General features: G+C 66.0%; 49 protein-coding genes (1 of these 49 only partly in view). 16 read left to right on the forward strand and 33 right to left on the reverse strand.

Annotation, left to right across the window (positions count from 1 at the left end; translation table 11 throughout):
* Positions 1–176 precede the first annotated feature (176 nt).
* The 4 genes from dnaG to A1D30_RS17495 all read left to right on the forward strand — a co-directional run bounded on the left by dnaG (position 177) and on the right by A1D30_RS17495 (position 7847).
* A complete protein-coding gene (gene dnaG / locus A1D30_RS17480) occupies positions 177–2246 on the forward strand; it encodes a DNA primase (RefSeq protein WP_063462004.1) in 2070 nt (689 codons plus the stop codon).
* Between the two features lie 263 nt (positions 2247–2509).
* Complete coding sequence (rpoD, locus tag A1D30_RS17485) at positions 2510–4891, forward strand: RNA polymerase sigma factor RpoD (protein WP_063462005.1); 2382 nt, start codon at positions 2510–2512, stop codon at positions 4889–4891.
* A 267-nt stretch (positions 4892–5158) separates the two neighbouring features.
* Positions 5159–6181 (forward strand): tripartite tricarboxylate transporter substrate binding protein, encoded by a 1023-nt coding sequence (locus A1D30_RS17490; RefSeq protein WP_063462117.1) that lies wholly within the window; start codon positions 5159–5161, stop codon positions 6179–6181.
* 49 nt (positions 6182–6230) lie between these two features.
* Entirely contained in the window at positions 6231–7847 is a 1617-nt protein-coding gene (locus A1D30_RS17495) for a methyl-accepting chemotaxis protein (protein WP_242421930.1), read from the forward strand.
* 147 nt (positions 7848–7994) lie between these two features.
* On the opposite strand, the gene A1D30_RS17500 is transcribed toward A1D30_RS17495, so the two are convergent.
* The 3 genes from A1D30_RS17500 to A1D30_RS17510 form a co-directional block, all read right to left on the reverse strand.
* Complete coding sequence (locus tag A1D30_RS17500; RefSeq protein ID WP_063462118.1) at positions 7995–9032, reverse strand: tripartite tricarboxylate transporter substrate binding protein; 1038 nt, start codon at positions 9030–9032, stop codon at positions 7995–7997.
* 81 nt (positions 9033–9113) lie between these two features.
* A complete protein-coding gene (locus A1D30_RS17505; RefSeq protein ID WP_063462006.1) occupies positions 9114–10328 on the reverse strand; it encodes a CaiB/BaiF CoA-transferase family protein in 1215 nt (404 codons plus the stop codon).
* Positions 10329–10351: 23 nt separating this feature from the next.
* The gene (locus A1D30_RS17510) at positions 10352–11317 is read right to left on the reverse strand and encodes a hydroxymethylglutaryl-CoA lyase (protein WP_063462119.1); all 966 of its coding nucleotides are present in this window, start codon (positions 11315–11317) and stop codon (positions 10352–10354) included.
* Between the two features lie 125 nt (positions 11318–11442).
* Between A1D30_RS17510 and A1D30_RS17515 the strand changes: the two genes are divergently transcribed.
* The 3 genes from A1D30_RS17515 to A1D30_RS17525 all read left to right on the forward strand — a co-directional run bounded on the left by A1D30_RS17515 (position 11443) and on the right by A1D30_RS17525 (position 13346).
* On the forward strand, positions 11443–12357 hold the full coding sequence (locus A1D30_RS17515) for a LysR family transcriptional regulator (RefSeq protein WP_063462007.1): 915 nt from the start codon (positions 11443–11445) through the stop codon (positions 12355–12357).
* Positions 12358–12549: 192 nt separating this feature from the next.
* Positions 12550–12858: a winged helix-turn-helix transcriptional regulator gene (locus A1D30_RS17520; RefSeq protein ID WP_063462008.1), complete on the forward strand. Its 309-nt coding sequence runs from the start codon at positions 12550–12552 to the stop codon at positions 12856–12858.
* A 128-nt stretch (positions 12859–12986) separates the two neighbouring features.
* The gene (locus A1D30_RS17525; protein ID WP_063462009.1) at positions 12987–13346 is read left to right on the forward strand and encodes an FKBP-type peptidyl-prolyl cis-trans isomerase; all 360 of its coding nucleotides are present in this window, start codon (positions 12987–12989) and stop codon (positions 13344–13346) included.
* Between the two features lie 126 nt (positions 13347–13472).
* Here the strand turns inward: A1D30_RS17525 and A1D30_RS17530 are convergent, their stop codons facing one another.
* The 4 genes from A1D30_RS17530 to ppsA all read right to left on the reverse strand — a co-directional run bounded on the left by A1D30_RS17530 (position 13473) and on the right by ppsA (position 19023).
* The gene (locus tag A1D30_RS17530; RefSeq protein ID WP_063462010.1) at positions 13473–13991 is read right to left on the reverse strand and encodes a hypothetical protein; all 519 of its coding nucleotides are present in this window, start codon (positions 13989–13991) and stop codon (positions 13473–13475) included.
* A 150-nt stretch (positions 13992–14141) separates the two neighbouring features.
* Complete coding sequence (locus tag A1D30_RS17535) at positions 14142–16241, reverse strand: VC_2705 family sodium/solute symporter (RefSeq protein WP_063462011.1); 2100 nt, start codon at positions 16239–16241, stop codon at positions 14142–14144.
* Complete coding sequence (locus A1D30_RS17540) at positions 16234–16575, reverse strand: DUF4212 domain-containing protein (RefSeq protein ID WP_063462012.1); 342 nt, start codon at positions 16573–16575, stop codon at positions 16234–16236. The genes A1D30_RS17535 and A1D30_RS17540 overlap by 8 nt, the downstream gene beginning before the upstream one ends.
* A 57-nt stretch (positions 16576–16632) precedes the next feature.
* Positions 16633–19023 carry a phosphoenolpyruvate synthase gene (gene ppsA, locus A1D30_RS17545; RefSeq protein WP_063462013.1) on the reverse strand — a complete coding sequence of 797 codons (2391 nt, stop codon included), beginning with the start codon at positions 19021–19023 and terminating at the stop codon, positions 16633–16635.
* Positions 19024–19287: 264 nt separating this feature from the next.
* Between ppsA and A1D30_RS17550 the strand changes: the two genes are divergently transcribed.
* Positions 19288–20109 carry a pyruvate, water dikinase regulatory protein gene (locus A1D30_RS17550; RefSeq protein WP_063462120.1) on the forward strand — a complete coding sequence of 274 codons (822 nt, stop codon included), beginning with the start codon at positions 19288–19290 and terminating at the stop codon, positions 20107–20109.
* Positions 20110–20284: 175 nt separating this feature from the next.
* On the opposite strand, the gene A1D30_RS17555 is transcribed toward A1D30_RS17550, so the two are convergent.
* Complete coding sequence (locus A1D30_RS17555) at positions 20285–21214, reverse strand: LysR family transcriptional regulator (protein ID WP_063462014.1); 930 nt, start codon at positions 21212–21214, stop codon at positions 20285–20287.
* A gap of 109 nt (positions 21215–21323) precedes the next feature.
* On the opposite strand from A1D30_RS17555, the gene A1D30_RS17560 reads away from it, so the two are divergent.
* A complete protein-coding gene (locus A1D30_RS17560) occupies positions 21324–22310 on the forward strand; it encodes a 2Fe-2S iron-sulfur cluster-binding protein (RefSeq protein WP_063462015.1) in 987 nt (328 codons plus the stop codon).
* 178 nt (positions 22311–22488) lie between these two features.
* Here A1D30_RS17560 and maiA read toward each other — a convergent pair whose 3' ends face one another.
* The 8 genes from maiA to A1D30_RS17600 form a co-directional block, all read right to left on the reverse strand.
* Positions 22489–23127, reverse strand: coding sequence for a maleylacetoacetate isomerase (maiA, locus tag A1D30_RS17565; RefSeq protein ID WP_063462016.1), 639 nt, complete (start codon positions 23125–23127; stop codon positions 22489–22491).
* A gap of 14 nt (positions 23128–23141) precedes the next feature.
* Positions 23142–24143, reverse strand: coding sequence for a tripartite tricarboxylate transporter substrate binding protein (locus A1D30_RS17570; RefSeq protein ID WP_063462017.1), 1002 nt, complete (start codon positions 24141–24143; stop codon positions 23142–23144).
* 54 nt (positions 24144–24197) lie between these two features.
* Positions 24198–25322, reverse strand: coding sequence for a cupin domain-containing protein (locus A1D30_RS17575; protein ID WP_063462018.1), 1125 nt, complete (start codon positions 25320–25322; stop codon positions 24198–24200).
* Positions 25323–25353: 31 nt separating this feature from the next.
* Positions 25354–26070 (reverse strand): fumarylacetoacetate hydrolase family protein, encoded by a 717-nt coding sequence (locus A1D30_RS17580; RefSeq protein ID WP_063462019.1) that lies wholly within the window; start codon positions 26068–26070, stop codon positions 25354–25356.
* Between the two features lie 229 nt (positions 26071–26299).
* Entirely contained in the window at positions 26300–27595 is a 1296-nt protein-coding gene (locus A1D30_RS17585) for an FAD-dependent oxidoreductase (protein WP_082836506.1), read from the reverse strand.
* Between the two features lie 19 nt (positions 27596–27614).
* Positions 27615–27929 carry a non-heme iron oxygenase ferredoxin subunit gene (locus A1D30_RS17590; protein WP_063462021.1) on the reverse strand — a complete coding sequence of 105 codons (315 nt, stop codon included), beginning with the start codon at positions 27927–27929 and terminating at the stop codon, positions 27615–27617.
* 9 nt (positions 27930–27938) lie between these two features.
* A complete protein-coding gene (locus tag A1D30_RS17595; protein ID WP_063462121.1) occupies positions 27939–28412 on the reverse strand; it encodes an aromatic-ring-hydroxylating dioxygenase subunit beta in 474 nt (157 codons plus the stop codon).
* Between the two features lie 5 nt (positions 28413–28417).
* On the reverse strand, positions 28418–29743 hold the full coding sequence (locus A1D30_RS17600) for an aromatic ring-hydroxylating dioxygenase subunit alpha (RefSeq protein WP_063462022.1): 1326 nt from the start codon (positions 29741–29743) through the stop codon (positions 28418–28420).
* Positions 29744–30307: 564 nt separating this feature from the next.
* Here A1D30_RS17600 and A1D30_RS17605 point away from each other — a divergent pair.
* Positions 30308–31255 carry a phage exclusion protein Lit family protein gene (locus A1D30_RS17605; RefSeq protein WP_063462023.1) on the forward strand — a complete coding sequence of 316 codons (948 nt, stop codon included), beginning with the start codon at positions 30308–30310 and terminating at the stop codon, positions 31253–31255.
* Between the two features lie 58 nt (positions 31256–31313).
* Positions 31314–31889: a hypothetical protein gene (locus A1D30_RS25575; RefSeq protein WP_131798477.1), complete on the forward strand. Its 576-nt coding sequence runs from the start codon at positions 31314–31316 to the stop codon at positions 31887–31889.
* Between the two features lie 434 nt (positions 31890–32323).
* Here the strand turns inward: A1D30_RS25575 and A1D30_RS17610 are convergent, their stop codons facing one another.
* From A1D30_RS17610 to ahpC, 14 genes are all read right to left on the reverse strand, one after another.
* The gene (locus A1D30_RS17610) at positions 32324–32722 is read right to left on the reverse strand and encodes a hypothetical protein (RefSeq protein WP_063462024.1); all 399 of its coding nucleotides are present in this window, start codon (positions 32720–32722) and stop codon (positions 32324–32326) included.
* 180 nt (positions 32723–32902) lie between these two features.
* Positions 32903–36022: an efflux RND transporter permease subunit gene (locus A1D30_RS17615; protein ID WP_063462025.1), complete on the reverse strand. Its 3120-nt coding sequence runs from the start codon at positions 36020–36022 to the stop codon at positions 32903–32905.
* A gap of 9 nt (positions 36023–36031) precedes the next feature.
* Positions 36032–37162: an HlyD family efflux transporter periplasmic adaptor subunit gene (locus tag A1D30_RS17620; RefSeq protein ID WP_063462026.1), complete on the reverse strand. Its 1131-nt coding sequence runs from the start codon at positions 37160–37162 to the stop codon at positions 36032–36034.
* Positions 37159–37731, reverse strand: a complete 573-nt coding sequence (locus tag A1D30_RS17625; protein ID WP_063462027.1) for a hypothetical protein — start codon at positions 37729–37731, stop codon at positions 37159–37161. Before A1D30_RS17625 ends, A1D30_RS17620 begins: the two co-directional genes overlap by 4 nt.
* 124 nt (positions 37732–37855) lie before the next feature.
* A complete protein-coding gene (locus tag A1D30_RS17630) occupies positions 37856–39136 on the reverse strand; it encodes a TolC family protein (RefSeq protein ID WP_063462028.1) in 1281 nt (426 codons plus the stop codon).
* 181 nt (positions 39137–39317) lie between these two features.
* A complete protein-coding gene (locus A1D30_RS17635) occupies positions 39318–39674 on the reverse strand; it encodes a hypothetical protein (RefSeq protein ID WP_063462029.1) in 357 nt (118 codons plus the stop codon).
* A gap of 171 nt (positions 39675–39845) precedes the next feature.
* Positions 39846–40691: a heme ABC transporter ATP-binding protein gene (locus A1D30_RS17640; RefSeq protein WP_063462030.1), complete on the reverse strand. Its 846-nt coding sequence runs from the start codon at positions 40689–40691 to the stop codon at positions 39846–39848.
* The gene (locus A1D30_RS17645) at positions 40688–41770 is read right to left on the reverse strand and encodes an iron ABC transporter permease (protein WP_063462031.1); all 1083 of its coding nucleotides are present in this window, start codon (positions 41768–41770) and stop codon (positions 40688–40690) included. Before A1D30_RS17645 ends, A1D30_RS17640 begins: the two co-directional genes overlap by 4 nt.
* Entirely contained in the window at positions 41767–42669 is a 903-nt protein-coding gene (locus tag A1D30_RS17650; protein ID WP_242421931.1) for an ABC transporter substrate-binding protein, read from the reverse strand. Before A1D30_RS17650 ends, A1D30_RS17645 begins: the two co-directional genes overlap by 4 nt.
* The gene (locus A1D30_RS17655) at positions 42659–43786 is read right to left on the reverse strand and encodes a ChuX/HutX family heme-like substrate-binding protein (protein ID WP_063462032.1); all 1128 of its coding nucleotides are present in this window, start codon (positions 43784–43786) and stop codon (positions 42659–42661) included. Before A1D30_RS17655 ends, A1D30_RS17650 begins: the two co-directional genes overlap by 11 nt.
* Entirely contained in the window at positions 43783–44139 is a 357-nt protein-coding gene (locus tag A1D30_RS17660; protein WP_063462033.1) for a hypothetical protein, read from the reverse strand. The genes A1D30_RS17655 and A1D30_RS17660 overlap by 4 nt, the downstream gene beginning before the upstream one ends.
* Before the next feature lie 26 nt (positions 44140–44165).
* Positions 44166–46373 carry a TonB-dependent hemoglobin/transferrin/lactoferrin family receptor gene (locus tag A1D30_RS17665; RefSeq protein ID WP_063462034.1) on the reverse strand — a complete coding sequence of 736 codons (2208 nt, stop codon included), beginning with the start codon at positions 46371–46373 and terminating at the stop codon, positions 44166–44168.
* A 339-nt stretch (positions 46374–46712) separates the two neighbouring features.
* Positions 46713–48290 (reverse strand): alkyl hydroperoxide reductase subunit F, encoded by a 1578-nt coding sequence (gene ahpF, locus A1D30_RS17670; protein WP_063462035.1) that lies wholly within the window; start codon positions 48288–48290, stop codon positions 46713–46715.
* A gap of 183 nt (positions 48291–48473) precedes the next feature.
* On the reverse strand, positions 48474–49049 hold the full coding sequence (gene ahpC, locus A1D30_RS17675; RefSeq protein ID WP_063462036.1) for an alkyl hydroperoxide reductase subunit C: 576 nt from the start codon (positions 49047–49049) through the stop codon (positions 48474–48476).
* 286 nt (positions 49050–49335) lie between these two features.
* On the opposite strand from ahpC, the gene bfr reads away from it, so the two are divergent.
* The 5 genes from bfr (at position 49336) to A1D30_RS17700 (ending at position 55129) form a co-directional block, all read left to right on the forward strand.
* Positions 49336–49812 carry a bacterioferritin gene (bfr, locus tag A1D30_RS17680; protein ID WP_063462037.1) on the forward strand — a complete coding sequence of 159 codons (477 nt, stop codon included), beginning with the start codon at positions 49336–49338 and terminating at the stop codon, positions 49810–49812.
* A 451-nt stretch (positions 49813–50263) separates the two neighbouring features.
* Positions 50264–50572 carry a hypothetical protein gene (locus A1D30_RS17685; RefSeq protein ID WP_063462038.1) on the forward strand — a complete coding sequence of 103 codons (309 nt, stop codon included), beginning with the start codon at positions 50264–50266 and terminating at the stop codon, positions 50570–50572.
* 77 nt (positions 50573–50649) lie between these two features.
* Positions 50650–52428 carry a PepSY-associated TM helix domain-containing protein gene (locus tag A1D30_RS17690; protein WP_063462123.1) on the forward strand — a complete coding sequence of 593 codons (1779 nt, stop codon included), beginning with the start codon at positions 50650–50652 and terminating at the stop codon, positions 52426–52428.
* Between the two features lie 5 nt (positions 52429–52433).
* A complete protein-coding gene (locus A1D30_RS17695) occupies positions 52434–52766 on the forward strand; it encodes a DUF3325 domain-containing protein (protein WP_063462039.1) in 333 nt (110 codons plus the stop codon).
* A gap of 179 nt (positions 52767–52945) precedes the next feature.
* Entirely contained in the window at positions 52946–55129 is a 2184-nt protein-coding gene (locus A1D30_RS17700; RefSeq protein ID WP_063462040.1) for a TonB-dependent siderophore receptor, read from the forward strand.
* Between the two features lie 122 nt (positions 55130–55251).
* Here the strand turns inward: A1D30_RS17700 and A1D30_RS17705 are convergent, their stop codons facing one another.
* The 3 genes from A1D30_RS17705 to A1D30_RS17715 all read right to left on the reverse strand — a co-directional run.
* Entirely contained in the window at positions 55252–55710 is a 459-nt protein-coding gene (locus A1D30_RS17705) for a hypothetical protein (RefSeq protein WP_206779307.1), read from the reverse strand.
* 127 nt (positions 55711–55837) lie between these two features.
* Positions 55838–56239 carry a hypothetical protein gene (locus A1D30_RS17710; protein WP_131798478.1) on the reverse strand — a complete coding sequence of 134 codons (402 nt, stop codon included), beginning with the start codon at positions 56237–56239 and terminating at the stop codon, positions 55838–55840.
* A 250-nt stretch (positions 56240–56489) separates the two neighbouring features.
* Positions 56490–56769: the final stretch of a hypothetical protein gene (locus A1D30_RS17715; RefSeq protein ID WP_131798479.1), read on the reverse strand. It continues 464 nt past the right edge of the window; only the last 280 of its 744 coding nucleotides appear in the window; the start codon falls outside the window, past its right edge — the gene reads right to left on this strand; it ends in the stop codon at positions 56490–56492.

A 56769-nucleotide genomic window follows, 5' to 3' on the forward strand; every position in this document is an offset into this window, starting at 1 on the left:
GGCTGGCCGACCTGACCGGGCAGAAGGTTCTTGATGCGTTCCCATTGAGCATCAAGTAGGGCGTATCTTTTACTCACGGCCACCACATGGGGCTGCAGCAGGCTCTTTCAACCATGTAGGGGCTTTGATTGATGACACGCCCTAGTAACAAACAGTTTACGCGGACAATACACCGCGTGACGATCCCTCAGTCTTTCATCCAGGAACTGCTTGCCCGCGTCGATGTGGTCGATATTGTGGGCCGCTACGTTCAACTGAAGAAAGGCGGGGCCAACTTCATGGGACTGTGCCCTTTCCACGGGGAAAAGTCGCCATCTTTCAGCGTCAGCCCCGCCAAGCAGTTCTATCACTGCTTTGGCTGCGGCAAAAACGGCAACGCCATCAGCTTCTTGATGGACCACGCAGGCATGGGTTTTGTCGAAGCCGTGCAGGACCTGGCCCAGGGCGTGGGCCTGCAGGTGCCCGACGACGACATCTCGCCCCAGGAGCGTGAGCGCGCCGCCGCTGCCCGCCAGAAGCAGGCCACGCTGAGCGACGTGCTCGAAAAAGCCGCCGATGCCTACCGCCGCCACCTGCGCGAGTCGCAGCGCGCCATTGGCTACTTCAAGGGCCGGGGCGTGTCGGGCGCCGTTGCCAAGCGCTACGGGCTGGGCTATGCGCCCGAGGGCTGGCGCAGCCTGGCCAGCGTGTTCCCGCGCTACGACGACCCGCTGCTGGAGGAAAGCGGCCTCGTCATCGTGGGCGAGGAAGGGCAGGACAAGCGCTACGACCGGTTTCGCGACCGGGTGATGTTCCCCATCCGCAACGTCAAGGGCGAATGCATCGGCTTTGGCGGCCGGGTGCTGGGCGACGACAAACCCAAGTACCTCAACTCGCCCGAAACCCCGGTGTTCCACAAAGGGCGCGAGCTGTACGGCCTGTTCGAGGCCCGCACCGCCATCCGCGAGCAGGGCTACGCCCTGGTCACCGAAGGCTACATGGACGTGGTGGCGCTGGCGCAGCTGGGGTTTCCGAACGCCGTGGCCACGCTGGGCACGGCCTGCACGCCCGAGCATGTGCACAAGCTGCTGCGCTTTACGGACGCGGTGGTTTTCAGCTTTGACGGCGACAACGCCGGCCGCCGCGCGGCGCGCAAGGCGCTCGATGGCGCCCTGCCCCACGCCACCGACACGCGCAGCATCAAGTTTCTCTTCCTGCCCGCCGAGCACGACCCAGACAGTTTCATCCGCGCCCACGGCACCGACGCCTTTGCCCAGCATGTGGGCAACGCCGTGCCGCTGAGCCGCTTTCTGGTCGAATCGGCCAGCGACGGCTGCGACCTGGCCACGGCCGAGGGCCGCGCCCACATGGCGAGCAACGCCCGCCCGTTGTGGACGGCCCTGCCCGACGGCGTGCTCAAGCGCCAGCTGCTGGGCGAGCTGGCCGAACTCACCCAGCTCAACGCGCGCGACCTGTCGGAGCTGTGGAGCGCAGGCGGCGGTGCCCGTGAACCCGCACGCACGCCCGCCCCGGCACCGCGCTCCCAGGCCCCTGCCGCCAGCCCCTATGCCGACGAGCCCCCCTGGGGCGACATGCCGCCCCCCGACCTGGACGGCTGGCAGCCCCACCACGAGCCCGAATACGTGGGGGGCGGGGGCGGCGCATCTGGCGGCTACGAGGCCCCGGGCGCCGGAGGTTATGGCGGCGGCAAGCCCCCGTTCCGCAAGAACAGCGGCGGTGGCGACTGGAAAAAGGGCAGCAACGGCAAATGGAGCAAACGCGATAAGGATGCCCCCTGGCCGCCTCAGCCGCGCCTGCCCCGCACGCCCGCCATGGGCCGGGCCGACCATGCCGCGCGGCTGCTGCTGTCGCACATGGCGTTTCTCGAAGAGCTGACCCACGACGACCACGCCGCTCTGTGCGCCCAGCCCTCGCCCCACGGCCCGCTGTTCACCTGGCTGGAGGCGCAGTTCCACGAGCACGGCCCCCTGGCCTGGGCCGTGCTGCGCGAGAGCCTGCGCGAGCACGAATGCGAGGACCTCGCGGTGAAAGTGATGACCGGCGCCCACGCCCAGACCGAGGGTGAGCTGGCCGAACTGCGGCTGGAGCTGCGCGATTTGCTGAACCGCATGCTCATCGAAGACATCGCCGAGCAACAAAAGCTGCTGATGCTGCAGGCCGCCCAGGACCCCACGGCCCTGGAGCGCTACCGCGCCCTGGAGCAAAAACGCAAGATTTTGTTGGGCGTAAACACCACAACGGCTTGAAATCGCGTCAAATGATATAATGTAGGGTTAGGCAAGAGCGACAGCAGCACCTCCGAGCCGGGCCACCGTGACAAACGCGCACCTATGCGCTGATGGGCCCACTTATCGCAAGGACTGCACACCAAATGATCGCCCAGACATCTTGCCGCTGAGGGCCTCCCCTCGAAGTGCGAAGACCGTTCAGCTTCGCACCGCCACCCGCGCCGGGATCTGTGGCGCTTGCGATTTCTTTGTGTGTCCGTTTTTGATTCTGAGGTTGTTCCATGCCCGCTCAAAAGTCCGCGAAGCCGCCCAAGTCTGCTCCAGGCACTGCCGCAAAGGCTGTTCCCACCCCTGCTGCCAAAGCAACTGCGAAAGCTCCGGCCAAAAAGCCTGCAGCCGCCGCGCCCGCTCCAGCAGCCAAGAAAGTCAAAACCGTGTCCGTGAAAAGTACCGCCGAGCTGATCAAAGCCGCCGATGAGCTGCTGAAGAAAAAACCTGCCCGCGCCAAGGCTGTCGCCGCTGCCGCCGACGAAGAAGAAACCCCGAAGAAGCGCCCCGGCCGCCCTGCCAAGGCCGCAGGCGCCACCGCCGAAGCCAAGGCCCCCGCCAAGCGTGGCCGCAAGCCCAAGGCTGCCGCCGCCGGTGACGAAGGCGGCGACGACACCGACCTGTCCGACATCGAATCGGACCTGGAAGGCGAAGTCGAGGAAGCACCGGAGGCCGCAGCCACGGTCGAGAAGGTCAAGCCACTGCGCATGAAGATCAGCAAGGCCAAGGAACGCGCCTTGATGAAGGAATTCGGCCTGGACGAAACCGTCCTGTCCGAAGAAGACATGCAAAAGCGCCGCCAGCGCCTCAAGGCCCTGATCAAGCTGGGCAAGACACGCGGCTACCTCACGCACGTTGAAATCAACGACCACTTGCCCGACAAGCTGGTCGATGCCGAAACCCTCGAAGCCGTCATCACCACCCTGAACGACCTGGGCGTGGCGGTGTACGAGCAGACGCCCGACGCCGAAGCGCTGATCATCACGGACAACGCCCCCGCAGGCGCCACCGAGGAAGAAGCCGAAGAAGCCGCCGAAGCCGCGCTGTCCACCGTGGACTCGGAATTCGGCCGCACCACCGACCCGGTCCGCATGTACATGCGCGAAATGGGCACGGTCGAGCTGCTGACGCGCGAAGGCGAAATCGAAATCGCCAAGCGCATCGAAGGCGGCCTGATGGCCATGATGGAGGCGATCAGCGCATCGCCCGCCACCATCGCCGAGATCCTCAACATGGGTGAGGAAATCCGCGAAGGCAAGGTCGTCATCTCCACCATCGTGGACGGCTTCTCCAACCCCAACGAAGCCGACGACTATGTGGCCGAAGAAGACTTCGATGAGTTCGACGAAGCCGACGACGACGACGGCAAGGGCGGCTCCAAGGCGCTGACCAAGAAGCTCGAAGAACTCAAGAAGCAGGCGCTGGAGCGCTTCGACAAGCTGCGCGAGCTGTTTGAAAAAGTGCACAAGGTGTACGACAAGGAAGGCTACGGCACGCCCGCCTACATCAAGGCGCAAGCCGCTTTGTCGGCCGAGTTGATGACCATCCGCTTCACCGCCAAGACCATCGAGAAGCTGTGCGACATGGTGCGCGGCCAGGTGGACGATGTGCGCAAGAAAGAGCGCGAGCTGCGCCGCATCATCGTGGACAAGTGCGGCATGCCCCAGGAAACATTCATCAAAGACTTCCCGCCCAACCTGCTGAACCTGCAGTGGGTCGAGAAGCAGGCCGCCGCAGGCAAGCCCTGGTCGGCCGTGATCGCGCGCAACATCCCGCCCATCCAGGACCTGCAGCAAAAGCTGATGGACCTGCAGTCGCGCGTTGTGGTGCCGCTGGCCGAGCTCAAGGGCATCAACAAGCGCATGAACGAAGGTGAAGCCACCTCGCGCGATGCCAAGAAGGAAATGATCGAGGCCAACCTGCGCCTCGTGATCTCGATTGCCAAGAAGTACACCAACCGGGGCCTGCAGTTCCTCGACCTGATCCAGGAAGGCAACATCGGCCTGATGAAGGCGGTGGACAAGTTCGAATACCGCCGTGGCTACAAGTTCTCGACCTACGCCACGTGGTGGATTCGCCAGGCCATCACCCGCTCGATCGCTGACCAGGCGCGCACCATCCGTATCCCGGTGCACATGATCGAGACGATCAACAAGATGAACCGCATCAGCCGCCAGCACTTGCAAGAGTTTGGTTTCGAGCCCGATGCGTCCATCCTGGCAGCCAAGATGGAGATCCCCGAGGACAAGATCCGCAAGATCATGAAGATCGCCAAAGAGCCGATCTCCATGGAAACGCCGATCGGGGACGACGACGACAGCCACCTGGGTGACTTCATCGAGGACGGTGCCAACACCGCGCCTATCGAAGCCGCCATGCAGGCCGGCCTGCGCGATGTGGTCAAGGACATCCTGGACGGCCTCACGCCGCGCGAAGCCAAGGTGCTGCGCATGCGCTTCGGTATCGAAATGACCAGCGACCACACGCTGGAAGAAGTGGGCAAGCAGTTCGACGTGACCCGCGAACGCATCCGCCAGATCGAAGCCAAGGCGCTGCGCAAGCTCAAGCACCCCTCGCGCTCGGACAAGCTGCGCAGCTTCATCGACTCGCTGTAAGCCAGCACCCGGCACCGCTGGCCGCACTGCGGCCCGCCCCGGCCCCAACGCCCTGCCCCGCACCTGCGGCGCAGGGCTTTTTTTTGGGCCTCGCCCAGCGCAGCCCCCCACGTTTACCCCCATGCCACCGACAGCAGACTGACAGCTTGGATGGTGACCATTGCCACACGGCTGAAGGAGACTGCCATGCAGCTCGGCAATCTCCTGTCGCAATGCGCACAGGCCGACCCAACGATCTGCACCTCCCCCTTTTTTGCCAAAGACCGTATGACGACCTCCTTCAACCGCCGCCAGATCCTTGCCCGCGCTACCGCCACGGGCGCCATCGGCGCACTCGGCGCCCCGTTTGCCACTTCCGCCTGGGCCCAGGCTGCTGCGCGCAGCGCGCCGCCCAAGGCGCCCAAGCTGGCAGGCACGCTGCGCATCGTGATCCCCGCCAACCCGGGCGGCGGCTGGGACCAGACCGGCCGCGCGCTGGGCGCGGCGCTGGTGGGTGCGGGCGCGGCCGACCAGGTGGAATACGAAAACATCGGCGGCAAAGGCGGCACCATTGGCCTGGCCAAGTACGCTGAAAAATACGGCAATGACGCCAACACCCTCTTCATGGGGGGCATGGTGATGGTGGGCGCCGTGGCGCTGCAGAAACCTGCCGTGGACATGGGCCAGATTCAGCCCCTGGCGCGCCTGACCAGTGACTACCTGGTGGCGGCGGTGGCGGCCAAATCGCCCATCAAGAACACCAAGGACCTCGCCGATGCGCTGCGAGCCGACCTGCGCGGCATGCCGGTGGCCGGGGGCTCCGCCGGGGGCGTGGACCACATGTTTGCAGGCGTGCTGGCGCGCGCCGCCAAGGCCAAACCCGAAGAGCTGGTCTACAAGCCGTTTCCCGGCGGGGCCGATGTGGTCGAGGCCCTGGTGTCTGGCAACGCGGCCGTGGGCCTGTCGGGTTACAGCGAGTTCAGCGACGCGATTGCGGCAGGCAAGCTGCGGGCCCTGGGTGTCTCGTCCCGCCGCAGCGCGTTTGGCCTGCCCGCGTTCCGCGAGCAAGGGCTGGACGCCGTCATGGCCAACTGGCGCGGCGTGTTCACCGGCAAGGGCGTGGCACCTGCACGCACTGCCGAAATGCTGGCCGCCGTCGAGGCCGCCACCCACCATGAGTCGTGGACGCGCACCCTCAAGCAGAACCGGTGGGAGCCCTCTTGGCTCACGGGCAAGGATTTGGCAGAGTTCATGGAGCTGGACCTCACCACCGCCCGCGTGATGGTCTATTTGCTCAAGCTGAAGGCCTGATCTCACCGCCAGGCCCTCCGGGCCCGCTGCAGAACCTTTGGAGCCTCTGATGAAAATGTCCAACCACTCCATCGGCGCACGCATGGCCACGGCCCTGGGCCTGGTGCTGGCCCTGCTGCTGGGCGCCGCGCTGTTCGGCATCGCCACGCTCTACCGCACGCTGGGCACCTACGACACCACGGTGCTGGAGCGCGTGGCGCAGGAACGCGCCGTGAGCCGCATGGAAAGCGAGTTCAAGACCCAGGTGCTGGAGTGGAAAAACACCCTGCTGCGCGGCGAAGACTCGCGCAAGCGCGAGTTGCACTGGAACGCCTTCCAGGCCAGCGAAAAACGCGTGGCCGACGCCGCCAAGGCACTGGAGCCCCAGCTGAGCGACGCCCAGGAAAAGGCGGCGCTGCAGAAGTTCACCCAGGCCCACGCGCAGATGGCGCAGGGCTACCGCAAGGGTTTTGAGGTGTTCCAGTCGCTGGGCTTTGTGCCATCGGCCGGGGATGCCGACGTGGCCGACATCGACCAGGGCCCCGCCAAGCTGCTCACCGAGCTGAGCCAGCAGGTGGCCGCCAGCAGCGCGGCCATTGCCCAACAGGCGGGGCAAGACGCGCGGCGGGCGCTGGTCAGCAGCCTGGTGGCGCTGGCGCTGGTGACGGCGCTGGGCGCCTGCGCGGGCTGGCTGCTGACCCGGTCGGTGGTGCGGCCGCTGGGCGTGGCCGTGTCGCTGGCCCACAAGGTGGCGGCGGGCGACCTCACCACCAGCATCCGCGTGGAGGGCCGCGACGAGCCCGCCCGGCTGCTCGAAGCCCTGCGCGCCATGCAGGACAACCTGGAGACCGTGGTGGCCGGTGTGCGCAGCAACGCTGAAGGCGTGGCCAGCGCCAGTGCCGAAATTGCCCAGGGCAATGCCGACCTGAGCATGCGCACCGAAGAGCAGGCCTCGTCTCTGGACGAAACCGCCTCGTCCATGCAACAGCTGCAGGCCACGGTGCAGCAGAACGCATCCAACGCGCAACGCGCCAACGAACTGGCCAAGAGCGGCGCCACCGTGGCGCAGCGCGGCGGCGATGTGGTGACGCAGATGGTGGAGGTGGTGCAGGGCATCCAGGAGAGTTCGCGCCGCATTGCCGACATCATTGGCGTGATCGACGGGATCGCGTTCCAGACCAACATCCTGGCGCTGAACGCCGCCGTGGAGGCCGCGCGCGCAGGCGAACAAGGCCGGGGTTTTGCGGTGGTGGCGAGCGAGGTACGCAACCTGGCCACGCGCAGCGCCGGGGCGGCGCGCGAGATCAAGGCGCTGATCCAGACCAGCGTGGAACGTGTGCAGGCGGGCTCGGACCTGGCGCGGGACGCGGGCACCACCATGACCGAGGTCGTGGCGTCCATCCGCGAGGTGAGCAGCCTGATGGAAGAGATCAGCCAGGCCAGCGCCGCGCAGACCTCGGACATGCAGCGCGTGACACAGGCCATCGTGCGCATGGACGACGTGACGCAGCAGAACGCCGCCCTGGTGGAAGAAAGCGCCGCCGCCGCAGGCAGCCTGAGCGGCCAGGCCCGCCAGATGGTGGATGCCGTGGCGGTGTTCCGCCTGCGGCACCAGCCGCATCAACCACACCCGCAGCGTTCTCAGCCGCAGCACCAGCACCACGCACTGCCTGCGCCACACGCCTGACGCGGATTACTATCAAAACAATAGCTACAAAGGCTTACCCATCGCGCGGTAGCAGCCTAAAAAGCTTTGAACTTTTGCTCCGGAGCGGCGTGGCGAACGGTCAGGCGGCTTGACAGGTCACGCCCTGCCCCGCCCGGTCTCGGCCCGTCAGTCAATCTTCACGTGGGCGTTCTTCACCACCTGCGCCATGCGCGCGGCTTCGGTGCGGAAGAAGGCGGCGGCGGGTTCGGGCGGCGTGAGCTTGATCTCGTAGCCCTGGGCAAGCAGCGCATCGCGCGCCTCGGGCATCTCCATGGCGGCCTTGAAACCGTTGTACAGCCGCGCCAGCTCGGCCTTGGGCAGGCCCGCAGGCGCCACGGGGGCGATCCAGCCGTCCAGCTCATAGCCGGGCAGGCCCTGTTCGGCAATGGTGGGCACGCCGGGCAGCAGGGGCACGCGGCTGGCCGTGGTCACACCCAGGGCGCGCAGCGTGCCGGACTTGATGTGCGCCGCAGCGGGCGCCACCGCCACCACCCCCAGCTGCACCTGCCCGCCCAGGATGTCGTTCATCAGTGGGCCCATGCCCCGGTAGGGGATGTGCTTGATGTCGAGCTGCGCCTGGTCCACAAACATGGCTGCGCCCAGGTGCAGGATGGTGCCGTTGCCGGACGACCCGTAGTTGAGCACGCCGGGTTTGGCCTTGGCCAGCGCGACCAGCTCCTGCACCGTCTTGGCGGGCACCGAGGGGTGGGCCACCAGCACAAAGGGCGTGGCGCCAATGATGGTGATGGGCGTGATGTCGGTCAGCGAGTCGAACGGGATGTTCTTGTACACGCTGGGGTTGACCACATGGTTGTTGGACACCACGCCGATCACCGAGCCGTCCTTGGGCGCCCGCACGATCTGCGTGGTGCCGGTGATGCCGCCAGCGCCCGGCAGGTTTTCGATGACCACGGGCTGGCCCAGCGCCTTGGCCAGGCTGGTGCTGATGGCGCGGATGGCGCCGTCGGCCCCCGAGCCCGCCGACAGCGGCAGGATCACGCGCAGCGGCTTGCCATCACCCTGGGCACGGGCCACGCGGGGCAGGCCCCAGGCCACAGCCCCCAGCACGGCGGCGCCGGTGGCAAGGGCCTGGCGGCGGGTGAGCACACTGGGGGCGGCAGGCGTGGCGTGGGGGGAAGCGGGGGCGGTGGTGGTGCGCGGCATGGGTTTGTCTCCGGTCGTGGTCAGGAAACCCTGGGCGGTGGTCTGCGCCACATCGCTCTGCCCAGGGATGGTTTCAAAAAATCAGGCGATGGTCCCGGCCGCGTGCAGCGCAGCCACTTCATCGGCCGTGTAGCCGAGGCCCTGCAGCAGCTCAGCCGTGTGCTGGCCCAGGCGGGGCGGGTCGCAGCGCACGTCCAGGCGCTGGCCGTCCAGGCGCAGCGGCAACAGCGTGATCTGCGCGGTCTGCCCGGCGCGCTCGCCGTCGGGCAGCGTGATGTCGGCCAGGCCGCCGGTGGCTTGCAGGTGCGGGTCGTCAAACAGTTCTTCGGGCCGGCGGATGGGTGCAAACGGCAGGCCGTGGCGCTCGAAGACGGCCGCCAGTTCGTCGGCCGTGTGCTGCGCCAGCCGCTCGCGCAGCACCGGCATCAGCGTGGGCCGGGCGCGCACACGGTCGTTGTTGGTGGCCAGGCTGGTGTCGGCCTTCAGGTCGGCATAGCCCATGGCGTCGCAAAAGGTCTGCCACTGCGCATCGCTCACGGCGGCCAAAAAGATCTGCCCGCCGTCCTTCACGCTGAACACGTCGTACACGGCCCAGGACGAGATGCGGTCGGGCATGGGCGCGGCCGGTTTGCCGGTGACGGCGTACTGCATCATGTGCTGGCCGACGAGGAAGACGTTGTTCTCGAACAGGGCCGAGTCCACCTCCTGCCCGCGCCCGGTGATGCCGCGCTGCATCAGTGCCGCCATCGCGCCGATCGCACCAAACATGCCACCCATGATGTCGTTCACGCTGCTGCCCGCGCGCAGCGGGTCGCCAGGGCGGCCGGTCATGTAGGCCAGGCCGCCCATCATCTGCACCACTTCGTCGAGCGCCGTGCGGTGCTCGTACGGGCCGGGCAAAAAGCCCGTGTGGTTGACGTAGATGAGGCGCGGGTTGATCTGGCTCAGCGCGGCGTAGTCCAGGCCGTATTTGGTCATCACGCCCGGTTTGAAGTTCTGCGCTACCACATCGGCCGAGGCCGCGAGCTTGCGCGCTGCCGCCAGACCCTCGGGGCTGCGCAGGTCGAGCGCGATGCTTTTCTTGTTGCGGTTGAACATGGGGAAGAAGCCTGCGCCCGCGCCCAGCAGGTGGCGCGTGCGGTCGCCGTCCACCGGCTCGACCTTGATGACCTCGGCGCCCAGGTCCGCCAGCACCATGCCGCAGGTGGGGCCCATGACCATGTGGGTGAACTCCACCACGCGCAGGCCTTCCAGCGGCAGGCGGGGGGACGAGGGAGAGGCGGATGTGTCGTGCATGTTCAGAGCGTTCAGAAAAGGGTTCAGGCCGTTGCCGCTTCGCGCAGCGCGGCGGGTGCGGCATTCTGCGGCAGGCCCGCCTGCCAGAGCGTGCCGTGCAGGGTCTCGCCCGCCAGCCAGCCCGCCACGCGCTGGCGCAGCGCAAGCAGCGCACTCACATCGATGCCAGTGGCAACGCCCATGCGCTCCAGCATGAACACCAGGTCTTCGGTGGTGACATTGCCGCTGGCGCCCGGCGCGTGCGGGCAGCCGCCAATGCCGGCCAGGCAGGCATCAAAGCGGGTGATGCCCGTCTGCCAGGCGGCATAGACATTGGCCAGGCCCATGCCGCGCGTGTCGTGGAAGTGCGCGCAAGCCAGGCGGTCGCCCACCAGGGCACGGGCTTTGTCGAACAGCCTGGCGACCGAGGCCGGGTCGGCAAAACCCACGGTGTCGGCCAGGCTCACGTGGTCGGCGCCCGCATCCAGCAGCGCTTGCATCAGGCGCAGCACTTCGCTCTCAGCCACCTCGCCCTGCAGGGTGCAGCCAAAGGCAGTGCCCACGCCGCCTTCGATCAGCGTGCTGCGGCCGCTGGCATCGCGCAGCGCACGGATGCGGGCCACCTCGGCCACCACCTCGTCGGGTGTCTTGCGCAGGTTGGCCAGGCTGTGGGCGTGGCTGGCGGACAGGGGCACCACCATCAGGTCGGCACCACACTCCAGTGCGCGCTCTGCGCCCTTGACATTGGGCACCAGCACCGAGGCCACCAGGCCGGGCAGCGTTTTGGCATGGGCCAGCACGTCGGCGGTGTCGGCCAGCTGGGGCAACAGCCGGGCGGGCACGAAGGAGCCCACCTCGATCTCGCGCTGGCCGGCGGCGTATGCGGCGTTGAGCCATTCGATCTTTTGCGCGGTGGAGACCACAGTGGCAATGCTTTGCAGACCGTCGCGCAGGCCCACTTCGCGGACGGTGGCGCGCGCCGGGGTGGTGGAAGCGGTAGAGGGGGTCAGCACTGTGTCGTCTCCGGCGGGTGGTGTTCTGCCGTCGATTTTAGAAATTCCCAATAGAATCAGAAAATACATTTTGGAAGCCATATGATTCCAAACAGGAAGATCAAACACCTGGAGACAAGCCCATGCGCGACCTGGACCTGCAGACCCTGCGCCTGTTTGCAGCCGTGTGCGAGCAGCGCAGCATTGCACGCGTGGCCGAGCAGGAGTCCATCGTGGGTTCGGCCATCAGCAAGCGGCTGGCGCAGCTGGAAGACACCGTGGGCACGCCCCTGCTACTGCGCAAACGCCGGGGCGTGGTGCCCACCCCGGCGGGCGAAACCCTGCTGGAGCATGCGCGCACCATGCTGGCCAGCGTGGGCCAGATCGAGCGCGACATGGCGGCCTACGCCACCGGCACGCGCGGCCATGTGCGCATGCTGGTCACCGCGTCCGTCATGGCCGAATCGCTGGCCGACGATGTGGCGGCCTTCTTGCAAGACCCCGCACACCGCGACATCCAGATCAGCCTGGAAGAGCGCGTGAGCCCTGACGTGGTGCAAGGCATCCGCGACGGCAGCGCCTCCATCGGCATCTGCTGGGACGCGGCCGACCTTTCGGGCCTGGAAACCAGCGCCTACCGCAGCGACCACCTGGCCGTGGTGGCGCACCAGTCGCACCCCGTGGCCCAGCTGCAGAGCGTGCGGTTTGCCGACGTGCTGGAGCATGAATTCGTCAGCATGCCCGCACTGAGCGCCGTGCAGGTGCTGCTGGCACGCGCTGCGGCTGTCGAGGGAAAACTGCTGGCCCACCGCGTGCTGGTGTCCAACTTTGACGCCGCGCTGCGGGTGGTGCGCGCCAACCTGGCCATCAGCGTGGTGCCGCGCGAGGTGGCCCAGCCCTTTGCCCAATTGGCGCCCGTGCGCATCGTCCCGCTGAGTGATCCCTGGGCCCGGCGGCGCTTTGCCATCTGCTACCGCAGTGCCAGCGCCCTGCCCCCGGCGGCGCAGTTGCTGGTGGGGTATCTGGCGCGGCAGGGGCATCTGCTCCTGGCGCCCTGATCCGTGGCCGGTGCGCAACATTTTGTTGGCGAATAGCCCAAATTTCCCCTTCAGCGCATATGTGACGTGCGTTCTGAGCTACCAAACTTGTAGCAAAACGGGTTCCGCGCTATAGTTTCAGCACATCACGGGCCCGGCAACCGTCCGCCCGATCCGAATCGAGATCCAACACTTGCGCGAGGAGAAGCGTCCATGAGCTCCAAAGAAAATGTCGCCATCAACCAACTGTTCGAGCGGCTTGAATGCCGCTACGCACTGCGCGTGCTGTGGGCCCTGAAGGACGGCCACCCCCAGACCTTCCGCCTGCTGCAGGACAGCGTGGGCGGCATCACCCCCAACACGCTCAACACCCGCATCAAGGAACTGCGCGAAGCCGGTTTTGTGGACCATGGCAGCGACGGCTACACCGTCACCCCCTCGGGCGCCGATCTGCTCAAGCGCCTGTCGGACGTGCAGGCCTTCGCCACACGCTGGGTGGCAGGCCGCGCCAAGAAGGCCTGAGCCCCACAGTCTCTCTGCCTCCTGCCCTGCACGGGGCATTCGCTAAAATAGCAGTCTAAATAGCTTCTAGCGCGCGATGAGCAAGCGCTAGAAGCTATATTTTTAATAGCACTCAAGGAACCTCCACCATGGCACTGACCACCACCGCATCCGGCCTGCAGTACGAAGACACCACCGTGGGCGAAGGCGCCGAAGCCACCAAGGGCCAGAACGTGTCGGTGCACTACACCGGCTGGCTCTACAACAACGGCGAACAAGGCGCCAAGTTCGACTCCAGCCGCGACCGCAACGATCCCTTTGAATTTGCACTGGGCGCGGGCATGGTCATCAAGGGTTGGGACGAAGGCGTGCAAGGCATGAAGATCGGCGGCCAACGCACACTGATCATCCCCGCCTCCCTGGGCTACGGCGCGCGCGGTGCAGGCGGCGTGATCCCACCGAACGCCACGCTCAAGTTCGACGTGGAACTGCTCAAGGTCGGCCGCTGATCGCGGGGCCCCTCGGGCCACAAAAAACCAAAGCGGCCCGCGGGCCGCTTTTTTGTTTGCGGCGAACTGTGCTCGCCATCCTCCGAAACAAGCAAAACGCGCGAAGGCGCTGGGTCTGCGAAGGGCTCAGTCAAACAGCGCGTGGTCCAGCCGCTCGAACTTGCCCTCGCCAACGGCCTCGCGGATCTTGGGGGCCAGCGCGGCCAGGTCGTCAAAGCTGCCCGCCCCTTCCACCGCCAGGTTCAGACGAAACCCGCGCAGCCCCAGGCCCGCCGTCAGCTCCGTCGCAATGGGGTAAGCGGCCTGGTAGCGCTCTTTGGGCGAGCGCCCCGAGCCCTCCATGGGGGAGGCGATGGTGCCCAGGTCGGTGCCCGGCGCATCCAGATCAGCCGCAGTGCCTGCCGCCGAAGTGGTGGCGGCGGCGAACACCGGCATGGGCTGGCCCGACAACGGGGCCAGCAGCCCCTGGGCAATCATGGTCTGGACATCGTCCTGCGTGATGCCCATGGCCGCTGTGGCCGCCAGGACTTCACCCATGGTGCGCTTGCCGTCAAACAGGATGAATGCCGAACGCTGGCGCGAACTCAAACTGCCACGGCGATCCTTGAGGGCCTCTTGCCCGGCCTGGGTTTTGACGAGAACCATGCCTCTCCTAGGGAATGAATACGGTGGCAGCTAAGGCCAGACGGTTGCAATGGCCGAAGGGCCACGCTGTTTAACCCAGAATCCCATGTTTTGAAAACTATGGAAATCGGGGTTTACACATAAATACACCCGATGCCTGCCCCGCAGGGCCTACATTTCCGAGCGGATGCGCGGCAGCGCCGGGGCTGGCCGTGTCATCCAGCTCAGCACCACCGTGACCAGCAGCCCGCAGGGCACGCCAAACACACCGGCCGAGATGGGCTGGATGCCAAACCAGAGCCCATCGGCCAGCAGCCAGCGGGGCAACACACCCTGCACGGCAGGCACATGGGACAGCATGTAGTACACCGCAATGCCCAGCCCGGTGAGCATGCCCGCCACCGCCCCCTGCCGCGTGGTGCCCCGCCAGAAGATGCCCAGCACCATGGCAGGCACAAAGGCCGATGCCGCCAGCGAGAACGACGCCGACACCATGGGCAAAATCTCGGACGGTTTGAGCGCCGCCACAAAAGCGGCCGACAGGGCCACCGCCAGCAGCGCAAACTTGCTCAGAATCACCCGCTGCTCAGGCGAGGCCTTGCGCTGCGAGTCCTGAAAGTACAGGTCGCGCACCAGCGCATTGCTGATGGTGAGCAACAGGCCATCGGCGGTCGAGAGCGCCGCCGCCAGCCCACCCGCCGCCACCAGGCCCGACACCACATACGGCAGGCCGCCCAGCTCGGGCGTGGCCAGCATGATGAGGTCCGCCCCGAGACGGATCTCGCCAAACTGAATCAGGCCGTCGCCATTCACGTCTTCCAGCGACAGGAGCGAGCTGTCCACCCGCGACCATTGGGCCATCCAGGTGGGCAACGCCTCGAAGCTGCTGCCCACCAGGTTCTGCATCACCTCGAACTTGACCAGCACCGCCAGCGCCGGGGCGCTGAGGTACAGCAGCGCAATAAAAAACAGCGACCACCCCACCGATGCGCGCGCCGCCGACACCGACGGCGAGGTGTAAAACCGCGTGAGCAGGTGCGGCAGGCCCGCCGTGCCCACCATCAGGCAGAACATGAGCGCCAGAAAGTTGCGGCGCGTCAGCTCGTAGTCGCGCTGCTCTTCAGGGGTGCCATCGGGGTCGCCCACATAGGCCTGGCTGTGGGGCGGCAGTCCACCCAGGGGGCGCGCGCGCTCGTAGTTCTCGCGCATTTCGCGGGTCCAGCGCTCGCGCGCGGCGTTGGCATCGCGTGGCAGTGCGGCCAGCTCGCGGCTCGCGGCCACGATCAGGCCCACGTCGGCGTTCTGCGCGCGCAGCGCCCGTATGCGCTCGCGCCCCTTCTCGCGCTCGTGCGCCAGCGATGCCTCCACGTTCTGCAGACGCGCCTCGAAATCCTTGGCGCGCTGCAGGTAGGCCTGCACCACCTGGTGCTCGGCCGGGGAATCGAGCAGCTGCGCCTCCAGGTCGGCGATCTTGCCAATCTGCTCGCCATAGACCAGGGGCGCCAGCGGGTTGCCCAGCTGCTTGTAGGCCAGCCACGACACCGGGATCATGAACGCCAGCAGCAGCACCACGTACTGCGCCACCTGTGTCCAGGTGATGGCCCGCATGCCCCCCAGGAACGAGCACAGCAGCACCCCGCCCAGGCCCAGCATGATGCCGATCTCGAACTGCACCCCTGTAAGGCGCGAGGCAATCAGTCCCACGCCATAGATCTGCGCCACCACGTAGGTGAACGAGCACAGCACCGCCGCCAGCGCAGCGATCACGCGCGGCCAGCGCCCGCCAAAACGCACATGAAAAAAATCGGGAATGGTGTAGAGCCCCATGGCCCGCAGGTGCGGTGCGATCAGCATGGCCACCAGGCAAAAGCCCCCCGTCCAGCCCAGCAGATAGGCCAGGCCACCGGCCTGCCCCGGCGTGCCCGAAAAGCCCTGCAGATACAACGCGCCCGACAGGCTGATGAACGACGCCGCGCTCATCCAGTCGGCCGCCGTGGCCATGCCGTTGTACATGGGCGGAATGCGCCGCCCCGCCACGTAGTAGTCCTCGGGGTCGGTCGTGCGGCCATACACGCCGATGCCGGCGTAGACCATCACGGTGAGGAACAAAAAGATCGGGCCGATCCAGTGGCGCGACAGCCCCTGGTGCTCGGCCCAGGTCATCAGGGCCAGAAAACCCAGCACCCCCGCCACATACAGCGCCAGGATGCGGTGCAGCCGCCACAGGTAGGCGCGGTCACTGTCCACACGGCTGCGCTCGCGCTCAGCCATGGGGGCGGTCTGCAAAGGGGCTCGGCGGCGGCTGCTGCTGCGACGCCTGCCCATCGCTGCGCTCCAGGCGGTTCATGGCCCAGCCGTACACCACCACGATGCCAATGAACACCAGCACGGCCCCCTGCGCCGCGATCCAGTAGCCCAGCGGCCAGCCGCCGATGACCAGCGCCTGCAGGTCACGGGCGAAATAGGTGGCACCAAACGACACCAGGGCCCACAGCAGCAACAGGGCCGCCTTGAGCTTGAGGTGGCGCACATCGTGCAGATCGGGCGGAAAAGGCCCCGCCATCTCTGGGTCAGAGGGGCGGGCATTGGGCTGCTGCGGGGGCATCACAAACGCGGTGGCGGTTGGTGCAGGTGGCCCATGGCGGTGCAGCAGCCCCGGGGGTCAGCGGGCCAGTTGCTGCCAGGTGGCGATCACGCTGTCGGGGTTGAGCGAGATCGACGAGATGCCCTCCTTGGCCAGCCACTGCGCAAAGTCAGGGTGGTCGCTGGGGCCCTGGCCGCAGATGCCGATGTACTTGCCTTGTGCGAGGCAGGCCTTGATGGCCTTTTCCACCAGCGCCAGCACAGCCGGGTCGCGCTCGTCAAAGTCCTGCGCCAGCAGCTCCAGGCCCGAATCACGGTCCAGGCCCAGGGTGAGCTGGGTCAGGTCGTTGGAGCCGATGGAGAAGCCGTCGAAGAACTCCAGGAAGCGCTCGGCCAGGATGGCGTTGCTGGGCACCTCGCACATCATGATGACCTTAAGGTCGTCCTTGCCACGCTGCAGGCCATGGGTGGCCAGCAGCTTGGTCACGCGCTCGGCCTGGCCCAGCGTGCGCACAAAAGGCACCATCACCTGCACATTGGTCAGGCCCATGTCGTTGCGCACGCGCTTGAGCGCTTCGCACTCCATCGCAAAGGCTTCGCCGAAGTCTTCGCTGATGTAGCGGGCCGCGCCACGGAAGCCGAGCATCGGGTTTTCTTCCTCGGGCTCGTAGCGGCTGCCGCCAATGAGCTTGCGGTACTCGTTGGACTTGAAGTCCGACAGGCGCACGATGACAGGCTTGGGCCAGAAGGCGGCGGCGATGGTGGCTACACCTTCGGCGACCTTGTCCACGTAGAACGCGCGGGGCGACGCATGGCCCCGGGCCACGGATTCCACGGCCTTCTTCAGGTCGGCATCGATCTGGGGGTAGTCCAGGATCGCCTTGGGGTGCACACCAATGTTGTTGTTGATGATGAACTCCAGACGCGCCAGGCCCACGCCTTCATTCGGCAGCTGGGCAAAGTCAAACGCCAGCTGGGGGTTGCCCACGTTCATCATGATCTTGGTCTTGATGGGGGGCATCTCGCCGCGCTGCACTTCGGTGACCTCGGTTTCGAGCAGGCCGTCATAGATCTTGCCCGTGTCGCCCTCGGAGCAGCTCACCGTGACCAGCGTGCCGTCTTTCAGCAGCTCCGTCGCGTCGCCACAGCCCACCACGGCCGGAATACCCAGCTCGCGCGCGATGATGGCGGCGTGGCAGGTGCGGCCGCCCCGGTTGGTAACGATGGCGCTGGCGCGCTTCATCACGGGCTCCCAGTTGGGGTCGGTCATGTCGGTCACCAGCACATCGCCGGGCTGGACCTTGTCCATCTCGGAAATGTTGTGCACCAAGCGCACGGGGCCGGTGCCAATCTTCTGGCCAATCGCACGGCCCTCGGCCAGCACGGTGCCATGGCCCTTGAGCTTGTAGCGCAGCTCGGCCTGGCCCTTGGCCTGGCTCTTCACGGTTTCAGGGCGCGCCTGCAGGATGTAGAGGTGGCCGTCGGTGCCGTCCTTGCCCCACTCGATGTCCATGGGGCGGCCGTAGTGCTGCTCGATCACCAGCGCGTAGCGCGCCAGTTGTTCCACGTCGGCGTCGGTCAGCGAGTAGCGGTTGCGCTGCTCGGTGGGCACATCAATGGTCTTGACCAGCTTGCCGCTGGCGGCCTTTTCCTCGGGTGTGGAAAACACCATCTGGATCAGCTTGCTGCCCAGGTTGCGGCGGATCAGCGCCTTTTTGCCGGCCTTGAGCATGGGCTTGTGCACATAGAACTCGTCGGGGTTCACGGCGCCCTGCACCACGGTTTCACCCAGGCCGTAGCTGCTGGTGATGAAGACGACTTCTTCGAAGCCGGATTCGGTGTCGATGGTGAACATCACGCCGGCCGCGCCCAGGTCGGAGCGCACCATGCGCTGCACACCCGCCGACAGGGCGACCACATCGTGCTCGAAACCCTTGTGCACGCGGTAGGAGATGGCGCGGTCGTTGTACAGCGACGCGAACACTTCCTTCATCTTGTGCAGCACGTCATCGATGCCCACCACGTTCAGGAAGGTTTCCTGCTGGCCCGCAAACGATGCATCGGGCAGATCCTCAGCCGTGGCGGACGAGCGCACGGCAAACGAAGCAGCGGGGTTGCCCGCGCTCAGCTTGGCAAATTCGTCGGCAATGGCCTTTTGCAGGTCGGCCGGGAAGGGCTGGGCCTCGACCATGGCGCGGATCTCGGCGCCCACCTGCGCGAGGGCGCGCACGTCTTCGGTGTCCAGGCTCTTGAGCTTGGCACTGATCTTGTCGGCCAGGCCGTCGTAGGCCAGGAATTCGCGGAACGCGTGGGCGGTGGTGGCAAAGCCCGTGGGCACGCGCACGCCCTGCGGCAGTTGGGAGATCATCTCGCCGAGGCTGGCGTTTTTACCGCCAACGGCCTCGACATCGGTCATTCTCAGGTTTTCAAACGGTACGACCAGGGCGGTCGGGCTGAAAAGTGCAGACATGGGAAAGCTCCAGAAGTTGAAACCGGGTCTGCATGCCTGGCCTCGGCGGGCGTCAGGCAAGCGGCCATGCACAGGCTGCAGCTTTGTCGTTGTGGTTGTAGGCCGACGGTGTGCATGGTGAGAATCAGATAATTGTGACAATTGTAGGCCCGCGCATCTGGCAACGGGCTGACGCTTTCACGCGACTTACGCAAATCGGGCCATCGCCACGTCTTTGTGGTGGCCACCCCGCTGGCGCAAGCCGCATCCAAAAAAAGGGCCTCCATGCACTCGCGCACCGTATTTTTTGTCTCTGACGGCACCGGCATTACCGCCGAAACCTTCGGCAACGCCATCCTGGCCCAGTTCGAGATGAAGCCGCGCCATGTGCGCCTGCCCTTCATCGACACCGTGGACAAGGCCCACCAGGCGGTGCGGCAGATCAACCACACCGGCGAGGTGGAGGGCAAAAAGCCTGTGGTCTTCACCACCCTGGTCAACATGGAAGTGCTCAAGGTCATCCAGGAAGGCTGCAAGGGCATGCTGCTGGACATGTTCGGCACCTTCGTCCACCCGCTGGAGGAAGAGCTGGGCATCAAGTCGCACCACCGCGTGGGCCGTTTCAGCGACGTGAGCCGCAGCAAGGAATACACCGACCGCATCGAAGCCATCAACTTCAGCCTGGCCCACGACGACGGCCAGAGCAACCGTGACCTGGCCGGTGCCGACGTGATCCTGGTGGGCGTGAGCCGCAGCGGCAAAACCCCCACCAGCCTGTACCTGGCCATGCAGTGTGGCCTGAAAGCCGCCAACTACCCCCTGATCCCAGAGGACTTCGAGCGCCGCCAGCTGCCCCCGGCCCTGGTGCCATTTCGCAACAAGATCTTTGGCCTGACCATCAGCCCCGACCGCCTGGCCGAGATCCGCGCCGAGCGCCGCCCCAACTCGCGCTACGCCAGCCTGGAGAACTGCCGCATGGAAGTCTCCGAAGCCGAGGCCATGATGCGCCGCGCGGGCATCCGCTGGTTGTCCACCACCACCAAGTCGATCGAAGAGATTGCCACCACCATCCTGCAGGAGATCCGGCCGGAGAAGCTGGTGTATTGATCAGCGTTGCGTGACAAGTGCCATCCACCACAAAACCATCAAAGTGGTGGAAAGACTATTGATAAAAATCGGCCCTGTCGCGCTACTGGCAAGCCCAAGCAGCTACAAATAACATAGCAAATCTTGACAGAGCCTGTGGCTCAGCCCGGCATGCGCTGTGGGCACGGCCCGCAGATCACGGCAACCCACCGCCAGCGGCACTATCGCCCCCAAACAACTCAAACACCATGCCGCGCAGCCACTGATTGACGGGTTCGCGGTGCACCTTGGCGTGCCAGAACACACTGATGGGCGCGTCGGGCAGTTTGACCGGGTGCGTGCGCACCACCAGGCCAAAGGGCTCGACCAGCTTAAGCGCCAGCCGCTCTGGCACCGTCGCCACCAGCGCCGTGCTTTGGAGGATGTGGCCCACGCTCACAAAGTGCGGCACGCTCAGCCGCACCAGGCGGTCGATGCCGGCCTTCTGGATCAATTCATCCACCTTGCCGTGCCCCGTGCCCGCCGACACGATCACCAGATGCTCTGCCGCCTTGTAGTCCGACAGCAGCAGCTTGGGCCGGTCCAGCGCATGGCCCTTGTGGAACAGGCACACATAACGCTGGCGGAACAAGCGCCGCTGGAAAAATCCCGCTTTCAGCTGCGGCAGCAGGCCGATGGCCAGGTCCACCTTGCCAGCCTCCATGTCTTCGCGCAGATGGGCAGCGTTGTTGCGCACGGTGTTCAGCGTGACGCCCGGCGCCTCCCGCCCCAGGCGCTCCAGCAGCGCGGGCAAAAAGACGATCTCGCCAATGTCCGTCATGCCAATGGTGATGGTGCGCTTGAGCGTAGCGGGCGTGAACTGTGTGCGCTGGTTCAGCCCGCTGTGGATCATGCCCAACGCATAGCCCACGGATTCGCCCAATTGCTCTGCAAAAGGCGTGGGCACCATGCCGCCCGAGGTGCGCAAGAACAGCTCGTCGCCAAAAATGCGCCGCAGCTTGGCCAGCGCATTGCTGACAGCAGGCTGCGTCAGACCCAGGTTGTCGGCCACTTTCGACACGCGCCGCTCGACCATGAGTTGCTGAAACAGCACCAGCAGGTTCAGGTCGATATCCGATAGCTCCATCGCCACTCCATCAGCTTGCGTGATATGAAGTGGCGATGGTATTGCAGCCAGTGATTCGCTGGCGCTTTCGTGGGCACAATGGGCTGGATGAAATCGACCGCAGCCCGCCATGGACATCCTCGTTCAGCCGCTTAACCGCGTGATCCGCGCCGAGCCCGGCGTGAACCTGCTCGACGCCCTGCGCGCGGCGCAGGTTCCGATGTCGTATTCGTGCCTTTCTGGGCGCTGCGGCATCTGCCGCTGCCGGGTGCTGTCTGGTGAGGTGCTCGATGGCGGGCGCGAGCAGCAGCGCCCGCTGGACGGCGTGGACGGCGCCGTGCTGGCTTGCCAGACCTATGTGACCGAGCCCTGCACCATCGAAGTGCCCGCCCCCGGCGAAGCCGTGGTGCACCGTGCGCGCGTGGCCAAGGCCACCGTGGTGGCCATCGAACCGCTGGCGGCAGACATCCGGCGCCTGCTGCTCAAGGTGGCAAAGCCCATTGCGTACTCGCCGGGCCAGTACATGCAACTGGGGTTCACGCCGACGCATGTGCGCCCCTACTCCATGGCAAACCTGCCCGGCGAGCCGCTGCTGGAGTTCCATATACAGCTCATGCCCCAGGGCCGGGTCAGCGGCTACATCGCCGGGCAGCTGAAGGTGGGGGACAAGGTCAAGGTCAGCGGGCCGCTGGGTGCGGCCTATTTGCGCCAGCAGCACACGGGGCCCATGCTGTGCGTGGCCGGGGGCACCGGGCTGGCGTCAGTGCTGTCGGTGGTGCGCGGCGCCATGGCCGCCGGGATGCGCAACCCCATTCACCTGTACTTCGGCCTGCGCTCCCCGCGCGAGCTGTATGGCCTGACGTGGCTGGACCATTTGCGCAGCGTGCACCCTGCCCTGCAGGTGCATGTGGTGGTGGCCTCGCGTGCCGACTCTGCCACGCAGCGGCGCGGGCTGGTGACCCAGGCCATCGAGCAGGACCACGCGAGCCTGCAAGGCTGGCAGGCGTATCTGTGCGGATCGCCGCCGATGGTGGAGACCACCACACTGCTGGCGCTGGGCAAAGGCCTGGAGGCGGCGCACCTCCATGCCGAGGCTTTTTACATGCAGGGCGACTGATTCCGTCTCCAAATCATCCGTGTCGTTGTTGCTTCGCCTTGCCGTGCTACAGCACTGTCTGCGGCTTCGCGCCTAGACACGAATGATTTGGAAACGGAATGAGGTTCTTGGAGTCGTCTGAATCCACTTGAACCGCTCACTCAACGCGGTCGAAGCGCCGCGAGGGGCTTCGACAAGCTCAGCCCGCATCCGGCTGCGCGCTGGGCGCCGCCTTACGAAACGCTTCCAGTTGCGCGCAGGCCGCGTCCACCGCCTGCACCAGCGGCCAGCGCGCCAGGTCCACCTTGAAGCGGCGCGCGCTCTCCACCTGCGGCACCAGGTACACATCGGCCAGCGTGGGGGTGCTGCCAAAGCAGAAGTCACCGCGCTGCGGGTCCTTCGACAACAGCGCCTCGATGGCATCAAAGCCCGCGCTGATCCAGGTGCCGCACCAGTCGTTCACGGCAGCCTCGTCGGCACCAAAGCGGTGGCGCAGCGCCTCCAGAATGCGGCGGTTGTTGATGGGGTGGATGTCGCAGCCCACGATGGCCGCCAGGGCGCGCACCTGGGCGCGATCGCCTGCATCGCCGGGCAGCAGCGGTGGGGTGGGATAGCGCTCTTCGAGCCACTCGATGATGGCGGGCGACTGGATCATCAGGCGCTCGTCGGCCTCCAGCACGGGCACGAACTGCTGCGGGTTGATGGCCTTGAAGGCATCGCCCAGATGCTCCTCACGCCGCAAATCGACCGCGACCTGCTCGTAGGCCAGCCCCTTGAGGTTGAGCGCAATGCGCAAGCGGTGGGAGGTTCCGCTGCGGAAGAAGGAATAGAGCCTCATGGTCAGTCTCCGTCTCAGTCCAGGGCAATCTTGGCGCGCTTGACGACTTCACCAAACGTGCGCGAATCGCGTTCGATGGCCTTGGTGAGTTCGGCGGGCGGGCCGATGTAGGGCTCAAACCCGAAGGTCGCCAGGCGCTCCTTGACCTCCGAGGTGGCCAGCACCTTGCCCACGTCGGCATTGATCTTCTCGATGGCGGCCTTCGGCGTGCCAGCAGGCGCAAACAGGCCCACCCAGGTCTTCACTTCAAACCCCGCCGGGCCGCCTGCTTCGCCCATGGTTGGAATGTCGGTGAAGCCCGCCAGACGCTGGGGTGCGGCCAGCGCCAGAAACTTCACCTTCTTGGCCTGGTACATGGGCCCGGCCGTCGCTGCCGTGCCAAACGCCCACTTGATGTCGCCCGTGGCCACAGAGGTGTAGACGCTGCCCATGTCCTTGTACGGCACATGCATCATCTTCGTGCCCGTTGCCGATTCGAGCATGGCCGCACCCACATGGGCCACGCTGCCGATGCCCCAGGAGCCGTAGGTGACGTCGCCCGGCGCCGCCTTGGCCGCCTTGATCAGATCGCCCACATCCTTCCAGGGCGAGTTGGCCGCCACCACCACAAAGAAGTTCGTGAAATACACCGGAGCGACTGGCTCAAAGTCTTTCACCGGGTCATAGGGCAGCTGCTTGAACACATGCGGCTGCAAGGCCATGTGCGTGTTGTCCACCTGCAGCAAGGTGTAGCCGTCTGGCGCTGCGCGCTTGGCATCGCCGATGGCGATGAAACCGTTGGCGCCGGGCTTGTTGTCGATGACGAGTTGCTGCCCCCAATTGCGCGACAAGCGCTCGCTGAGGATGCGCATCACCGCGTCGGGGCCGCTGCCGGGCGAATACGGCGCGACGGAGCGGACGGGCTTGGCGGGGAAGGTCTGCGCCACGGCGTTGGGCACGCTCGCGGCGGCCACAAGGGCCAGCGCGCAAAGCGCCAGGGCAGGTCTCAAAATCTGTGAACGAATGGCGGTCAGCATGGGGGGTGTCTCCTTGGTTTTATGAAAGCCGAATTCGGCTTGGTGAGTGATGGATCAAACAGTGACTTGCACACGGTGGCTGTGCAGCACCTCAAAAATCGGCGCGTCGCTGAAGCGGAACAGGTCGAGTGCGCCAGCGGCCGATGCCTGGGCCGAGAACGGCTGCCACGACGGCACCACAAACAAGTCGCCCCGCGCCACCTGCCAGGTGCGCTCACCCACCGTGACGGTGCCGCTGCCGTCAAACACCTGGAACACGGACGAGCCCACCTCACGCTGAACCCGCGTCGCGCCGCCCGCGCGCACGCGGTGCATTTCGGTCCGCATCGTGGGCAGCACATCGGCGCCGGTGGTGGGGTTGGTAAAGCGCACCGCCGCATGCCCGGGGCTCAGCGTGCCCGCCTGGCCTTCGTCTTCCAGCGCGAGCTGATCGGCCAGCGCGCGGTCGGTATCCACCCAGCGGTAGGCCAGCAAGGGCGTGGCGGGCTGCGCCTGCACCATCGATACCGGGCGCAGGCCCGGGTGGCCCCACAGCCTTTCGGAATAAGAACGCTCGGCGGTGGTGCGCTCGGCGGGCGGGAGCTTCTCGCGCCCCACTTCAAAAAACTGACTCTCGGTGTAGTACGAGAACGGAATGTCCAGGCCGTCGATCCAGGCCATGGGCTCGGTGGCAGCGTTGTGGTGGGCATGCCAGTTCCAGCCCGCCTGCGGCAGAAAGTCGCCCCGCGACATGCGCACGGCATCGCCATTGACCACGGTCCAGACGCCCTCGCCTTCCACCACAAAACGAAACGCGTGCTGCGTGTGCCGGTGCTCGGGGGCGTCTTCGCCGGGCATCAGGTACTGGATGGCGGCCCACAGCGTGGGCGTGGCAAACGGGCGCCCACCCAGCGCCGGGTTGGCCAGCGCAATCGCACGGCGCTCCCCGCCACGGCCCACGGGCACGATGGCGCCCGCCTGTGCGGCCAGGGCCTTCAAGCGGTCCCAGCGCCACAGATGGGGCACGGCCTTGGATTGGGGCTGGCGGGGCATCAGGTCGCCAATCTGCGTCCAGAGCGGTACCAGCAGCTCTTGCTCAAAGCCCCGGTACAGCTGCTCCAGTTCGGGCGTCGGCTCGGGCTGGCCTTTGCCCGCAACGGCGTGCAGCCGCACGGGGGAAGGCGTGAGGTCGGTGGTCATGGTGGGGTTGTCTCCTGGATGTGGTTCTTTCTTATTCCGCCGAGCCAACGTGGAGCGAGATGCTGCCCACGCCTTCAATGTGGCCTTCAATGCGGTCGCCTGCCAGCACGGGGCCTACGCCCTCGGGCGTGCCGGTAAAGATCAGGTCGCCCGGCTGCAGGTGGTAGAACTTGGACAGGTCGGCAATCAGTTCGGGGATGTTCCAGATCAGCTTGGACAGGTCGGACTTCTGGCGCACGGTGCCATTGACCGACAGCTCCAGGTTGCCCTGGCCCAGCACCACCTCGGGCATGGGCACGATCTCGGAGACCACGGACGACTGCTCCACATCCTTGCCCAGGTCCCAAGGCCGGCCCTTGTCGCGCGCTACCAGCTGCAGGTCGCGGCGCGTCATGTCCAGGCCACAGGCATAGCCGTAGATGAGGCTGGGCGCATCCGCCTCGCTCACACGAAAACCGGGCGCACCAATGGCCAGCACCAGTTCCATTTCGTGGTGGTAGTTCTGGGTGCCGGGTGGGTAGGCCACGGTCGCGCCAGACTCGACCAGCGTGGACGGTGCCTTGGTGAAATAGAACGGCACCTCCACCGCCTTGTCCACCGGGCGCCCCATCTCGACCGCATGCGCGTGGTAGTTGCGGCCCACAAAGAACAGCCGGTGGATCGGCAGGCGCTCGCTGCGGCCACGCACAGGCAGCGAATAGACGGGGGGCGGGGTCCAAAGGTAGGTGGTGGAAGCGGTTGCGGTCATTGGTGGTTTCCTTTTGCTAATGCTGTTGCTGGTAGTGGTGCTGCGATTTCGGCATTCGTCTGCTGCAGCCATTCACGCTGAGCGCAGTCGAAGCGCCGCGCAAGGCTTCGACAAGCTCAGCCCGAACGGGTATTTCAAGAACGGACATTTCAAGTTCTATGACGCTCCATCGAATGCATTCCCCTGGGCCGTTCACGCTGAGCACCGTCGAAGCGCTGCGCAGGCTGTGTCACAGCTTGGCCATCGGGGTACCCAGATCGGCCAGCCGCTCGGCATCCACCGGCTTGCGCTGGTCAATCAGCCTGCGGGCAAAGCGCAGGTCGCGCGCTGCGTTGGCGCCCACGGCGGCCTGCACCACATCGCCCGCCAGGTAGAACAGCACAAAGCTGCCGCTGGCCGGGTCGCCGCGCGGCACCACAAGGTGCGCGGGCGTGGGCATGCCGTAAATCTGCAGGTTCGTGCCGTACTGGTCGGACCAGAACCACGGCAGCGGCTGGTAGTCCACGGCCTGGCCCAGGGCCGAGCGTGCAGCGGCCATGCCCTGTTCTTGCGCGTTCTGCCACGACTCCAGCCGCAGGCTGCGGCCCACCCAAGGGTTGGGTGCCACGGCCACATCGCCTGCGGCCAAGATGTGGGGGTCGGACGTGCGGCATTGGGCATCGACCCGCACGCCGCCGTCGCAGGCCAGGCCCGCCGCGCGCGCCAGCTCGTCGTTGGGCACCAGGCCCACGCCCAGCACGATGGTGTCGCACGCCAGCGCGCTGCCATCGGCCAGCAAGACCTCCGAGCGGCTATCTGCGCCGTCTGCGCCATCCGCAGCGCGGGCAAAGCCCCTCACCCCCGCGCCCAGCAGCACGCGCACGCCCTGGGCGCGGTGCAGCGCCAGCAGATACGCCGACACCTCGGCAGGCACAGAGCGTTCACACAAGCGGCTTTGCGTCTCCACCACCACCACTTCCGCGCCCTGCTGGCGTGCGGTGGCCGCCACCTCCAGGCCGATCCAGCCACCGCCCACCACCACCACGCTGCGGCCAGGCCGAAGGGCCGGGGCCAGCGCCTGCGCATCTTCAATGGTGCGCAGCGTGTGCAGCGGCACCTGGTCTGCCCCCGGCACGGCCAGCCGCCGGGCGCGCCCCCCGGTGCACAGGATGAGCTTGTCGTAGGGCTGTGCTGTGCCATCCGACAGCAGCACCTGCTTGGCAGCGCGGTCAATGCGGTGCACCTGCATGCCAGGCCGCCATTGCACCGCCAGGGCGTCAAAGGCCTCGGGTTTCATGAGGCGCGTGCTCTCCGGCGCGGCTGCGCCCGATAGCACTGCCTTCGACAGCGGTGGCCGCTCGTGCGGCGGGTGGGCTTCGTCACCGATCAGCACCACGCGGCCCGCAAAGCCCTCGCTGCGCAGCGCTTGCGCCGCCCAACCGCCCGCCTGGCCCGCACCAACGATCACGATGGTGTGGGCCGAGTGGGCGTTTGCGCCTTCATGCGGCAATGCGGCGGCCTCGACCTCAGGTCGTTCGGCAGTCATGGGGGGCTCCTTGAGAGGTTCAGTCCAGGGCCAGCCACACGCGGCCGCCCTCGATCTTCACGGGGTAGCTGCGCAGCGGCTCGGTGACGGGCGCGCAGGTGGGTTTGCCGTCGCGCACATCAAACTTGCCTTGATGCAAAGGGCATTCGATCTCGTGCCCTTCCAGAAACCCATCGCACAGGCGCGCATGGCCGTGGGTGCAGATGTTGTCGGTGGCAAACACCTCGCCGCCCACGCCATACAGCGCAATGTCGCGCCCTGCCACAGCCAGGCCAATCACGTCATCCTCGGGCACATCGCCGTGCGCGGCGGCGTCAATCCAGTTCGTTGTCATGGCAGCTCCTCAGATGGGGTAGATCAGCGAGTTGGGGATCATCTCGCTGTCGTAGACGACGAGGCGCGATGCGAACTTCAGGCCCTCGGGCGTGGGCACCACCTCATCCAGCGTGCGCCCCACGTTGAACACCGTCGATTCCTTCGACAGGCGCGTGCGCAGCACCGCATAGTTGGCCTCGCAGTGGATGCGGCCATCCACATCCACCTTGTGCACCAGCGGCGCACCCACCACATGGCGCTGGTAGTAGGGGTCGTGGAACAGCGTCTCGCGGATGCCGTAGACGCGGTCTTTCAGCATGCCCTTGCTGTCAAACGCCAGCGTGGCCAGCGGAAACCCGCGCTCGTGGTTCTCGCGCGGCTGCAGCTTGTACACGCAGTGGTCGATAAAAAATTCAGGCCACGCCTCCCAGTCCGCCGCGTCGAGTGCGCGGGCGTAGCGGGCGTAGAGCTGGTTCAGTTCAAAGTAGGTCTGGAAGTCCATCATGGTCAAGCCTCCGCCTCCATCACCTTGCGCCAGTATTCGTACATGCCCCGGATCAGCGTCTCCGTCACCATGTGGTCCGTGTCGCCCACCTCGCGCCCGCCCAGCTCGGCCAGCGTGCGGTGCGCGGGCTTGGTCTCAAAGCCTTCTTGCGACCACTCGATCACCTCGCCATCGTCGGCCGACACAAAGCCTGCCGGGCCGAACAGATTGGCCTGGCGCAGGCGGCGCTGCGTCATCTCTTCGCTGTCGTCTTCAAAGCCAAAGTGCGTCCACACAAAATCGAAAGCGCCCTTGCCATCCGGCTGGATGTGGCGCGTGGACACGCTGTTGACCTGCTGCTGAAAGATCACGCTGGGGAACACAGTCATCATCACCGCCGTGGGCACCGCCGCCCCCGCGCTCGGCACCGCTGCGCCCTCCCCGCTGGCGGCGGGGGCCGGGCCCGCCCACCAGCCCTCCTGCGCAATGTCGAGAAAGCGCGGGTCGTTCAGTTCCATGCCCGCCTTGAAGCTGGACACCTGCGTCACATCGGCCGCCTTGCCCGCCGCGCCACGGGTCGAGACCATGGCCGCATGGCGGTGCTGTGCGTCCATCAGCAGTTGCGACTTGTTGTCGGCACGCCAGAGCCCAAAGGTAACGAACCAGGTGTGCAGCAGGCCGGGGTGGTACGGGTCCTTGATGTTCTCTTGCATCAGCTTCCAGTTGCCCGGAATGCGCTGGCGGTTGTAGCCCAGGATGGTGAGCTTGCGGCCATTGAACAGCCGGTCAAAGTAGCCCAGGATGGTGGGGCCCAAGAATTCCTCCAGCGGCTCCACGCTGTGGTCAAACGACGCAAACACCACGCCGCCACGGGTGGCCACCTTGAGCTTGGTCAGCCCATGCTCTGCCGGGTTGAAATCCGCAGGCATGCCGCCATTGACCTTGCCATCCTGCTTCACGCCACGCCGAAACGGCACACCCTGCAAGTCGCCCGACAAGGTGTAGTTCCACTGGTGGTACGGGCAGGTCAGGCTCTCGCGGTTGCCATGCCGCTCGCGGCAAAACGCCATGCCACGGTGGGCGCAGACGTTTTCCACCACATGGATCGAAGCATCCTTGTCGCGCACCAGCAGCACCGAACGCTCGCCGATCACCGTGCGCTTGAAATCCCCCGCGTTGGGAATCTCTGCCTCCAGGCCGACATAACACCAGTGCCCGTTGTAGAACAAACGGTCCAGCTCCTTGCGGTACAGCGCCTCATCGGTATAGGCCTGAAAGGGAATGCGGCTGGTGCCGTCCGTCTCCCAGCGAATCTGCTGCGGGAACACGGTGACGGGGCATTCATGCATGGGCGTCTCCTTTGTTTTTTGTCATCGCCAATCAATCAGTCGATCTATCAATCCATCCGTCTTTCGGGGCAGGTGCGGATGGCACCCAGCGCCTGGGGACCGATCATTCGCGCTGCAGCAATATCAGTCAATGGAACACTAGTGATATTTCACATCACTGGTGTGAATATGACTTTGACGGTGGTGCGGGAGATTGCAGGGCCATGTGGCGGTGCAAGGCGCCCAAGGCCACGCTGCATGCGGGTGGCATGAGCGAGTCAAACGGGAGTGGGTACTGGGGCAATCGGCCGAGAACTTGTACCGATGGGTCTGGGCCGGGCGGACAGCCTGCGTGGCAAGGAGGCCGATGGGGACATTGCTCAGCAGATGGATGGCTAAGCCATGCGGGAGCATTTCAAATCCACTCAGGTCAGCAAGGGCTGCTTTGCAGCGGTTGCAGTCATCCGTCCTTCGTTGGCGAACGCTTGCGATCAGCCAGGAGTTGATAGCAGGCACGGCTGCTTTCGGGTAGGCTAGACCGCACTACCGCAGCGTTCTAGCTGCCTAGCTTTTACACATCTGTCCATGGCCTCGGATCCAATTGTCGACTCCCCTGTGCTAGTCCTCGAGGGGAACATTCTTTGGCAGTTCGAGAATTTGTCAGAGTTCGGCACACAGACGCTGAAAATGCAGGTCGCTCTGGGCACTCTCTCGGGTGAGATATTGCTTGACATGTCTGCCGCTCCACCGAAAGGGCCGAGGGTGGCCAAGCAGTCGACAGGCGTTCCAGAAATTAATGTTGACCTTTCGCATCTGGAGATGCTCTGGGCATTCATCTATGGCTGGATGGTGGTCTATGAAGAGCGCGTACAGAAACAGCAGATTGATCCAACGAAATTGATAAATGCTGAAACTACGAAGCTAGTCAATCGAGCTCAAGAGTTATTGGCATGGTCGGCAAGCTTGCGAGAGTCATACACGGCGTGGCCTGCAAGCTTACCGTCGCCGAGACACTACGCGACTGAACAGGAAGAGTGGTACGGGCTGAAAGCGAATCTCGTGTTTCAGAAAGCAGTCGCATTCCTACTAAGTCATGAACGAGCTCACGCGGCACTCGGTCACCTTGAAGTCATCCAGCGCGCGGATGGTGCCGGATTCCGGCTTGATATGGAGAGAGATGCTGACGCTGCCGCGTATGACGATCTACTCGGACAAAGTCTTGACGACAGAGAGAAGGCACCGGAAGCTTGGGCAGTGGTCAGCGTGATGCTTAGCACCTTCTATTTGTATAAGGCGCCAAGGAATGCACTTCTTCCAAGCGGCCATCCGGCGCTTCATCACAGGGTAGCGCACATGCTTAGGCGGCTTGCGCTAGCTGACCCTCACTATGACTATTACTTCTCGTTTCTATGTCGACTTGTGCTGCAGGCGGTGTTTCCCGAGGTGTTGCAGCCTACGCGCCAGTTCGATGATTGGGAAGACGCCCTGACAGATGCCTTGGATCGGCTTGACCATCTTAGCGGTGCGCAGTAGGAGTGCAGAGACGGTCATCAAATTGAATAAATAATCCAATTTTTTTACATTATTTCAGATGAGTCAGAAAAAACGTGACCCGATGGGGGCAGATCTTTTACGACAACGGCGAAACCTCTTGATCACGAGCCTAGGTTTAGCAGCGGCGCAATTGGCCGGCGCCACATTCCAAGGAAGCGCTTCAATTTTTGGTGCTGGTATAATATTTGAAGAGCCGGTGAATTTGCTTTATGGCACCTGGGTGCTATGGGGTTATTTTCTACTTCGATATTGGCAATACCTTGGTGAAGAGGGAGATTTGGGCATCTCGAAAGCAGTGAGTGCTTGGCTTTTGGCCAGATTTGATTTGTACAATGATGATTATGACGACGGAACTCGTTATTGGGTAGGTTTTAGACTACCTGACATCTGGATATTGTACGAATACAACGAAAAACGTGATGACCCCGACATGTCATCCAAATCATCACTAGACGTTCAGAGTTCCCTTGTGAAGATTTTCCTACTCACTAGGGCATACATAGTGGTGGCATGGAAAACTCCGAGATTCACTGATTACATGTTGCCATTTTTTGTTGCAGCATTTCCTCTTGCATTCACTATATTTCGCCTAATTGCAAGTAACCAGTCATAAATGCGCGGAATGAATTTATCGAAGGATCAAGCGAAATCCTTTAAATTCGAGTCATTAATTCCGGCGAACTGGCTTGTAGTGGAAACGGCGTAGCCCCAGCCGCCTTAGTATTCCGTTTCGATGCCTGCTATCTGACAGATAGTACTAATTCGTTTGAAGCCGGTATTTGACTGCTGCCAGCTTAAACAGCCACACACCGCCACCAGAAAATCTGTCTTTTCCCGCCCGCAAAAGCTCAGCACCTTGCGCTCAGCATCAACCATTCCACTACAAATTTGATAGCTATAAGCGCTTGACAGACAGGCGGTAGAGCCCAATTTTCTTCAAATTTCAGCGCACCTCACCACTGAGACAAGCCACACACCGCCACGCCAGCAAAAGCCAACGCGGCGGCGCGTGGTGCGCAACGCTTTCTTTCTCTCTCCGGCAGCGGCTTACTTCACCGCAAACCGCACATTCGCCGCCTTCTTGCCCGGCAGCGTCACCAGCGCCACCACCTTGGTGCCCGGTGCCACCTTGAAGGCGCCCTTGGCTTCGAGCTTGCCCTCGCCCGCAGGCGTCAGCAGGGCCTCGGATTTTTCGGTGCCGTTCAGCAGGGTGAGCTTGGCGCTCACGCCCTCGGTCTTGGCGGGTTTGCCATGGTCGCGCAAGTGCAGGGTGAGGGTGTCGGGCTTGGCGACGAGTTCGTAGTCCATGTCGTTGGCCTCTGCCACGATGCCGCCGTGTTGGGGCTTGTGGTCATGTCCCGCGCCGTGGTCGCCAGCAGCATGGGCGGCGGTGGTGGCCATAGCGGCGAGGGCCAGGGCGGCGAAAAGTTGGCGGGTGGTTTTCATGAGAGTCCTTTCAGGGGGTGGAAAAAATGGGGCCGTACACGCTGAGCTGGTCGAAGCGCCGCGCAGGGCTTCGACAGGCTCAGCCCGAACGGTTGGGGATGGCGCACTGGCTTCGACGGGCTCAGCCTGAACGGGTGGGGTGGGGGTGCACAGAACACAAGAAGAGTGCGCATACAAAGTTCAGAACGCCTCGGCGCTCTTGTCGTCCAGCAGGCGTTCGGCATCCTTGCGGCCAAACAGCCAGAACAGGGCCGGGGTGAGGAAGGTGTCGAGCAGCGTGGAGCTGATGAGGCCGCTGAAGATGACCACCGCCACCGGGTGCAGGATTTCGGTGCCGGGGCGCTCGGCCTCCAGCAGCAGCGGGGCCAAGGCAAAGGCGGTGACCAGGGCGGTCATCAGCACGGGGCTCAGGCGCTCCAGCGAGCCGCGCACGATCATGGCGGTGTCAAAGCGCTCGCCTTCCACGCGCATCAGGTTGAGGTAGTGGCTCACCTTCAAAATGCCGTTGCGCACCGAGATGCCCGCCAGCGTGATGAAGCCGATCAGCGCCGCCACCGACAGCGGCTGGCCCGACACCCACAGCCCCAGCACCGCGCCCACCAGCGCCAGCGGGATGTTGGCCATGATGAGTGCCGACAGCGTGGCTGAGCGGTAGCGGGTGTACAGCACCACAAACATCAGCACCAGCGAGACGATGGCCAGCAGGCCCACCAGGCGGCTGGCTTCTTCCTGCGCCTGGAACTGGCCGCCCAGGGTGATGAAGTAGCCCTCGGGCAGGCGGGTGTCGCCCACGGCCTGGCGGATGTCGGCCACCACGTCGGACAGCGCCCTGCCCTGCGCGTTGGCCGAGAGCACGATGCGGCGCTTGCCATCGTCGCGGCTGATCTGGTTGGAGCCGTCGCCTTCTTCGATGGTGGCCAGGCGCGACAGGGGCACGGGGCCGCGTGGCGTGTCGATCAGCACACGCGCCAGGCCGTCGATGGAGCGTGCGCTGTCGGGCAGGCGCACCACCAGCGCAAAGCGGCGGCTGCCCTCCACCACCTGGGCCACTTTCTCGCCCTCCACCAGCGTTTGCAGCGCGGCCAGCACCTGGGGTGCGGGCACGCCCATTTGTGCAGCGGCGGCGTAGTCCACGCGCACGGTGATCTGCGGCGCCAGCACTTGCTTTTCTACCTCCAGGTCGGCCAGGCCGGGGATGCCCGCCAGCCGCGCGCGCAGGGCTTCCGCCTGGCCGCGCAGGGTGTCCAGGTCGTCACCAAAGAGCTTGATGGCAATCTGCGAGCGCACGCCCGAGAGCATGTGGTCGATGCGGTGCGAGATGGGCTGGCCGATGGCGATGGCGGCAGGCAGATGCGCGAGGCGGCTGCGGATGTCGGCCTGCACCTCGGCCATGCTGCGCTTGAGCTCGGCCGCAGGCAGCAGGCCCACGTCCAGCTCGCTCACGTGCACACCTTCGGCATGTTCATCGAGCTCGGCGCGGCCACTGCGCCGGCCCACGTGCGTGACCTCGGGCACCTGGCGCACCAGCACCTCGGCCTGGCGGGCCAGCGCGCTCGATTCGGCCAGCGTGACGCCGGGGTTGAGCCGCATGCCGATGAGCAGCGTGCCTTCGTTGAACGGCGGCAGAAAGGTGGTGGGGAAGAACGGCACCGCCGCTGCCGACAGCGCCACCGCCACCGCGCTCACGGCCAGGGCCGTGCGCGGGCGCGCCAGCACGGCCACAAGCCCGTTGCGGTAGCGCGCTTTGAGCCAGGCCACCACGCGCGTGTCGCCGTGGTCAAGGTTCTTCATGCGCGGCAGCAGGTAAAAAGCCAGCACCGGCGTGACCGTGACCGACACCAGCAGCGAGGCCAGCGTGGACACGATGAACGCAATGCCCAGCGGCACAAACAGCCGCCCCTCGATGCCCGGCAGCGCAAACAGCGGCAAGAACACCAGGACGATGATGGCCGTGGCATACAGGATGCCCGAGCGCACTTCCATCGACGCGAGCTTGACCACCTCGATGGGGTGCAGGCGGTGGTGGGGGTGCTTGGCGCGGTCCATCTTCAGGCGGCGCAGCACGTTTTCCACATCGACCACCGCGTCGTCCACCAGGCCGCCAATGGCAATGGCCAGGCCGCCCAGCGTCATGGTGTTGATGGACAGGCCGAAATACTTGAACACCAGCGCCGTGATGAAGATGGACACCGGGATGGCCGTGAGCGCAATCACCGTGGGCCTGAGCGTGCCGAGGAACACGAACAGGATCACCGCCACAAACACCGAGGCGCCCATGAGCTTGCCCTGCAGCGTGGTGACCGAGGCTTCGATGAAACTCGCCTGGCGGAAGGTGACGCGCGGCGCCTCCATGCCTGCGGGCAGCGAGTTCTTCAGGTCCACCAGCGCAGCCTCGATGCTGCGCGTGAGCCCGATGGTGTCGGCCGTGGGTTGCTTCTGGATGCCCAGGATGACGGCGCCCTGCCCTTCAAAGCCCGCGTCGCCCCGCTTGGTGGCGGCGGCAAAGGTGGCATCGGCCACCTGGCGCAGCAGCACGCTCTGGCCGTTTTTGGCGGTGAGGGCCAGGTTCTGCAGGTCTTCGAGCCGCGAGGTGCGGCCCAGGTGGCGGATGAGGTATTCGCGCCCGCCCAGCTCCAGAAATCCGCCCGAGGTATTGGCCGCAAATCCCTTGAGCGCGCCCGTGAGCTGCTCGTGCGTGATGCCCAGCGCTGCCATGCGCGCCGTGTCGGGCAGCACCTGGAACTGGCGCACCTCGCCACCGATGGGGATCACCTGCGCCACGCCAGGGATGGCCATGAGGCGCGGGCGCAGCACCCAGTCGGCGTACTCGCGCACGGCCATGGGGGTGGTCTTGCCTGCGTCGATGGGGATGGCCACCTGCATGATCTCGCCCATGATGGAGCTGATGGGCCCCATGCGCGGCGTGATGCCGCTGGGCAGGCCTTCTTCCATGGACGACAGGCGCTCCGACACCATCTGGCGCGCGCGGTAGATGTCGGTGCTCCAGTCAAAGGTGACGTAGATGAACGACAGCCCCGCGCTGGAGGTGGAGCGCACGCTCTCCACACCGGGCAGGCCGTTCATCGTGGTCTCCAGCGGGAAGGTGATGAGCTGCTCCACCTCTTCAGCGGCCATGCCACCCGCCTCGGTCATGAGGGTGACGGTGGGTTTGTTGAGGTCGGGAAACACATCCACCGGCGTGCGTGAGAGCGTGAAGGCGCCATAGGCCATGAGCACGGCGGCGGCGATAAGCACCAGCAGCCGGTTGACCAGGCTGTTTTCGAGAAGCCACTTGAACATCGTGACTCCTTAGCGGACCTGGTTGATGAGCGTGGCACCCTGCGTGGCCACGCGGTCGCCGGGCTTCAGGCCCGAGGTCACGGCCACCGAGGTGCCATCGAGCGGCACCGCCGTGACCACCCGTGGCGCAAAGCGCTCGGGCGATTCCTTGACCCATACGATGGTCTGGTTGGCCGGGTTGCGCAGCAGCGCGGCAGCGGGCACCTGGACGCCATCGACCTTGTCGGTGGACTGCACGAACACGCGCACGGGTTGGCCTATTGCCAAGTGAGCCAAGGTGCCGAGCACAGACGAGTCGCCCGCAAACTGCAGCGGCTGCGCCTGATCACGCAGGCTGCGCGCCGCGCCCAGAAAGCGCAGTGGCACGCGCTGCCCGGCCACGGCCAGCGTGGCACCGGCCACGCTCTGGGCCTGTGCCGGGTCGTAAGCCAGGGCCTCGATGCGCAGGCGCGATGGGTCTACCACCTCAAACACCAGTTCGCGCGCATCCACCACCTGCCCGGCCACAGCATTGGCCGAAGCGATGACGCCCGACACGGGGGCCACCAACGCATCGCGTGTGGCCAGGCCCGCGCCCACGGCGCCCAGGCGCTGGGTGAGGCTTTGCAGCTCGCTCTCGGCCGCCTCGATGTCCTTGCGCGGCACGGTGTCGGCCAGCTCCGTGAGGCGCGCCACGCGCCGCGTGGCGAGGTCGCGGGCAGTGCGCAGTTCGGCCTGCTGGGCCAGCTGGTTGGAGCGCTCAATGGCGCCCGCCGTGGGCACCACATAGGCCAGCACCTCGCCCTTGCGCACCGCCTGGCCCACGCCAGGCAGGCCCTTGGGCGCGGCCTCCAGCCGCCCGGCCAGCACGGCCTGCACCTTGCCACCCGCGTTGGGGTCCATCACCACGGTGCCCGCCAGTTCAAAAGCCTTGGCGTGCTGCCCGGTGGCTGCCACCAGGGTGCGTACGCCCAGTTGGCGCTGCGCGGGTTTGGGCAGAAACACACTGCCATCGGGCTGGCGGCTGGGGCCGTTGCCGGTGGGCGCAGGTGGTGCATCGCCATGGTCGTGGCCGGGGCCTGCCAGGGCTGGCAGGGGTGCGCTGAGCGCGGCGGCCATCAGCAAAGCCAGCAAAGAGGGCATGGGATGGAAGCGCGTCATGCTGCACCTCCCACGCGCTGGGTGTTGCCAATGCGGGCAGCACGGCCCCGGCGCAAACCCCACACGGCGACCAGCGCCAGCAGCACGGCGGCCACGGCCCCTGCGATCAGCACAGTGCGGCGGGCCAGCCCTGCGGGGGCGGCATCGGTGTGGGCGGCGGGGTGCAGGTCGATCTCGCCTGCGAGCAAGTCGGTCTCATTGCCTGCGGCCACGGTGGCGGTGACGGGGCTCACGCCCTCGGCCAGCGGGGCGGCCAGGGTGGCCTGGAACTCGCCCTCTGCCACGCGGGTGACGGGCACGCTGGTGCCCGCAATGTCCAGCTCCAGCCGGGCGTCCTTCACGGGGCTGTTGTCGCCCGCGTGGTCCAAATAGAGCGCGATTTTTTGCCCGTCGAGCACGCCCACGAGTTCAAACAGGTCGGAGGTAGCAGCAAAGCGCGGCAGGGCTGTGCCCGCTGCGGCGGCGGGGGCTTCGCCATGGTCATGGCCTGCGCCAGCCAGCGCGGTCGGCGGTAGCAAGCCCAGCAGCAGGGCCAGGCCCAGTGTGGAGAAAGCGGAAGAGAGTGTCATGGTTGTCTTAAAAATTGGTCGGGATGCACAAGGACACGACTTACGCAAAATAGGGATCGGGCAAGCTGCTCGCCCCGAGGCGAGGTGGTTGCTCCATCCTCATTTGCGTAAGTCCTCAAGGAGTTCATTGCGGCAGCAGGCCCAGGGCCTGGCGCAGGTGGGAGATGGCGGCCGCTGCGTCGATGCGGGCGCGGGCCAACTGGCGTTCGGCCTGGGCGGCCTCCAGCTCCACACGCAGGCGTGTGGGGCCGTCGGCTTCGCCCAGGCGGAAGGCCTTGTCGATAAAGCCGCGTGTGCCCTGCGCCAGCGCCGCGTGCCGTGCCAGCGCATCGCGCTGGGCCTGCGTGGCCTTCACGCGGGCCATGGCGGCGGCGATGTCGGCGGCCAGCCGGTCGCGCTCCACAGCCGCGCGGGCCTCGGCGGCAACGGCATCTGCGCGGGCGATAGCCTGCTTGGCCTGCGCACGGTCACCCCCGCCCAAGGGCACGCGCAGGCCCACGGTGAAGGTCTGCTGGTAGCGGTCGCCCGCCTGCTCGCGGCCGCGCGTGGCGGCCACCGTCAGCTCGGGGTTGGCGCGGGTCTGCACGGCGGCCAGGTCGGCGGCGCGGCGGGCCACCTCGGCCTGGTCCTGCCAGCCGGTCGCCGCAGGGTGCTGGGCAGCGGCGGCCGTGGCATCGGGCACGGGGGGCTCGGGCTCTGCCCCCTCCGCCAGCGCCAGGGTGGGCGCGGCCTGCACGCCCCAGGCAGCCAGTGCAGCCTGCGCTGAGTCCCGCGCGCCCTGGGCCTCGGCCATGGCGGCTTCGGCCTGGGCCACGGCGCCGTCGGCCTGCGCCTGGTCGGCACGCGACAGATCCCCCGCACGCACGCGGCGCGCCACGTCGGCGGCAAGGCGCTGCGCGTTCAGCAGCCGGTCTTGCGCCAGGGCCCCGTCAGCCTGCGCGCGCTGCGCCGCCCACCAGGCTTCGCGCACAGTGGCGGCCAGTTGCAGCTGCGCGGCACGCTGGCGGCTGTCCAAAGCCTGCGTTTCGGCGTCGGCCAGTGCGGCCTTGCGGACGCGCTCGCCGGGCAGCCACAGCGGCAGGGCCAGGCCCACTTCGGCTTCGCGGCTGCCCTGGTTGCTGCCGGGGCGGTCGGTTTTGGTGGACAGCTCCAGTGCCATGGGCTCGGCCGTCCAGGCTGCCGCCGCGCTGCGTGTGGCCTGCGCGGCCTCGCGCCGCAAAGTTGCAGACTGCGCTTCGGGCTGGCGCTGCCAAGCCTGCTCGAACAGGGCCTGGAGTGTGAGCGGCGCTGTTCCGGGGGTTGTGGTCTGGGCCTGCGCAGCGCTGCTGCCCATCAGCGCCCAGCCCAGTGCCATCGCCACCAATGCGGCGATGGGCGTGTGTTGTCGTTGTTTCGTTGGTTGCATCCGATTCCTCTGCAGTGGCCAGGGGGCCACAGGTTGAAATCGGCGAGGCGCGATGGAGGTCAGAAACGATCAGGGGCGCGCGCCAGCAAACCTGCACGCGCACACCACGACTGCCAGGAAAGGCAGGTCTCCAACAGCATCAGGAAAAGAAACGGAGCCACCCAAGCCCCCGCCTCGCCGCTCAGGCGAGGACAGGCCAGTTGGGGCGTTCGGGGCGCGTAAGGGGTGCGGGTGGCCAGGCGGGTGCGGCCTGGCCCGGCGGGTGCGCCACGGCCACCACGATGGCCTGGGCGCTGGCACTGTGCGCCAGGCCGCCGCCTGTGCCGTGGCAGGCATGGCAGTCCATGTCGGCCAGAGTGCTGGGGCTGGCGCCCGGGGCCGAGTGGTCGGCCCCTTCGTCGCCATGGTGCTCGTGCACATGGTGGCCAAAGTGCGATGCCTGCGGCGCTGACTCGTGCCCGCAATAGGGCGAGGCCGCCGCCCAGATGGACTGGAGCGGCATGAACACCAACAGAAAGACGAGCAGCAAGCGGCGCATGGGCAGCGGGATTCTAAGCAGGCCGCACCACCCGCCCCGCCAGATAGCCTGACGGGTTGAGGGGCCTAGCCCCGTGGGTTGCACAGGCACACCATGCAGATGCTTCACTTTTTATAGCAAACTTTGAGACCCATAGCGCGGCAGAGGCCATTTTGACTACAGAAATGCCATTCACTGCGCCGCCACCAGGTACTGCGGCACCCCGTCGGCCGCCAGCACTGGCGTGCTGTGCACGCCCCACACCTGCGCGATGGTGGCGGGGGTGAGCAGGTGGGCCGTGGCGTGCACGCTGCGCGGGCCCGCCAGGCCCGGGGCGAGCAGCAGGCTGTCGTGTGCGTAGCGCAGGGCCAGGTTCAGATCGTGCAGCACAGCCACCACGCCCACGCCGTGCTCCACCGCCCAGCGGCGCACCAGGGCCAGCGTGTGGTGCTGGTGCGCCAGGTCAAGGGCGGCGGTGGGCTCGTCCAGCAGCAGCCAGCGGGTGGCGCCATCGGGAAGGGGCTCCCAGATCTGGGCCAGCGCGCGGGCCAGGTGGCTGCGGGCGCGTTCGCCGCCCGACAAGGTGTTGATGCTGCGCCCAGCCAGGTGGGCCACGCCCGTGGCCTGCATCGCCTCGGTCACGATGCGCGCCTCGTGGCGGCTGGGCTGCTGGCGGTGGGGAAAGCGCCCCATCTCCACCACCTCCTGCACCGTGAAGTCAAACGCCACGGCCGTGTCCTGCGGCAGCACGGCGCGCTGGCGGGCCAGGGCCTTGGCGCCTTTGCCAGACACCGGCTGCCCGCCCATCCACACATGGCCCGAGCGCGGCGCGCGCTGGCCCGAAAGCATGGCCAGCAGCGTGGACTTGCCCGCGCCGTTGGGCCCCAGGATGGCCGTGACGCGCCCGGGCACCAACTGCGTGTGCACAGTGGCCAGCAAGGGCCTGCCGGGCACGCCCACACCCAGCTGGTCGCACACCAGCAGATCGGCGGTGGTGGTGTTGTTGGTGGTGTTCGCACTAGCAGCGACGGCGCTCATACCTTGTTCCTGAATTGCCGCAGCATGGCCAGAAACAGCGGCACACCGATGAACGCGGTGAGCACGCCCAATGGCAGCTCGGCGGGCTGGACGATGGTGCGCGCCACCCCGTCGGCTGCGAGCACCAGCGCGGCGCCCAGCAGGGCCGAGCCCGGCAGCACCACGCGGTGGTCCGGCCCCGCCACCAGGCGCACCCAGTGCGGCGCCACCAGGCCGATAAAGCCGATGATGCCGGTGGCCGCCGTCACCGCGCCCACGGCCAGCGCCGTCACCAGCACGGCCAGGCGCTTGGTGCGCTCCACCGGCACGCCCAGCAGCGCGGCCTGCGCCTCGCCCAGCGCAATCGCGTTGAGCGGGCGCGCGAGCACCAGACCCAGGCCGCAGGCCACCGCCACGATGGCGCCCACCAGCGCCACGGCGCTCCAGCGCGCGCCGCCCAGGCTGCCGAGCAGCCACATCTGGAGATTGCGCAGTTGCTCATCGGTGGAGATGAAGTTGAGGTAACCCAGGCCCGCCAGCGCCAGTGCATTGACCGCCACACCGGCCAGCAACATCAGCCCCATGCGCGTGCCGCCATCGCCCTGCGCCAGCGCATAGATCAGTGCCGTGACCAGCAGGCCGCCGCCAAAGGCCATGCTCACCAGCGCCCAGCTGCCCAGGGTGCGCGGCATGTCGGGCAGCCAGTGCATGCCCAGCACGATGGTGACGGCCGCCGCCAACGCAGCGCCGCTGCTCACGCCCACCAGCCCAGGGTCGGCCAGCGGGTTGCGGAACAGCCCCTGCATCAGCGCACCGGCCAGCCCCAGGCCCGCACCGGCGGCCACGCCCATCAGCAGGCGCGGCAGTCGGATGTTGATGAACACCAGGTATTCGGGTGCCTGCTCGGCAGAAGGCGCTGCGCCCACGGCCTGCAGCAGCACCTGCCACAGCTGGGCGGGTGCAATGGCGTATGCGCCCCGCGTGCTGGCCCAGACAAAGCTCAGCCCCACCAGCGCCGCACCGATGGCCAGCGCAGCACGGGGCGACAGACGCCCGGGATTCCAGCGCGCACCCGGGGGCGCCACGGCCACGCCGCTCACGCGGTGATCGCCTGGATGCGGGTGTGCAGCTCGCGCACGGCTGCGGGCAGGCGCGGGCCAAAGCCCAGCAGGTGGCTGGCCTCCATGGCCACCAAGGCCTTGCGGCGGAAAGCGGGCGTGAGGGCCAGTTCGGGCCGCTGCCAGAAGGCCGCCTCGCCGCCCAGTGCCTCGATGCCCTGGGTGCTGTTGAGCAGCACCTCGGGCGCGGCGCTGGCCATGGCCTCGGCCGTGAGCGGCCGGTAGCCTGCGAACTGGGTGATGGCATTGGTGGCGCCCGCAAAGCGGATCAGCGCATCGGCCGCCGTGCCGGTGCCCGCCACCATGGGGCTGCCGCCGTGCGACAGGATGAAGATGGCGCGCGGGCGCCGCGTGGTGGCTGCCACCTGCTTTTGCACCGTCGCCCACTGCGCGTCCAGATCGGCCTGCAGGGCCTGAGCCTCGCGCTCGCGGCCCGCCACGCGGCCCACGGTGGCCACCTTGCGGCGCACTTCGTCCCAGGTGTGGTCGGCCTGCACCAGCTCCACGCGCACACCAGCGCTGCGCACCTGGTCCAGCACCACGGGCGGCCCGGCCTCGGTGGTGCCGACCACGGCGTCGGGCTGGAGGGACAGCAGCCCCTCGGCCGAGAGCTGGCGCATGTAGCCGACCTTGGCTGTTCGCAGCGCGGCCTCGGGGAACAGGCTGGTGGTGTCGGTGCCCACCAGCTGGCCCTGGGCGCCGAGCAGGTAGACCACCTCGGTCAGCGCGCCGCCCAGCGAGACGATGCGCGCCGGGCGGGCGGCCCAGGCGGCCCCTGGCCCCAACGCAGACAACCAAGGCAACGCCACCACACCGCGCAGCAGCCGCCGACGCGCGCCACTTGGCCCCCGGCTTTGCACGGCCATCGGATCACGCAGCATGGGCCAGCTCCTGCACGCCAGGCAAACGTGCCACCAGGTCGCGCCAGCCCTGCAGCTCTGGCTTGCCGGGCTTGCGTGCACCGAAGAACATGGCCATCAGCTCACCCGCGTGGTCGAACGCCTCGACGGAGGTGACGACGCCATCGGCCGTGGGCTTCTCCACCACCCACACGCTGGCAATCATGTCGGTGCGCAGGTGCAGGTTGAAGCCTTCGTCCAGCACATTGATCCACTGCGCACGCGGCGTATCGAGCGGCTGGATATTGCGCACCGGCCCGGTGTGGATCTGGATGCAGCCGCCGCTGCCCACAAACACCATGATGGGCAGGCCGTCCACCGCCGCCTCATCCAGCAGGCGCGCCACGGCCTGCGGCGCGGCGCGCCAGGCAAACTGGCCTTCGACCAGGCGAAAGCTCTGCTGGCGCTCCACGCCGAACTTTTTGATGAGGCCGAAGAACTCGTGCGTGTCCTGCATGGCGGCCCAGGCCTCGCGCAGGCCTTCGGCGTCGATGTCGGCGTCGGGCAGCACGGCCAGTGGCGCGGGCTCCGGACCAAACACGTAACCCGCGCTGGGCTGCACGAAGCGGCTCACCACGGCGTCGAACGCCGCCAGGTCGGTGGCATCGCGCGTGAAGATCTTGTGCACCGCCCGCCCCTGCGCGTTGAAGAACTGCAGGCTGCGCGACGGCGGCTTGGCGGGGTCGTTGGCCAGCTCCGTCACCGCAAAACCCGCATGCCACTGCGCAAAGAACAGGCGCAGATCGATGTCTTCGCCCAGCGCAATGCCCACCGGGCCGGTGGCCGACACATGCCGGTACACACCGGTCTTCTCGTGCACCGTGCTCTCATTGCGCGTGAGTGCCATCAGCGGGCCGCAAGCCTCCAGCGCCTGCAGCAGCTCCAGCCACGAGCCCTGCAGCGGCTGGGCCTTGAGCGGGTGGCCATGCTCTCCCGCATGGGCGGCCACGGCAGCACCTTCCGACAGCCCCAGGCTCTCGGCGGCGTCCTTGGCGCGCTTGCCTGCTGCGCGGGCTGCGGCAAATTGGGCGCGGATGTCGGGTGCGGCCTGCGGCGGGTGGGCCACAGCGCTTGGGGGGTTTGTCACAGCGGCATTCATTGCACGGCCTCCGGCGCCGTGTGCCACAGCACGCGGCGCTGTTCGGCAGCCACCATCGCGGCACTGGCGGCCCCATCCTGGCGTGCCTTGCACTGCTGCTCCCAGCGGCCTTGCAGGCTCCAGACCACGGTGCGGAAATGCGGTGTGAAGCCTTCCGCATCGGCCAGCATCTGCAGGTTGGCCGATATCTTGCGGCCCATGGCGTCACGGTGGCTGTCGCAGCAGGCTTGCACATAGCCCGTCATCAGGGCCAGGGTGCCCGCCAGCAGCGCCTCGGCGCAGGGCAGGCTGTATTCCTCGTCGCAATGGGCGCCGGAGGTGGGCGTATCGGGCGTGTCAGGTGCATGGCTCATGGTCTGTCTCCTTGATGGGCTGTGCCTTAAAAATCCGCCACCAGCGACACACGCACTGCGCGGCCCGGCTGGCTGTAGGCGTCGATGAAGCTGGCGTTCGCGGCCAGGCCGCGCACGTCGGCCCAGCGCCAGTGCTTTTTGTCGGTGAGGTTGTAGATGCCCGCGTTCAGGCGCAGGTCCTTGCGGATGCGCCACTGGGCCGCCAGGTCCAGCACCGTGTACGACGGCGTGAGGAACTGCGTGCTGCCCGTGGCCACGCTCACGTCGCGGGCCTTCTTGGCGGCGGCGTGGGTCATGTCCAGCCGCGCCATCCAGCCACCGGTGTCGTAGCGCAGGCCCGCCGTCAGGCGCGATGGGACCACGGTGTTCACCGGCTTACCGGTGGCGGTGTCACGGCCACGTGTCTGGCCATAGGCAAACGGAGAACTCCACTGCCCGCCCGCCCACTGGCCCCAGCGCATGTCGCCCTTGACCTCGAAGCCGCTCAATTTGACGCGGCCGATGTTGACCGACTGGAACACCAGCGGGTTGCCCGGCGCGCCCGTGCCGCTGACCTGGCGCAGGTCCTCGATGAAGTCCTTGTAGCGGCCAGTGAAAGCGGCGGCCTCGATGGACAAACGCTCCATGCGCCCGCGCACGCCCAGCTCAAAGTTCTGGCTCTTCTCGGGCTTGAGGTTGGCGTTGGGCACCGTGCGGTAGTTGCCCACCGGGTTCTCAAAGAAGGCATTGACCTGCCCCGCGTTGGGCGCACGGAAGCCCGCCGCGTAGTTGCCGAACACGCTCCACTGATCCGTGGCGCGGTACAGCACGCCGAACTTGGGCGAGGTGGCATTGCCCGACAGCGACACCGCCTGCGCGCCAAAGCCCGCCTGGTCGGCCTTGATGCGGAAGGTGTCGAAGCGCACGCCAGGCGTGATGCTCCAGGGGCCGCTCACGAACTCGTCCTGCACATACAGGGCCGTGCTGGTCTCGGTGGTGTCGGGGAAGCGCTTGAGCGGGAAGGTCTCGCCCGTGGGTGGCGTCACGCCGGTCTGCAGGTTCTCGACCTGGGCAGAGGCGTAGTCCAGCCCATAGGTGATCTTCTGCACCCAGCGGCTTCCATTGCGCAGCACCTTGCTGCCCTGCAGGTTGGCCTGCCAGGTGCGCTCGTCATAGGTCACGTCGCGCACGCGGTCGGCGGCGGTGTTGCGGTCTTCGGTGATGTACTCGCGCGAATGCGCGTCCTGCCAACTCAGCGTTGCCTTCACATCGTCGGCCAACGCAGAATTCACGCGCCACGATCCTTCCCACGTCGCGCGGCTGCGCTGCATGTCGGTGAACGACGTGGAGCCCAGCACCGAAGTGGCAGCCAGCGGCGGTTTGGAGCGTGCGGTGAGCAGCTCGTAGTCGGACGTCTTGTCCACATGCTCCAGCGTGAACACATGGCGCTGGCCGCCGCCGGGCGTGAGCACCACCTTGCCCAGCAGCGCGCCGCTTCGGTCCTTTTGCGGATTGGGCCGGGTGCGGTCGGCGTTGGCCGCGCTGTTAGTGCCCATGTTGTCCAACTCGCTGGCGCGCGTGACATTGCCACCCAGCAGCCACTGCACCGTGTCGCCCGCCTTGCCCGCCACCGTGGCACCCACGCGCTCGCCGTGCTCGTCGCCGTCGTAGCCCAGGCTCACCCTGCCGCCGATGCGTTTATCGCCTTCAAGAAAGGCTGAGGGCTCTGCCGTGATGAAGTTGACCAGGCCCGCCATGCCGTCGGAGCCATACAGCGCCGATGTGGCGCCGCGCACCACCTCGATGCGCTGCAGCAAGCCGATGTCCAGGTAGTCGCGCCCGAAGGCGTTGGCGCTGAACACATAGCTGCGCGGCAGGCGAATGCCGTCCACCATCATCAGCACGCGGTTGCCATCCAGCCCCCGAATGTTGAAGCCCGCGTTCTGCTCGCGCCCCGTGGAGCCACTGGCCAGCGAGAAACGCGCGGGCGACCGAGTGACCGACAGGTTGGGCAGCTCGCGCGCCACGTCGCGGATGTCGCGCACCTGGCCTTCTTCGATGGCCTGCGCATTGATCACGTCGATGCTCATGGGCAGCTCGTCGCGGTCCTGCTCGCTGCGCGAGCCGCTGATGACCACCTCTTTGAGCACCGGGCCTGCAGCCACCAGCTGCGCCACATCCTGCGCGTGCCCCTGCGCATGCGCGCTGCCAATGGCCGCACATGCACAGGCAACCAGCCATGCAAGCGGCCGCAACCGGCCTTGAAGGGATGGATGGGAGGCGTGCGCCTGTGCGCGCCGGGAAGAAAACGGAGGGGTACGGAATGCCTGCGCCACGGAGGGAAGTCCTTCTCTGAAACGACAACGAATACAGAGCTGGCTCCATGCAGACGGCCCTGGCTTCTGCGCGCAGAAGATCGGGCGGTTGTGGCTGGCTGATGGGGTGAATTATATGAGAATAATTCTCAATAACAACAAATAAACAGGACGACCACCAAAACAAAGCGGCTGACCACTCCACGCAGCCAGCCGCTCATTTTTTGATAGCTACTTGCGCAATACCATCGAGCGCAAGCAGCCATTTTTATTGCGAAATCACACCGCCCCGGCCACCACCGGCATGCGGATCAGGTGATCGAACGCGCTCAGCGCCGCCTTCGATCCATCGCCCGCAGCAATCACGATCTGCTTGAACGGCACCGTGGTGCAGTCGCCCGCTGCAAACACGCCGGGCAGGTTGGTGCGGCCGTGCGCATCGACAATGATTTCGCCAAAGCGCGACAGCTCCACCGTGCCCTTGAGCCATTCGGTGTTGGGCACCAGGCCGATCTGCACGAACACGCCTTCGAGCGGCACCAGATGCTCCACGTTGGTGGCACGGTCCTTGTACTTCAGGCCGTTGACCTTGCCGTCGGCGCCGGTGATCTCGGTGGTCTGGGCGTTGGTGTGGATGGTCACGTTGGCCAGGCTCTTGAGCTTGTTGACCAGCACGGCATCGGCCTTGAGCTGGTCGGCAAACTCGATGAGCGTGACGTGCTGCACGATGCCAGCCAGGTCGATGGCGGCCTCGACGCCCGAGTTGCCGCCGCCGATGACCGACACGCGCTTGCCCTTGAACAGCGGGCCGTCGCAGTGCGGGCAGTAGGCCACGCCCTTGTTCTTGTACTCGGCCTCGCCGGGCACGTTCACGTTGCGCCAGCGCGCGCCGGTGGACAGGATCACGGTCTTGGACTGGAGCGTGCCGCCGTTGGCGAGCTGCACCTCGATCAGGCCACCGGGCTCCGCCGCAGGGATCAGCTTGTCGGCGCGCTGCAGGTTCATGATGTCCACGTCGTAGGCGCGGGTGTGGGCTTCGAGCGCGGCGGCGAACTTGGGGCCGTCGGTTTCGAGCACCGAGATGTAGTTTTCAATCGCCAGTGTGTCGTTGACCTGACCGCCGAAGCGCTCGGCGGCCACGCCCGTGCGGATGCCCTTGCGGGCGGCGTACACGGCGGCTGCGGCGCCAGCGGGGCCGCCGCCGACGATGAGCACGTCGTACGGTGCCTTGGCGCTGAGCTTGGCGGCGTCACGGGCAGCGGCACCGGTGTCGAGCTTGGCCACGATTTCTTCGACCGACATGCGGCCAGAGCCGAACACCTTGCCGTTGAGGAACACCATGGGCACGGCCATGATTTCGCGCTCGGTCACTTCCTGCTGGAAGGCGCCGCCTTCGATCACGGTGGTCTTGACCTGGGGGTTGACGATGGCCATGAGCGACAGCGCCTGCACCACGTCCGGGCAGTTGTGGCAGGTCAGGCTCATGTAGACCTCGAAGTTGAAGTCTCCTTCGAGCGCGGCGATCTGCTCGATCACTTCGGGCTCGACCTTGGGCGGGTGGCCGCCGGTCCACAGCAGGGCCAGCACCAGCGAGGTGAACTCATGCCCCAGGGGCAGGCCCGCAAAGCGCAGGCTGTTGGTGGCGCCCACGCGTTGCAGGCTGAACGAGGGCTTGCGCGCGTCGTTGCCATCGGTGCGCAGCGTGATCTTGTCGCTGCGCAGGGACTGGATGGTCGTCAGCAGCTCGCGCATCTCGCGGGCGGTGTCGCTGTCGTCCAGGGATGCCACCAACTCAAACGGCTGCTGCACGCGCTCCAGGTAGGCGGAAAGCTGGGTCTTGAGTTGTTCGTCGAGCATGGTGGTGTCCTTTGAATTTTGAGTTGTAGGTTGGGGGCTGGGGCTGCTTTTGGCAACCCTGAAGCCGCAACATCGCCCAGAAAACGGGCGTGAAAAAGCCGGACGGCATGGCACATGCGCGCCATGACGCTGTCCGGCTGGGGGCACCCCGTTTCCGGGGCGCTGCGCCGAATGAGCCGGGACTTAGATCTTGCCGACCAGGTCCAGCGAAGGAGCCAGGGTCTTGGCGCCTTCGTTCCACTTGGCGGGGCACACTTGGCCGGGGTTGGCGGCGGTGTACTGGGCAGCCTTGAGCTTGCGCACGGTTTCCTTCACGTCGCGGGCGATCTCGTTGGAGTGGATTTCGGCCGTCTTGATGATGCCGTCGGGGTTGATCACAAACGTGCCGCGCAGTGCCAGGCCTTCTTCAGGGATGTGCACGCCAAAGGCGTTGGTCAGCTGGTGCGTTGGGTCGCCCACCAGAGGGAACTTGGCCTTGCCCACGGCGGGGCTGGTTTCGTGCCAGACCTTGTGCGAGAAGTGCGTGTCGGTCGTGACGATGTAGACCTCGGTACCGGCCTTCTGGAATTCTGCGTAGTGCTCGGCGGCGTCTTCGATTTCGGTGGGGCAGTTGAAGGTGAAGGCGGCAGGCATGAAGATCAGCACGGACCACTTGCCCTTCAGGTCGGCTTCGGTCAGGTCGATGAACTCGCCCTTGCCATTGCGGTTGACGAAAGCGGTGGTCTTGAAGGGCTGAACGGGAGTGTTGATCAGGGACATTGCTGTTTCCTTAGTGGTTGGTTAACTGAACAGGACTGAAGTCTAGGCCCTTTGGAGCCATGAATCCAATCAATTGATTTAATTCAATCAATTGCTTATGACTATATGACGACACCACCGCAGCCCCGGCCCCCTCCGCCACCACCCCACGGCTGCAAACGCGAACACAACTCAGCATCACACGCAGCCATTGCGCAAAAACATGGGATTGCCTTGCGCGGGTTGATGGGGGTCACGACAATCGGGGCCGCATTCACAGATACAACAAACAAGGAAGGAGTCCCCCATGAAAGGCGACGCACAGGTCATCAGCCATCTGCAGGCCCAGCTTAAGAATGAGCTCACGGCCATCAACCAGTACTTTTTGCACTACCGCATGCTCAAGCACTGGGGCTTCGACAAGCTGGCCAAGAAGGAATACTCCGAATCCATCGGCGAGATGAAGCATGCCGACTGGCTCATGGACCGCATCTTCATGCTGGATGGCCTGCCCAACCTGCAGGACCTGGCCAAGCTGCAAGTGGGCGAGGACGTGCCCGAGATCCTGGCCTGCGATCTGCGCTCTGAGCAAGGCGCCCAGGCCACCATCAAGGAAGGCATTGCCTACTGCGAAACGGTGCGCGACTATGTCTCGCGCGATCTGCTGCAAAAGATCCTGGACGACACCGAAGAGCACATCGACTTCCTCGAAACCCAGATCGACCTGATCGACAAGGTGGGCATTCAGAACTACCTGCAGTCGCAGATGGGTGACGCGGACTGACGCACAGAATTCTCCAGAGCGCTCCACGAAAAAAGCAAAGAAGAGAAGAAATCAAAAAAACGGGCTTCGGCCCGTTTTTTTGTGCCCGCGCACAGCGCCAGGCCACCCCCAACCCGGGGCCTCCATGCCCCCACCCGTCACGGGTTGTTGCAAGTGCACATCAAAGGCAGAAAATTTCCGTCTTCATAAATGCGAATGCCTCTCAACAAAAGTAGAATGCACGCCTACGACCAGCGGCCGGGTTCTGTAACCCCCTGATTCCCGCGCCTGCCAGCAAGCCAGTCAGCCCGGCCCCGCCGCCAGCTGCAGCCAGCGTTTGTGCGTTTTGCACCCACACACACCTGCCTGGAGCCTCTTTGCTGATGCTGCGCCGCACCGCCCGCCCCTGCTTTGCAGGGGCGCTGCCCTCCTCCTCCCGCCCCGCCACGCCCGGCGCCACCCGGGCCCGGCCATGAAAACCGCCCGCGCCGATTGGCGCTACCGGCTGGCCATCACCTCCCGTGCCGTGGCGGCGGTGGGGGGCGGCTATGCGCTCGCGGCGGGTTTCACGGCGGCGCTGTCGCTGCTGCTTGCGCAGTGCATGCCGCGTGTGGAGGCCGTGATCACCGCCACCATGCTCGCCTGGGTGGTGTATGCCATCGCCGCAGGCTGGGCTTTTTATGCGCGCACCGCCTGGGGCGCCTGGGGCGGCACGCTGCTGCCCGCACTGGTGCTGGGCGCCTGCGCCATGGCACCGCAATGGATGAAGGCCGCAGCATGAACACCACCACACTGGCACCCGACGCCGCCGCAGAACGCGCCCCAACAGAACGCACTGCTGCAGCCGCCCCCGGCGGCATGGCTGCCGAAGCCCCGCACAATGCCAAAGCCCCAAAGGCCGCCAAAACCCCCAACGACCGCGAAGGCTTCCGCCAGGCCATGTCGTGGCTGCACAACTGGGCGGGGTTGATCCTGGGCTGGCTGCTGTTTGCGATCTTCCTCACCGGCACGCTGTCGTTCTTCAGGAGCGAGTTCAACCTGTGGATGCGCCCCGAGATGCACGGCCTGCAGCCGGTGGATGCCGCCGACCCGCAGGTGGCGCAAACGGCGCAGAAGGCCCTGGACGCGCTGGTGCGCAAGGTGCCCAACGTCACGCAGTGGATCATGCACCTGCCCGACGACCGCGACCCTGCCGTCAACATCCTGTGGCGCGGCACGGGCAACGGCCGCTTTGAAACCCTGCGCATGCACCCGCAGACCGGCGAGGCCATCGACACCCGCCAGACCATGGGCGGCGACTTCTTCTACCGCTTCCACTTCGAGCTGCGCACCGCACAAAAGGGCCGCTGGGCCATCGAAGGCCGTTGGGTGGTGGGCGTGGCCACCATGCTCATGTTTGTGGCGCTGATCTCGGGCGTGATCACGCACCGCCGCATCTTCAAGGACTTCTTCACCTTCCGCCCCACCAAGGGCGGACAGCGCGCCTGGCTGGACGCACACAACGTCACCGGCGTGCTGGTGCTGCCGTTCTATCTGATGATCACCTTCAGCGGGCTGATGATCTTCCACTCGCTGTACATGCCTGCGGGCATTGCCACGGCCTACAAGGGCGAGAAGGGCGTGGACTCCAACGCGTACTTTGCCGACCTGCAGGGCGAAAAAGCCGAAAGCCGCCCCCGCCGTGGCGCCACCGACAAGGTGGAGCCCCTGCCCGCCATCGCCCTGCACTCCATCCTGACCGAGGCCCGCACCCGCTGGGACGGTGGGCGCATCGGCAGCGTGCAAGCACGCCGCGACGCCAAGGGCCGCGCCGTGGTCGAGGTCACCCGCCACGAAGGCGACCGCCTGCAATACCGCCCGCCGCGCCTGCTGTTTGACGCCACCACCGGCCAGTGGCTGGACCAGGCCGACGCCACCAGCCCCGCTGTCAAAACCTACGGCGTGCTGTATGGCCTGCACATGGCACGGTTTGCCGACACCGGCCTGCGCTGGGCGCTGTTTGGCTTTGGCCTGCTGGGCAGCCTGATGATTGCCACCGGCATGGTGCTGTGGTCGGTCAAGCGCAGCGCCAAGTCGCACACACAAGCAAGCCGCAAGGGCGCCGCCAACGCAGCGGATGCCGCCACACCCAGGGCACCGTTTGGCGAGCGCCTGGTGGCCGCCATCAACATCGCCACGCTGGCCGGCCTGCCGCTGGCCTGCGGGGTGTACATCGCCTCCAACCGCCTGATTCCGCTGGGCACCGAGGGCCGCGCCGATGTGGAACTGGCCTGGTTCTTCAGCGCCTGGGGCCTGGCCCTGCTGTGGGCGCTGGCCTGCGCCGTGGTGCGGCCCAGCCGCATGGGCTGGTCGGTGCCGCTGGGCGCGGCAGGCCTGGTGTGGGCGCTGCTGCCGGTCATCAATGCGCTGACCACGCACACCCACCTGGGCACCACGCTGCCTGCGGGTGAATGGGTGTGGGCCAGCATGGACCTGGCCTTCCTGGCTACCGGCCTGTTGCTGGGCTGGCTGTCGTGGCGGCTGCGCCCGGGCCTGGCCCCCAAGGGCAAAGCCGCTGCGGCCAAGGCACCACGCACCTCCACTGCAGCCGCATTGCCTGCGGCGCCCGATGTGTCCGTTTCCACCTCGGGGGCCTGAGCACCATGTCCGCTTTTCTGCTGTGTTTTGCGGCCTGGTCGGCAATGGCGCTGGGCATGGACCGCCACCATGAAGACGCCACGGGCCGTGAAGGCGCGGCCCGCCGCCTGCAACAGCTGCGCCGCGCCGGATGGCTGCTGTTGCTGCTGTCGCTGTGGCTGGCGGCCCACCCTGCCGGTGGCATGCCTGCCTCGCTGGGCGTAACCGCATGGGCCGTGGCCCTGTCGGTGGCCGCCGTGGCTGTGACGGCCACCGTGACCTGGCAACCCCGGCGCGCCCCTGTGCTGGCAGGGGTAGCCCTGGTGGCGGGCCTCGCCGCCTGGGCCTGGGGGTGGTGAGCACAAAGGATGTGGCGGCCCTGCGGCCCCGCCCCTCCTTCTGATCCGCCGCTCTGCCCTGCTTTCTTTTTTCTCCCGCTCTCTGCGCCCCTCCCAGCCACCGGCCCCATGGGCCTGCGCCAGGCCCGGTGCCAGCGGAGCCGTTCTCCACCGCGTTGCGCACACACCAAGGACAAACCATGCACGCACCTCAACACCACTCCCTCCAACGCCCCTTCCGCCACCCCCAGGCCCTGCACCCGCTGGCCGCCGCCGTGCTGGCCGCCTTCTGCGGCACCGCGCTGGCACAAAACACGGCACCTGCCACCCCCACCCGGACGCTGGGCGAAGTCACCGTGCAGTCCACCACCGGTGACGACGGCTACGCCCCCGCCGCCAGCACCTCGGCCACCAAAGGCAGCGCACCGCTGCGCGACGTGCCGCAGGCCGTGAACGTGGTGCCCGAGCAGCTCCTGCGCGACCAAGGGGCCCGCTCGATGGAAGACGCGCTGCGCAACGTGCCCGGCGTGGCCATGAGCCACGGCGACGGCCAGCGTGACCAGGTGGTGATCCGCGGCTTCACGGCCATTGCCGACCAGTTTGTGGATGGCGTGCGCGACGACGCGCTGTACTTCCGCGACCTGGCAGACATCGAGCGCATAGAGGTCCTCAAGGGCCCCGCCGCCGTGCTGTACGGGCGCGGGTCATCCGGCGGGCTCATCAACCGCGTGACCAAGAAGCCCAAGTTTGGCGAGACCATCGGCGAGGCCTCGCTGGGCCTGGGCAATTACGCCTTGCGCCGCGCCACCGCCGATGTGAACGTGGGCATCAGCGACACCGCCGCCTTCCGCATCAATGCCGCCGTCGAGGACTCCGGCAGCTACCGCGACCAGCAGTTCGTCAAACGCCACAACTTCGCGCCCTCGCTTGCACTCAAGCTCGCCGCGCAGACCGACCTGCTGCTGCAGTACACCAATGCACGCGACAAGCGCCTGACCGACTTCGGCATCCCGGCCCTGAACGGCCGCCCCGTCAACGTGCCCGCCAGCACCTACTACGGCTCCCGCAACGCGGCGCAGGACGACACCACCACCAGCACCATGCAGTCGCTGGCGGCCACGCTGAACCACCGCTTCAACGACGACTGGTCGGTGCGCAACGTCACGCGCGTGTACGACTACACACTGGACCGCTACAACACCCTGCCCGGCGGCACCACCGACCCGGTGAACCTGACGGTGGGCCGCACCCGGGCCTTCATCCTGCGCGACGAAAAAGGCGTCTTCAACCAGACCGACGTCACCTGGCGCAACCAGCTGGGCGGCTTCAAGCAAGAGTGGCTGATGGGGATGGAACTGGGCCAGCAGAAAAAACGCTCTGAATCCGTCTCTGGCGGTGCCGACCGCGTGTCCATCTTCAACCCCATCGGTGCAGCCCCCGCCATCCCGGCGGCCAACTACAACGCCGACAACGCCATCCCCAGCCACACCACGCAAGACACGGCTGCGCTGTACTGGCAAGACCAGATCACGCTGGCCCCGCAATGGAAGGCACTGGTGGGCGCGCGCTACGACGTGTTCGGGCAAGAGACCACGTTTGACCGCAAGCTCGCAACGCTCTCGCGCACCGACAAGAAGTTCAGCCCCCGCGCGGGCCTTGTGTGGCAGCCCAGCGATACCGTGTCGTACTACGTGTCGTACAGCAAATCCTTCCAGCCCTCGGCCGAAGCGTTTGCACTGGCCGCCAACAACACCAGCGCCGAGCCCGAGATCACCGAGAACAAGGAGGTCGGCGTGAAGCTCGACCTGCTGGACGGCCGCATGAATGTGACCGGCGCGCTCTTCAACCTGGAGCGCACCAACATCAAGAACACCGACCCCGCCAACCCCGGTCGCCAGATCAACGTGGGCACCCAGCGCACCAACGGCCTGGAGCTGACCATGAGCGGCCGCCTGCCCGGCCGCTGGGACGTGAGCGCAGGCTACGCCTGGCTGGACGGCCGCATGACCAAGTCGCTGGCCACCACCACCTCCACCCAGCTGCCCACCGCCGCCATCGCGGCCCAGGGCAAGGTGCCCGCACTCACACCCCGCAACTCGGCATTTTTGTGGGCCATGAAGGACCTGGGCCACGGCCTGCGCGTGGGCGGCGGCGTGAACCATGTGGGCGCCCGCTTCACCTCGCTCACCGACCTGGTCACCCTGCCCGCCTACACCACGGTGGACGCCGCCCTGCAGTACACGCTGGGCCAGTGGGATGTGGACGTGAACATCAAGAACCTGGCCAACCGCAAGTACTACGTGTCCAGCCACGGCAGCAACGACAACCTGATCCTGCCCGGCTCGCCGCGTGCAGTGCAGGTGACGTTGCGGACGCGGTTCTGAGACTACGGACGCACGTGTAGCCACTGGATTTCAAGCTTTTTTGGCTGCTGGCGCCTTATGGACAAGCGCTAGCAGCTATTTAATTGATAGCAATTCATTGAAACGCCTGAGTCTGTGGGCGTCTACCGTCGAAGTTGCCCAGCACGCAACGCCTTCCGATATCGCTTGAGGTTCTTTGCCTTAGGTCCTGTCGGAAACTGGGTCAGTTCCATACCGCAGCCCGCAGCCGCAAGCGCGGCAATCAGTTCTGCAGGGAAGTGGTCGGATTGGACGACCACATCCCGCATGGCAATCCCGAAGTCCAAAGTCGCGTGCTCCACGCCCGCGACTTCGCTCATGGCCTTCAAGACGCTTGAATGGGCAAGGAGGAACTGAATTGCGTCGGCCTGCTGCTGCTCCAGGTCCTCAAATTCAGCGTCACTCACCATCAAGGTCAACCCGGAAGTCACTGCAGGACGGCTGTTCGGCCGGGCACTGCGCGGCACACCGCGCCGCCAAACGCTGTACGGTTCAACGGGACTCAGCGCAACGAGGCTTTCTACATCAGCCTCGCGGCCCACAAAATGAAGGATGCAACCCATATGACCTAAGGTTTGAGAAGAGAGCGTCTTCTGGGGACTGAAAATTTGGTGTGCAGCGATTAACTACACGGCCTTCATAGTTCGCTATTCCAAGAAAATGGTTGATGTGCGGGACAGACACCTACGGCTACCGATCCGCATCTTCGTCACGCACAGCAGCGATCTCGCCAAACTCGGACTGCAACGCATTGCGAATCAGCGCCGGATAGGCAAACCAATAGTGCCGACGAACCGCATCACGAACGAATTCGGCTCCAAACATCTCACTGAAATGGCGCTGCTCCCAAGCGGCAAGAGGGCTGCGATCATCTGCCAGCAGCGACCTGCGGTGCCGGGTCATCAGGCGTTTGAGAGTTCCTCGGTCTGCTATCCCAAACCGGCGTAGCTCTGGCAACAAGTCTTCGTACAGCGCCATGTCCTCCACGTAGTCGTTTTTCGGCGGAAAGATGCTGCGCATGACCTGTCGCACCAGTTCAGCGTTCAGCAACTGAAACGATGCTCTCTTTCTTGCGGAAACGTGCTTTTTCATGGAGGCGGCCACTTACTTTTCAGGACTGGGCGGATCGGCGAGTGCGACGCGTGCTGGTGAAGCCTTGCACATTCACCAAATGAATTGCGTCATTGTCGATGCGTCGAAATGTCCGGCCCGAACCTACGAAGCCGTCATTCTTCAACAGGGGGAGCAAGTACTTCCGGATCGACGGCTCAAGCCGTGGAGGTGTTTGAATCATGGTGAATCACGAACAAGGTACGGGCCACTTCGACGAACCCGCTGCGCATCATGGCGGCGTCCCGCCCTTCTTGTGCACCTTGAAACTTTCATCCAGGTAGACCGTAGAACTCGTCATGCCATAGCCTTCGCAGACAAACCCGTTCAAAGGCAGCACGCCCGGCGCATCGGTGATCCGGCCTCTCACTTCCTTGTACTTCTTTCCCACACGCCGCGAATGAATGGCGGCGTTGGTCAGGTAGTTGAGGCTCACCCGGTAGGAGGCGTTGCTGGAATAGTCTTCGTCGTCCTGCTGCTCGCCGATGTGTTCCAGGTCTTTGATCTTTGCG

This window comes from Acidovorax sp. GW101-3H11 (genome assembly GCF_001633105.1).
Lineage (GTDB): Bacteria > Pseudomonadota > Gammaproteobacteria > Burkholderiales > Burkholderiaceae_C > Acidovorax.

What these genes read in the sequence shown, in the direction of transcription:
- rpoD (WP_063462005.1), top strand. Translation starts at nt 2,510, where the DNA reads ATGCCCGCTCAAAAGTCCGCGAAGCCGCCCAAGTCTGCTCCAGGCACT.
- A1D30_RS17490 (WP_063462117.1), top strand. Translation starts at nt 5,159, where the DNA reads ATGACGACCTCCTTCAACCGCCGCCAGATCCTTGCCCGCGCTACCGCC.
- A1D30_RS17495 (WP_242421930.1), top strand. Translation starts at nt 6,231, where the DNA reads ATGAAAATGTCCAACCACTCCATCGGCGCACGCATGGCCACGGCCCTG.
- A1D30_RS17500 (WP_063462118.1), bottom strand. Translation starts at nt 9,032, where the DNA reads ATGCCGCGCACCACCACCGCCCCCGCTTCCCCCCACGCCACGCCTGCC.
- A1D30_RS17505 (WP_063462006.1), bottom strand. Translation starts at nt 10,328, where the DNA reads ATGCACGACACATCCGCCTCTCCCTCGTCCCCCCGCCTGCCGCTGGAA.
- A1D30_RS17515 (WP_063462007.1), top strand. Translation starts at nt 11,443, where the DNA reads ATGCGCGACCTGGACCTGCAGACCCTGCGCCTGTTTGCAGCCGTGTGC.
- A1D30_RS17520 (WP_063462008.1), top strand. Translation starts at nt 12,550, where the DNA reads ATGAGCTCCAAAGAAAATGTCGCCATCAACCAACTGTTCGAGCGGCTT.
- A1D30_RS17525 (WP_063462009.1), top strand. Translation starts at nt 12,987, where the DNA reads ATGGCACTGACCACCACCGCATCCGGCCTGCAGTACGAAGACACCACC.
- A1D30_RS17530 (WP_063462010.1), bottom strand. Translation starts at nt 13,991, where the DNA reads ATGGTTCTCGTCAAAACCCAGGCCGGGCAAGAGGCCCTCAAGGATCGC.
- A1D30_RS17535 (WP_063462011.1), bottom strand. Translation starts at nt 16,241, where the DNA reads ATGGCTGAGCGCGAGCGCAGCCGTGTGGACAGTGACCGCGCCTACCTG.
- A1D30_RS17540 (WP_063462012.1), bottom strand. Translation starts at nt 16,575, where the DNA reads ATGCCCCCGCAGCAGCCCAATGCCCGCCCCTCTGACCCAGAGATGGCG.
- ppsA (WP_063462013.1), bottom strand. Translation starts at nt 19,023, where the DNA reads ATGTCTGCACTTTTCAGCCCGACCGCCCTGGTCGTACCGTTTGAAAAC.
- A1D30_RS17550 (WP_063462120.1), top strand. Translation starts at nt 19,288, where the DNA reads ATGCACTCGCGCACCGTATTTTTTGTCTCTGACGGCACCGGCATTACC.
- A1D30_RS17555 (WP_063462014.1), bottom strand. Translation starts at nt 21,214, where the DNA reads ATGGAGCTATCGGATATCGACCTGAACCTGCTGGTGCTGTTTCAGCAA.
- A1D30_RS17560 (WP_063462015.1), top strand. Translation starts at nt 21,324, where the DNA reads ATGGACATCCTCGTTCAGCCGCTTAACCGCGTGATCCGCGCCGAGCCC.
- maiA (WP_063462016.1), bottom strand. Translation starts at nt 23,127, where the DNA reads ATGAGGCTCTATTCCTTCTTCCGCAGCGGAACCTCCCACCGCTTGCGC.
- A1D30_RS17570 (WP_063462017.1), bottom strand. Translation starts at nt 24,143, where the DNA reads ATGCTGACCGCCATTCGTTCACAGATTTTGAGACCTGCCCTGGCGCTT.
- A1D30_RS17575 (WP_063462018.1), bottom strand. Translation starts at nt 25,322, where the DNA reads ATGACCACCGACCTCACGCCTTCCCCCGTGCGGCTGCACGCCGTTGCG.
- A1D30_RS17580 (WP_063462019.1), bottom strand. Translation starts at nt 26,070, where the DNA reads ATGACCGCAACCGCTTCCACCACCTACCTTTGGACCCCGCCCCCCGTC.
- A1D30_RS17585 (WP_082836506.1), bottom strand. Translation starts at nt 27,595, where the DNA reads ATGACTGCCGAACGACCTGAGGTCGAGGCCGCCGCATTGCCGCATGAA.
- A1D30_RS17590 (WP_063462021.1), bottom strand. Translation starts at nt 27,929, where the DNA reads ATGACAACGAACTGGATTGACGCCGCCGCGCACGGCGATGTGCCCGAG.
- A1D30_RS17595 (WP_063462121.1), bottom strand. Translation starts at nt 28,412, where the DNA reads ATGGACTTCCAGACCTACTTTGAACTGAACCAGCTCTACGCCCGCTAC.
- A1D30_RS17600 (WP_063462022.1), bottom strand. Translation starts at nt 29,743, where the DNA reads ATGCATGAATGCCCCGTCACCGTGTTCCCGCAGCAGATTCGCTGGGAG.
- A1D30_RS17605 (WP_063462023.1), top strand. Translation starts at nt 30,308, where the DNA reads ATGGCCTCGGATCCAATTGTCGACTCCCCTGTGCTAGTCCTCGAGGGG.
- A1D30_RS25575 (WP_131798477.1), top strand. Translation starts at nt 31,314, where the DNA reads ATGAGTCAGAAAAAACGTGACCCGATGGGGGCAGATCTTTTACGACAA.
- A1D30_RS17610 (WP_063462024.1), bottom strand. Translation starts at nt 32,722, where the DNA reads ATGAAAACCACCCGCCAACTTTTCGCCGCCCTGGCCCTCGCCGCTATG.
- A1D30_RS17615 (WP_063462025.1), bottom strand. Translation starts at nt 36,022, where the DNA reads ATGTTCAAGTGGCTTCTCGAAAACAGCCTGGTCAACCGGCTGCTGGTG.
- A1D30_RS17620 (WP_063462026.1), bottom strand. Translation starts at nt 37,162, where the DNA reads ATGACGCGCTTCCATCCCATGCCCTCTTTGCTGGCTTTGCTGATGGCC.
- A1D30_RS17625 (WP_063462027.1), bottom strand. Translation starts at nt 37,731, where the DNA reads ATGACACTCTCTTCCGCTTTCTCCACACTGGGCCTGGCCCTGCTGCTG.
- A1D30_RS17630 (WP_063462028.1), bottom strand. Translation starts at nt 39,136, where the DNA reads ATGCAACCAACGAAACAACGACAACACACGCCCATCGCCGCATTGGTG.
- A1D30_RS17635 (WP_063462029.1), bottom strand. Translation starts at nt 39,674, where the DNA reads ATGCGCCGCTTGCTGCTCGTCTTTCTGTTGGTGTTCATGCCGCTCCAG.
- A1D30_RS17640 (WP_063462030.1), bottom strand. Translation starts at nt 40,691, where the DNA reads ATGAGCGCCGTCGCTGCTAGTGCGAACACCACCAACAACACCACCACC.
- A1D30_RS17650 (WP_242421931.1), bottom strand. Translation starts at nt 42,669, where the DNA reads ATGCTGCGTGATCCGATGGCCGTGCAAAGCCGGGGGCCAAGTGGCGCG.
- A1D30_RS17655 (WP_063462032.1), bottom strand. Translation starts at nt 43,786, where the DNA reads ATGAATGCCGCTGTGACAAACCCCCCAAGCGCTGTGGCCCACCCGCCG.
- A1D30_RS17660 (WP_063462033.1), bottom strand. Translation starts at nt 44,139, where the DNA reads ATGAGCCATGCACCTGACACGCCCGATACGCCCACCTCCGGCGCCCAT.
- ahpF (WP_063462035.1), bottom strand. Translation starts at nt 48,290, where the DNA reads ATGCTCGACGAACAACTCAAGACCCAGCTTTCCGCCTACCTGGAGCGC.
- ahpC (WP_063462036.1), bottom strand. Translation starts at nt 49,049, where the DNA reads ATGTCCCTGATCAACACTCCCGTTCAGCCCTTCAAGACCACCGCTTTC.
- bfr (WP_063462037.1), top strand. Translation starts at nt 49,336, where the DNA reads ATGAAAGGCGACGCACAGGTCATCAGCCATCTGCAGGCCCAGCTTAAG.
- A1D30_RS17685 (WP_063462038.1), top strand. Translation starts at nt 50,264, where the DNA reads ATGAAAACCGCCCGCGCCGATTGGCGCTACCGGCTGGCCATCACCTCC.
- A1D30_RS17690 (WP_063462123.1), top strand. Translation starts at nt 50,650, where the DNA reads ATGGCTGCCGAAGCCCCGCACAATGCCAAAGCCCCAAAGGCCGCCAAA.
- A1D30_RS17695 (WP_063462039.1), top strand. Translation starts at nt 52,434, where the DNA reads ATGTCCGCTTTTCTGCTGTGTTTTGCGGCCTGGTCGGCAATGGCGCTG.
- A1D30_RS17700 (WP_063462040.1), top strand. Translation starts at nt 52,946, where the DNA reads ATGCACGCACCTCAACACCACTCCCTCCAACGCCCCTTCCGCCACCCC.
- A1D30_RS17705 (WP_206779307.1), bottom strand. Translation starts at nt 55,710, where the DNA reads ATGGGTTGCATCCTTCATTTTGTGGGCCGCGAGGCTGATGTAGAAAGC.
- A1D30_RS17710 (WP_131798478.1), bottom strand. Translation starts at nt 56,239, where the DNA reads ATGAAAAAGCACGTTTCCGCAAGAAAGAGAGCATCGTTTCAGTTGCTG.